The organism is Halosolutus sp. DAT137, assembly GCF_059736405.1.
This window is the reverse complement of record NZ_JCAQID010000014.1, coordinates 1-47144: the sequence shown is the minus strand read 5'-3', so window position 1 is coordinate 47144 and position 47144 is coordinate 1. Positions and strand designations below refer to the sequence as shown.

Genomic DNA, 47144 nt, shown 5'->3' with positions numbered 1-47144 from the left:
ACCTCCGGCAGGATCAACCGGAATGAATGCTATATTACTCCAGCCCAGGTGGGCTGGAGGGTCTGTTGGCGGTGAATGTTGTACACACTCACACAATTTGGGTCCACACGTTCGATGACGCGATCGTCTTCGCAGACCGATCAGGCGTCACCGAACTGTCGAAGCTAACATCAGATCCCATCTGTACGGCGGACCGCAGGGGTAGGATCCTCATTTCCTCTTCGGATTAAACAGTAATCGCCGGCCACTACATAAGGCCTACGAATCGAACCGCCAGCGCGAGGGAATACCATACAATCGTCCAGTATTTCGTCGAGAACAGTATCTCGAGAAGTACGACACACCGGAGACGGAGTGACGTTCAGAACCGTCCGATCGATCAGTGGGATTCAGAAGAGTCCGTGTACTGCGAATCCGACACCGACCAGAACCAGAACGATCCCGATCGCGGCTTGGATTCGGGCTTTCGAGTACAGCTGGTTGCTCGTTTCGTCGAGATCAGTAGCAGCAACGATCAGCGGGTGCGCTGCCGTTCCACGTAGTACGGATCCGTCCTGCGTCTCGTCGACCTCGCCACGGAGCAGTAGTTCGTCGCCGTCTCGAATCACCGTCGCCTGATACCGATCGGGGGTCATCGTTTTTCGACCAAAGCTGATCGTGAACTCGACATCGTCAAGGAGACCGTCTGGACCGAGTACGCCCCACTTCTCTAACCGCTCGGTGATCGGGTCCGGGTCCCCGAGCCGAATATCCATTTCAGGATCCCCGAGGTGGAAATGCGTTGCCTCGAACGGATCTCCATCACCCTGTACCAACCCGTTTTGATCGGTCGTAAGCGAGGATGAGTCGATACGAACCGGATCCCAGCCGTCGGTGATTGAAAATTCACCGACGGCAAGACCGCTCTCGACCGTTCGCCAGTTGGTCTGACTTCGATTCCCACCTCCGTTTGATACTTTTTGACGGATACGCCAGGCCCAGAGCGCGGCTGGGGCCTCGGTATCCACTGCTTCGGGCGGTACGCTGTCAGGAGTGGCTGGTTCGATCACCTCGATCGGACCTTCGAGAACCGTCTCCGTGCTATTCTCGCGAGCGTTCTTACGATCGGTGATATCCACGAGATTGGTGTATTTCGTGTGTGTCTTACGAGCAGTTACCAGCGCGACGCCTCCGAGGACCGCGAACAGACCGGCGACTATCGCTGCGTTGGAATCGATCATTGGTCGTTGGACGCTGCAACCACGATCGATCCGCGATCGATAACGACCCCTGACGAGCACGTACTGGAGGGCATAAGTGTCACGAATAGAGAGACGAGAGACGGACACAAGTGTTTTAGTACTATACTTATCAAGTAGCAGTACTTCTCGCGGAGCCGATCAGCAGAACCCCGATCTCGGGTTAATTGTCTCCAGTGTCCAATTCGAACTGCTCGTTCTCCGTCACGGCGTTGAGAACGATACTGGTATTCGACTGATTGATATCCGGATCGGTAATCAAGGATTTGATCTGCTCGTTCATATCGTCCGTGTCTTTGAACTTCCCGATAGCGATAATATCGTAGTTGCCAGTGACCTCGTAAACCGAAATCATCTGCTCGTGATTTTGCAGCGTCTCTGTGATGTCGGGAAGCGCGGTACCCTCTGTTTTCAGCTGCATAACCGCCGTCACGTCGTACCCGAGTTCGTCATAGTTGACGATGGGAGTGTAGCCCTCGACGACACCTTCATCCTCAAGACCGGAGAGGTGGTTAGAAACCGTCGTAACCGAGACATCCAGTTGTTCTGCTAAGCTTCGAAGACTTGCTCGCCCGTTTCCCAACAGTCCGTTGACGAGTTCCGAGTCGATGTGTTCGTACGTCATTACAAGTCTCCACTCACGTCGGCCATTAGAACATTACGGAGAACGAACTCAGCCAGGCATACGATCGGTTCACTGGTCATTTTGGTCGGGTGTTGTACGCAGAAATCCCACCGACCGACAACTTATCCGAAAATCTATACTTCCCTCGACACCGAGACGCTCTTATCGGCATTTGCGAGCACCGTCCTCCGGACGGCGACGCACCGTCTGTCACCTCGCTGGCGACGACTGACGCCCCATTTTGGCTTTGCCACAGCCTGTCGGACGAGTTCTGTCGATCGTCGGAATCGGTTCAGTCCGGCAGTCGGTCCCCGGCTACATCCAAATTCGAGACGATTGTACCCCCTGGCCTGTATCCGTGTCTCACGAGCTCTCGACTGACCGTTTCGAGTCCAACGACTGTCGACCGCGCTTTACGGGAGACCGTGTCGGACTCAGGTGCTGGGACTGCGCCCTGCCTCGCGCATGTACTCGTACTAGTGTTGTCACGAGCGTCTCCGCAAAGGACGCGTCGTTGATGTCCGTCTCCCATTCGACGAGTTCCACGTCCTCGTCGAGACACCCGCTCAGACTTACCGTCCGACGGCACCAACCGCGACGAGCAGCTCCAGCCTCGGTATCGTTCCACCGCTTCCTCGCCGGCGACTGTTCGCACCCATTTTATCAACTTGTTTATGTTACACTAGAGCTTAACAGTATCTCTACTGGTAGTTACATTCCGTTATGGATGGCCTCGGCACTCACGACTCACAATCTATCCATACTGAACGGGTTTAGCGAATGTATGATGAACGGGACTCGATACGCTGGCTCAAAAACGACCGTTCCACCGACCAATGGAAAGCGAGTGGTGGCATTCGGATCACTCGAACGGCCACAGAGTCTGTTCGCGGTTTCTATTCGTCGATTGACGCCGTCAGATCCTCGAGCGGCGGTACAGCCAAAGCGCACCGACTCCGACCGAGAGTCCGACGACGACAACGAGAAGCAGCCGGGGATTGAACCCCTGCTCCGAGCTCGAAGCCGTCGTATCCGGCGTCGATCCATCATCCGTCGATCCGTCACCCTCCGGTTCATCCATCGACCTGTCACCCTCCGATTCATCGGGCGAATCGGTTTCCATCGGTTCGTCTGTCGCGGTCGACGCGGGGTCGTCCGTGACCCCTTCCTGGCCGCTTACCGCGAACACTGAGAGGCCGGGAACCGTCACCTCGAAGACGTGATGCGTGGCGGTTTCGTCGACGACGCTCATCGACGCGGCCTGCCACTGGCCGTCGTGGTAGCGATAGACGACGACGTCCGAGGGCGCAAGCCCGCGTGCAGCGAGTCCGTCCTTCGAAACGCGCAGACGGAAGGTGACCTCGCCGATCTCTTCGTCGGGAATCGAGTGGTCGACGCTCAAGTAGGAGATCGGCGTCCGTCCGGTCGGCGTGGTATCGGGCGCGCCCGGCGGGGCGTCCTCGCTGACGCTGACGTTCAGCGTGAAGTCGCCGTCGACCAGTGGCGTAACGTTGAGCCCGTCGAGGGTGACGTTACCCGATCCCGTTCCGGACGTGTTGATGTCGACAGCCGTCCCGTTCCGTGCGTTCTTGACGGAGACATCGGTCGTCCCATCGGCCGATCGGGTGACAGTGATGCCGGAACCCGTCTGGCCGGTCGGGGAGTCCGACCCGGACCCGTCGCCGGAGCCGCTGGAATCGCTCCCCGTATCGACGCCAGCGTCCCCGCCACCAGGTTCCTCAGCGCCGTCATTTGAAGTGATGCCGGTACCCGTCAGCGGGAGTTCGACTACCGGGTTCATCGCGTCGTCAGTGTGAACCCGGAGCGTCTCACTGGCGGCCCCGACCGCGATCGGTTCGAACGACACCGTGATCTCGCGTGTCGCTCCGGTCGCAAGCTGTGCCGTCTCGTCACCAGCGACGACGTCGAAGGGCGTCGTCCCCGCCCCGGCAAGGTCGACGCCGGACACTGTTAGCGGCGTTCCTCCGACGTTCGTCACCGTGACCGTTTGGGACGCAGTGGCTCCGACCTCGGTGTCAGCGAAGTCGACGGCGCTCGGTTCGACTGCGGCACGTCCCGGTTGATTCACCTCGACGACGATGATCGAAACGGTGGTGTACGTGGAGTACTCGCCGTTTTCGTCCCGAACGCGGTACGTGAAGCTGTCAGTGCCTGCAAACCCAAAATCCGGCACGTACTCGAACGTCCCTGACCCCGTGAGCGTCGTCACGGTTCCATTGCTGGGATTACCGTAGTGGGCCGCGCTGAACGAATCGTTATCGGGATCGTAATCGTTCGCGAGCAGACCCGGAGCGCTCACGGTGAGGTTCTGGCCCTGAAGCGTGGCGTAGTGGTCGGGAACGGCGACCGGCGATCGGTTCGGATCGGGTGCAACCTCGATCGTGACGGTAGCGTACGAGGAGTACTCACCGTTGTCGTCTTGAATCCGGTACGTGAACGAATCGGTTCCCGCAAACCCAGAATCCGGGACGTACTCGAACGTCCCCGATCCCGTGAGCGTCGTCACGGTTCCATTGCTGGGGTTACCATAGTGGGTCACGCTGAGTGAATCGGTATCGAGATCGTAATCGTTCGCGAGCAGGCCTGGAGCGCTCACGGTGAGGTTCTGTCCTTCGAATGTAGTGTAATGATCCGAAACAGCGACCGGTGGTCGATTTGGTCCAACAACTTCGACGGAGACGGTAGTGTACGAGGAGTACTCGCCGTTGTCGTCCTGAATCCGGTAGGTGAACGAATCAATTCCGACGAAGTTGGGGTCTGGCACGTACTCGAACGTCCCTGATCCCGTGAGCGTCGTCACCGTCCCGTCCGTGGGGTCGCCGTAGTGGGTCGCCTGGATCGAATCGGTATCGAGATCGTAGTCATTCGCGAGCAGGCCCGGAGCGTCCACGGAGAGGTTCTGTCCTTCGAACGTGGTGTAGTGGTCGGGAACGGCGACCGGCGGTCGGTTCGGATCGGGTGCGACCTCGATCGTGACGGTAGCGTACGAGGAGTACTCACCGTTGTCGTCCTGGATCCGGTAGGTGAAGGTGTCCGTTCCAGTGAAGCCGGGATCCGGCACGTACTCGAACGTTCCCGATCCCGTGAACGTCGTCACCGTCCCGTCCGTGGGGTCGCCGTAGTGGGTCGCCTGGATCGAATCGTCATTGGGATCGAGGTCGTTCGCAAGTACGCCCGGAGCGCTCACCGAGAGATTTTGTCCCTCGTACGTGGTATAGTAGTCGTCTGTGGCAACGGGTGCCGTCCCCGATGAATCGACTACCTCGACGGAGATGGTAGCGTACGAGGAGTACTCACCGTTGTCGTCCCGAATCCGGTACGTGAAGCTGTCAGTGCCCACAAACCCAGAATCCGGCACGTACTCGAACGTCCCCGATCCCGTGAGCGTCGTCACGGTTCCGTTGCTCGGATCACCGTAGTGGGTCGCGCTGAACGAATCGTTATCGGGATCGTAATCGTTCGCGAGCAGGCCCGGAGCGTCCACAGAGAGGTTCTGGCCCTGAAGCGTAGCGAAGTGGTCGGAAACAGCGACTGGTGGTCGATTTGGTTCAACAACTTCGACGGAGACGGTAGCGTACGTGGAGTACTCGCCGTTGTCGTCCTGAATCCGGTACGTGAAGCTGTCAGTGCCCACAAACCCAGAATCCGGCACGTACTCGAGCGTCCCTGACCCCGTGAGCGTCGTCACGGTTCCATTGCTGGGATTGCCGTAGTGGGTCGCCTGGATCGAATCGTTGTCGAGATCGTAGTCATTCGCGAGCAGGCCCGGGGCGTCCACGGAGAGGTCCTGTCCTTCGAACGTGGTGTAATGGTCGGGAACGGCGACCGGTGCCCGGTTCGGATCGGGTGCGACCTCGATCGTAACGGTGGCGTAGGAGGAGTACTCGCCGTTGTCGTCCTGAATCCGGTAGGTGAACGAATCGGTCCCTGTGAAGCCGGGGTCCGGCACGTACTCGAACGTCCCCGATCCCGTGAGCGTCGTCACGGTTCCGTTGCTCGGATCACCGTAGTGGGTCGCGCTGAACGAATCGGCGTCTACGTCGTAGTCATTCGCGAGCAGACCCGGGGCGTCCACGGAGAGGTTCTGTCCTTCGAACGTGGTGTAATGGTCGGAAACGGCGACTGGCGTACGGTTCGGGTCCGCCACGACCTCAATGAAGACCGTGGTGTACGCCGAGTACTCGCCGTGGTCGTCCTGGATCCGGTAGGTGAAGGTGTCTGTTCCAGTGAAGCCGGGGTCCGGCACGTACTCGAACGTCCCTGATCCCGTCAGCGTCGTCACGGTTCCGTTGTTTGGATCACCGTAGTGGGTCGCGCTGAACGAGTCGCCGTTGGGGTCGAGGTCGTTCGCGAGCACCCCCGGTGCGTTCACCGTCAGGTTCTGGTCTGCGACTACGACGTAGTGGTCGGTGACCGCGATCGGCGCACGGTTCGAGGCGACGAGGGTTCCGTTGCCGGAGAGTCCAACTGTCACCGCCGGTTCGTCGGAGTCATCGGTGGACACCACCAGCGATGCGTTAGCCGTGCCGGCGTCAGTCGGTTCGAACTCAACGGTAACGTCGTGGGATTCGCCCACCGGGATCGTCGTCGTCCCGTTCCCTGCCGTCACGGCGTATGAATCCGCGGACGGTCCGGCGAGCTGTACACCGTCGAACGACAGCGATGAGTTTCCGTCGTTCGACACTGAGACAGTGGCTGTCGTCGTAGATCCAACCAGGACGGTTCCGAAATCAATGGAAGTCGGTGAGACCGTAACGTCGCCAGTGGCGTCACCGGTATCGTCACCACCATCATCATCCTCGCCGCCATCGACACTGTCGCTCTCATCGCTCGAAAGCGGTAACCAATCGCTGTTGTTCAATCCCTCAAGTTCGTACGTCGTGTCGCAGAAGCCATCGCCGTCGGCGTCGGTACAGGTCTGGCTGTAGCCACTGCCATCTAGTGATGCCCAGTAGTTGCCGCCAAGTGAGGGGCCGCCGATCACGTTCGTTCCGGGGGTGTCCGGAACGTTCCAGACGTTGGGGAACACGTCGCGCTCGTAGCCGGGCAAGAACGATTCGTTGACGGCGTAGGTCTTGTTGAATGTAGTGGTTCCGTTGAAGACGTTGTCGAAGACGAGGTGCTCATCGCCGTCGTGGAACGACGGGTCAGTCACGTTCTTCGACGCCCCATCGTCCACGACGGTGGATGGGCCGATCGCGAAGTGAACGCTCTCTCCGTTCCCTCCGAACACGTTGTGTCTGACCGTGACGTTCGTCGAGGGGGCAGTCCACGTGTAACGCGAGTCGCCATCCGCCGTCTGGTCGACGTACGAGAGCGTCTGGACGAACGCCAGCCCCTGGTCTGAGTCGTTGAAGCGGTTGTCCTCGACGACGACGTCCGACGTTGCGATGGACTGAATCGCGGCGAACGAGTTCGTTACCGTGTTGTTCGCGACGGTTCCGCCAACGAGGTGATCGAGGACGATTCCCCTGCTCTCTCTGATCTCGGTGGCCGTCTCGTTCCGGTTGTCGGCGATGACGTTGTCGACGAGCGTGACGCCGTCTACCCCGAGCGCAGTGCCGACCCGGATGCCGGCATCGTTTCGCTCGACGTCGTTCCCCGAGACGGTCGCATCGTCGTCCCAGACGGCGATTCCGAGGTCGTTCTCGACGGCGCGGTTGTTCGCGACAGTGACGTTGTCGGCGACGATCTCGTCTTCCCCCTGGGCGGGAAGGGTTCGACTCCCAACCGAAATCCCCGGTCCGGCAGTCTCGCGGACCTCGTTGTCGGTAATCGTCGCCGTGGGTGCGTCTGCGGCGATTCCCACGTGCGTCGCGTTCGAGACGTGGTTGTTCGAAACCGTCACGCTCGCGCCCAAAGAGAGGACCTGAATCCCGACGACGCTTCCCTCGAGGTCGTTCGCGTCGACGACCACGTTCGTCGAGTCCGCCACGGTGATGGCCCCGCGGGGCTGATCGCGTAGCGACGTGCGTTCGCCGTAGCCGTCGATCTCGTTGTCCACGATCGACATATCGTCGGTGTTCGAGAGGGAGACTCCCCGTGCGTCGATGCCGCTCCGGAGGGTGTTGTTCGAGACGGTGTAATCCTCGACGTCACCGAGGTATACACCGTTGCTTCCCACGAACTCGATGACGTTGCTCTCGATGGTGATGTTCGATGATTTGACCGAGCCCCATTGAGACCCGGTTGCTTCGATGCCGTTTGAGGACACGGTTCGGATAACGTTCGTCTCGACGACTCCATCCTCTGCGTAGCGGTGGAGTACGACGCCGTCGACCACACCGTCTATCACGTTGTTCCGGACGACGAACTGCCGCGTGTATCGGTTGTTGTTCGTCTCGACGCCGGCCGAAGCGTTCGTAATCGTGTTGTTCTGGACTATCGTCCCGGTGCCACCGCTGAGAGCGACGCCGGCTCGTTCGACGTCATCGATGGTGTTGTTCTCGACCAGTGCCTCACTGTAAACGAGCTGGATCCCCACGCCAGTGAATCCGGTCGACTGGGTCACGCCCTGGATGTCGTTGTCACGGATCACGGCTCCGTTGCTGTTCTCCAAGACCGAAATTCCGAACCTGTTGACATCAGTGATCGAGTTGTTCACGATGGTCGCCCGCCGAGAGAAATCGCGAACGTCCACGACGGTTCCGCCACCAACAAACTTGTTGCCGCGAACCACGACGTCTTCCGAACCGAAGAACTCGACTTTCGTCCCCTCGACGTAGCTGTCTTCGACGAGGAGACCGTCGCTATCGGTCAGCCACAGCTGCATCCGCTCGAAGGTGCCGTTCGTCACGGTGAGATCCGGCGAACTTCCCGCGCGAATGGCCTGCTTTCCTCCGGAGTAGTACTCCCCCCTGTGTGCGACGAGTGAATCGACCGTCGCCCCCGGCGAGTCGCCGAGGTACATCCCGTAATGCGAGGCTGAGACGTTCGTGTCGACGATCGAGACGGCCGTCGAGTTGACGACGTGGAGCCCGTACTCGTTATCAGTCAGGCGGCCCGACTCCACGGTGAGCCCCTGCACGTGAGCGGCGACGAACGCCTGCCCGGTGTCGGTGCGTTCGAAACCCGTGAGCGAGATGTCGGAACCGTCGACGACGGCGAGGTACCCGCGGGGGACGGTCCCGTCGAAAGTCATCCCGTCGACGTCTTCGTAGATGTACACCGGGAGGTCGTCGACGGTGTTCGACTGGTCGATGTCGTGGCGATAGTGGCCGGACATGTAGAACCCCCACATCGAGTTGTTCATCGCGACGTTCCGCATGGTGGCGTTCTCCGATGTGGAGAGTGCGACGCCGTACTCTCCGCCGTCGACCGAGAGGTTCGTCAGTCGGGCATCGGCCGAGCCGTCGACGTACACCGCGTCGTAGTCCAGGCCGGCCGAAAACGTGCTGTCGCGGACCACGACGTCGTTGCTCTCGTCGACGTCGAGGGCGTGGTACTCCATTGCTGTGACGGACACGTTGTCAATAATCGTCCCGTGTGCGTGGTACAGTTCGATGCCAACGTACTCGCCGGACTCCAGGACGGAATCCGAGAGAGAGCCGTTCGTCTCGTCGAAGTAGACGGCGCCGTCATCGAACCCCTCTCCGTTCGATAGCTCCGTCGTCATCCGCTCGACCGTCACGTTCGCCGACTCCTCGGCGTGTAGAGCCCAGTACGCGTCGTACTGGTGTGTGACGTCCCGAATCGTGACATCCGTGGCATTCTCGAGAAAGATGCCGTCGTCATCGGTGTTTCTTGTCGTGACGTTCGCGATCGTGACGTCGGTCGAGTCCTGGACGTGGATCGCCTCGTAGTAGCTGTCCCTGACCGTCACGTTATCGATGGCCACCTCGCTGGCGGATTCGACGTGAATCCCCTGATAGGACGAGTAGACGGTAACGTTCCGGACGGTGACGTTCGAGACGCCGGCCCTGACGTGAACCGCCGGGTCGCCGCCACCGAGGTCGTGGTTCCAGCCGTCGAACACGACGTCGTTCGCGGTAATCTCGACAATCGGATCACCGGAGCGCGTCAGATCCGCGTCGAGGACGTAACAGCCCGACTGATCGATGACCGTTGGGCCGGACACCGGCGTGCAGCCGTCGTGACTCGACGCGTCTGCGACACCAGCCCCGACGATGAACACGGTAGACGCCGTCACGACCGCGAGGATCAGTGCAGTGTATCGAACAGCCTTCGGGTGCGGCCCGCTCATGCCAATACCGGGGGCAGGCCACCGGATACGTCGATGGTTCCGTTGGAACGGAAACCCGTTGAGTCCGTCAGCAATACCTCTCTTGTGTGTTCTGTGCGTCGGCTCATAGGAACCCCACCGATCGAGACTGTATCCACCGCGGGACTCTCTCGATCGGCTACTGTACCTCTCAAAGAGGGTGGATGACTTATCAGTATCTGTTTATGACATGAACTCCGTTCACGCCGTGAACGATGACGAGAGATGCGCGATAGGGGTGTCGAAAGGCGTAACGACGGCAACTACTACCGTTCGGACGAATTGTTGAATTTCGACCATGTCGGTTCGTAAGTGAGCGGAGATCGAGGTGAAGGGGGTCGAACGGTCAGCCATCGGTCGTGGCCGGCAGCCGCGCCGGTCGAGAGAACACATCTCACCAGGAGATATCGGCAGTTCGAATCCGTTCTGACTGTCCTCGAATCTCGTCGAACGTCTCCCGCGCCCACTCGAGAACCGTGCCGTTGGTCGAAACGAGAAACGCGTTGGGGTAGGCCGCGTGGTCGATGGTACCGATTCCGACGGTCTCTTCGTCGTAGATTCCCATCGACACCGGAATGGTTCCGTCGTACCGGTACATCGCGGCCGCTTCGAGGTCGAGCAACCGGCGCAGCTGGGTGTGCATTGTCGAGTCTCCGAGCATCGCTTCGAGGGTCGCCTCGCTGAGGACGACCGCGGAGCGCTGACCACGCTCCTCTGCGGCCCGAATCTGGCTGGCGACGGTGTCGCTCGTCACGGCGTGGGCGAGGATTTTGACTTCGTCGCATTGACTCATCAAATCCGCAGCGATTCTGGCGGCGGCAAGCGGGTCGGTCTCGCTCGGAACTCCGACCTCGGCATCACGGAAGTGTCTGACGTCGATCGTGAGGAACCCCGGCGGCAAAGACGGTGCGAGCGGCGCGAGAACCGCGGCGGCCTCGAGCGTCTCGGTCAGTTCGACGAGGGCAGCAGCCACTGCCCGCCCGGTCGGGGTCGCTCGGTAGCCGTCGTCGGTCCATCGAATCCACCCCCGATCTTGTAGATCCGCGACGATTCGGCCGATTGTAACTCGGGACGCACCAGTCTCCCGCTGCAAGGAGCGGCGTAAGTGAGGTCCGTCGCTCAGTGCCTCGAGGACGGCGATCCGGTTCTTCGATCGGGCGAAGAACTCGATGTCTTCGAGGCGCTCGTTCATGGCCAGTCATTGCGAGACGGACAAATAAGCGTACGGGAACCTGAACGTGGGGTGAACGTCTGACGTCCGGGGTAGGGGCTTTGGAGAGCGGGTCGCGTGAGCCAACAGCGTGCAAACGACGGGCAAGCGGCCTCTCAGAGGGAATATGGTACTCAATTACCGCCGATCGCCCGTGGCGGGTCAGCGATGGGCGGTAACACGTAACAAAAGTCTCTATCAGTCCCCACGCGGATAGCTGCCGTTGAGGTGGCCAACATCGGTGCTCTGTGAGGGCGCTGGCGTCCTGGTTCTCTCTTATGTATATAATGAAGGCCTCGGCACACACATTTCGGCGTCTATCCGTAGTGGTGACGACGATCAGGAACCGAGCGATTCTGGCCCCGCTCAATCGGCGGAATTGGCTCCCCGATTCAGGTCGAAGAGGCCCTCCGGATCGTACTCGTCTTTCAACGCGATTAACCGTTCGTATGCCGGCCCGAACGTGGTCTCCATCGCGGCCTCGCCTCCTTCGAAGAAGCCCGGGAAGTTCAGGTAGAACGAGCCGTCGGAGAACTGCCGCATGTCGGCGATGCAGTCGCGAACCCACTCGACGTTGACATCGTCGTTCGCGGAATCCTTCCAATTTGCCTCGATTCCGAGGAGGAACGGCGCGTGCCTGCCGGCGAACGCACTCTCGTTGAAGTCGACATCCGTAATCGCGCCACCGAGCTCCCAGATGTCGACGGTCGAAAGCGGCGACGGTGCGGTGTCCGCCCAGTAGCAGATCCGGTCGATGGCGGATTCTGTGAGCCCATCGAGATAGAGCGATTTCCAGTAGTATCGCATCCCGTCCGGGTAATCATCGTCGAGTATCCTCTGGAACTCCGCGTAGGGCATGGTTCCGCTGAAGTCGGCGATCGGTTCGCCAAGTTCCCGTAACGGTGCGAGCGCCTCCTCGCCGTCCTCCGGAGATCCCGCGCAACACCCCAGAAAGCCGACTTTGAGATCGTCCACCACATCGTCCGGGAACAGCTCCTCGTCGTGCATCACGCCGGTAGAGGAGAGCGTAGTAACCCCGTCGGGTGCCTCCGAAACGTACTCGCGGTACGCCCGCAGGCACTCGGCCGCTCGCTCTCCCGGATACAGCACGAAACAGGTCGCCACATCTGGACCTACGGGGTGGAGTTCGAACTCGAAGCCCGTCACGATCCCGAGACCGCCGCCGCCACCGCGAAGCCCCCAGAACAGCTCCTCGTTCTCGTCAGCGCTAGCTGTGAGGTACCGGCCGTTCGCGGTGACGACGTCTACCGAGCGGAGGTTGTCACAGCTCAGGCCGTACGCACAGCGTAGGTGGCCGATGCCGCCACCGAGGGTAAGCCCTGCGACGCCGGTCTTCGAGACGACGCCGCCGGGTGTCGCTAGACCGAACGCCTGGGTTTCGTGGTCGACGTCGGCCCACGTCGCGCCGCCCTGTACCCACGCCGTTCGCTCGTCGGGATCTACCCAGACACCACTCATTTCCGAAAGATCGATCACGAGCCCATCGTCGCAGATGGCCGTGCCAGCGACGTTGTGACCGCCTCCACGGACTGCCACGTGGAGGTCGTTCTCGTGGGCGAATTCGACTGCACGGATAACGTCTGTCGTGCCTCGACACCGAGCGATCAGCGTCGGATATTTATCGATCATCCCGTTCCAGACGGCACGGGCATCGTCGTACTCGGCATCATCGGGACGAATCACGTCCCCGTGTACATTGGTCTGAAACTGTTCGATGTGTTCGTCGACGATAGTTGAGTGGGTCATATATACCCGAACGGCTGCGGCGCTGTTAGCCTCATTCAGTGGAACACGTTCGGCGGGATACGCGCCGTTTCAGGTCGTGAGACGCCTCTCATTTTGCGAACGCGATAGAGTTACGATCTATGCTATCCTTTATCAAGAGAGTGTGTAACATGAGATTTCACAAAGACGAACGAATGGCTGCTGACGGACATCCACCGCCTGGCTCACCGATTCTGGAGACCCTGCTCGAGAACGCACGAAACCAGCAGCACCTCGGACAGCGACTCGACGCCGCGGGCGATCGTGTCGACACGGACCTGCTCGGTGATATCGTGCGACACGGGCCGGTTCTGGAGGCGCTCCGTGCGGAACCTCTCGACCGTAGGGAGATTGAAGACCGACTCGACGTCTCTCGGGCGACGAGCCACCGCTTCACACAGTGGCTCGACGGACAGGGCTTCGTTGAGAAGGTCGACGGTCGATTCCAGTTGACTGGACGGGGCGAGGCAGTCGCCGACGAGGTGCTCAGGTTCGAGGCCAACGTTCGAACCGTCCACCGGCTTGCACCGTTGCTGGACACGATCTGCGAGGATCACCAGGAGTTCGTCCTCGAACCATTCGTGGACGCAACGGTTACGCTTGCAGAGTCGGACGATCCTTACCAACCAGTCGAGCGGTTCATTTCTCTACTCAGTGAGTCGGAGACCTTCCGTGGGTTCAACACGACGCACATGGCACCGCTCGTTCTCGGCGGATTCCACGACCAGATCTTCGAGGAAACCGACACGGAAATCGTCTACCTCCCTCACATTGTCGAGAAACTCTTCGAGACGTACCCGGATCGCGCCCGCGCGGCAATCGATCGCGGACACCTCACTCTCCGGACCCGTGATAAGCTGCCGTACGGTCTCGCTATCTTCGACGAGTCTGTTGGGATCGGTGGCTACGACAAAACCACTGGACTCATGGAGGTGTTCGTCGATACCGACGAGCCGATCGCGCGCGAGTGGGCCGACCGAGTGTATGCCTCGGTCAGAGCGGATTCGGAACCACTCGATGAGAGATAAATATAACTCATGATGCACGTTCGAAAGACACAAACTGACATTCGTCTTATTCGACCCGCAAATCTGTGGATAGAAAGCTGGCCTCGGCACTCATAGGGCTCGTCACCACCGGGTGCCGAGTCCGGCTCGGAGCGGGTGCATCGTCATCGGCCGATCGATCGTAGCACCTACCTCCAAAAGACGGTTTGGATCGCCTTCTCGAATCGATTACTGGGCGTCCCGGCCGGTTCCGGAGTCGACCATCGCGGTGTTGAACTCGTCGATGAGGTTTTCGAGTCGGGAGCGGTCCTGAGTGAACGTCTGCGGGGCCCGATCGGTCGGGGTACGGACGATTGCCGCGGGCGGCGTGTCGCTGGTCGTTGGATGGGATCGATTCGTCGGTCGGTCGAGTTGCGTGGTGGGTGTCGAGTGCACGGTTGAACGCTCGTGTGGTCGGAGTCGGTCGGAAGACGGGACAGTACTCGGCGGGGAAAATCAGGCGCGTACGGGTACGACCGACATCTGTACTCCCTGCTATACGCCAATACTACATAAATGTTAATGATATACCGTGGGCGTCGATCGCACTGGCTCGATTCCGCGGCGAAGTAGCGGTCTTCAGTGGCACTACCATGGCGATCACTTTTCGCGGTCGACCCCGGAAACAGCATCGTGAGCACAGTTCCAGCGCAAGCCGAGCGACTTCTCGAGAGCGAGCCGTTGATGGCGCATCTCGGCACCTGCGTCGAGGGGCGTCCGCACGTCGCGCCGGTCTGGTACCGGTACGCCGACGGGACCGTCGAATTCGTGACGACAGGAAAGAAGTTGGCGAACATCCGCGAGAACCCTCGCGTCGCGCTCTCCGTCCAGACAGACGAGGCAGGCGAGACGAAGTGGATGATATCGCTGCTCGGAACGGCGACGATCGTCGACGACGACGCGGTAACGGCGCGGGCGCGCGAACGAATCAACGAGAAGTACGGCGTCGAGCGGGACGCGTACGCAGAGAACGACCTCGTCCGCGTCGACGTCGGCTCTGCGACCTACCGGACGTACTGATCGATCGCCCCTGAATACCCGACTCCGAACCCGAAACGGCAGCTATTTTCGCGACGCGGCGCGTAGCCGAACGAGAACGCCGTCGGAACCGAGGGTCGATCGCGGCCTCCGGAGATGGCGATTCGATCGGTCGAACCCATGACACTGACACCGGCACTCGTCGACGTTGGCACGACGCTCGAGGAGACGACGGGTCTGTTCCAGTACGTGCTCGTGTTCGTCTTCGCCGCGATTCCGGTTATCGAAGTGCTCGTCGTCGTTCCGATCGCGATCGGGCTGGGACTCGATCCGGTCGCGACGGGCGTCGCGGCGTTCGCCGGCAACGTCGGCTCCGTCTACGTGCTCGTGATATTCTACCGCCGGATCGCAGACTGGTGGGGTTCCGGGTTGGGAACCGAGGAGGCTGCATCGAGCGATCGGTACGCTCGAGCGCGTCGGGTCTGGGACCGGTACGGTCTCCCCGGACTCTCGCTGGGCGGGCCGATTCTCACGGGCGTCCACATCGCCGCACTCATCGCCCTGCTGGCGGGGAGTCGAAGCCGCGCCGTCGCCGCGTGGATGACGGTCGCAATTGCGGCGTGGACGATCGTTCTGGTCGCCGGTTCCGCGTTCGGACTGTCGCTGCTCGGTCTCGCCTGATCTGCGCCGAGATGTGGAGAGACGGCTACGACGACCCGGAGACGACGCCGGCTCCCTATCGGGATTCAATCCGCTCGCGCGCTGCGGCGACCACGAGCGGGAGCGTGATCGTCGCGTCCGCGTAGACGGAGACGTTCTCGGCGTCTTGCTCGAGCTTGCCCCACGATCGGGCCTCGTCGAGCGTCGCCCCGGAGAGGCCGCCGGTTTGCTTGGGATCCATCGTCAACTGGACCGCGTAGTCGTACGCGTGTGGTGCGACGAGCATCGTCTGGAGGGTGAAGTTCTTGGGAACGCCGCCGCCGACGAGGAAGGCACCGGCCTCGTCGGCATCGAAGGCGATTCCCGTTAGCTCGCTCATGTCTGCAAGCGCGTCGAGGGAGAACTCCGAGGTCTGGGAGTACATCCACGCCTGCAGGCCGAGGACGGAATCCTGAACGGCGGGGCAGTAGATCGGCACGTCGTTCTCGTACGCTGCGGCCGCGATGCCGGGAGCCTCGTCGACGTCGTCGCGATCGTTGACCGCGGCGTTCGCCCGGCCGAGTTCCTCCGTAAGCCGCTGGATGGTGACGACGCCCTCCTCTTCGAGGACGGGAAACACCTCCTCGCGCAGGTGTGACTCGAACGTCGCGAAGAACTCCTGGGGGAGGTAGACGTTGTAGATTCGATCGACGCCCTCCTCGCGCAGGGTTTCGTCGTGTTCGCGTTCGGTCTTCCCCGCCGCGTGGGCACAGCCGTGGTGGTGTTTCCCCCCGATCGCCTCGATCGCGTCGTGGGTGAGATTTGCCCCCGTCGTCACCAGCGCGTCGATGTAACCGTCCCGGATCAGATCGGCCACGAGGCGCCGCATCCCCGCGGGCACCATCGCTCCGGCGAGGGAGAAAAAGAGCGTCACGTCGTCGTCGAACATCGCCTCGGTGACGTCGACCGCCTCGTGAAGCGCCGAGGCACCGATCCCCGCGTTCCCGTACTCGTCGGCCAACTCCCCGACAGTCATCCCGGCCCTGGCCTCGGCGTGACCGATCGGGTCGTGGCTAAACGTCTCCCGATCGGGGTCGTGGTGTGCGTGTGCCTCGCCGCCGTGCTCGTCGGTCATACCCGTTTCTGGGCGAGCCAGCGGTTTGAACGCCGCGATTCGTCGCGAGTAATGCGGTTTTCAGCCGGTCGACGGGACAGGCTATAGCCCCGTCGGAACCTCGAAATAGGTCGTCTCGAGACCCCACTGCTCGACGAGGGACTGGAGCGATCGCACGCCGAAGGTTTCCGTCGCGTAGTGTCCCGCGAGGACGACGTGGACGCCCGCCTCTCGGGCCTCGTGGTAGGCCTGCTGTTTTCCTTCCCCCGTCACGAGCGCGTCCACGCCGGCCTCGGCGGCCTCGTCGAGCCAGTCCGTCCCGCTGCCGGTAACGATCGCGACGTCCTCGATTTCGTCGGGACCGAACTCGAGTATCTGAACGGGACGACCGCCGGTTTTCAGTTCGCTCTGCAGTCGATCGCGGACTTCGTCCGGCCCGTAGGCTTCAGCCACCACGCCTCGCTGGCCGATGTGCTCGGTGCCGAGTTCGCCAAACGGCTCGCGGCTCTCGAGACCGAGGACGTCGGCGACGCCGGCGGCGTTCCCGCGTTTCTGGTGACCGTCCAGGGGCAGGTGCGAGACGTACAGCGCGAGGTCGTTCTCGATCAGCGGGGCGACGCGATCGTAGGTGCGGCCGGTGACGCGATCGAACCCGCCCCACGAAATCCCGTGATGGGTGACGAGTGCGTCCGCGTCGGCCGCGACGGCGCGATCGATCGTCTCGCGGACGCCGTCGACGGCAAAGGCGACGTGGTCGACGGTTCCATCGTCGGGACCGACCTGCAACCCGTTGGCGCTCGCGTCGAGGTCAGCGTACGCGTCAGTTCGCAACTCCGCGTCGAGTCGATCGACGAACTCCGAGAGGTCCATGCCCCGAGTTGGGTCGCGAGGGGTTTGTATCCGGTTGGTTTCGAGGCGATCCGATCGGCGGGATTCGAGGTGAACCGCAGAGGAGTCCCCCTCTCGCTACATCAGGTAAAACAGCGGGAAGAGGAACACCCAGACGATGTCGACGAAGTGCCAGTAGAGGCCGAAGTACTCGACCGGTCGGTGATCGTCGAGATAGGCGTCGACGGCCCCGATGCGGTAGAGCATGAAGCCCGCGATCAGCAACCCGAAGATCACGTGCAGCGCGTGCAAGCCGGTCGTCACGAAGTAGACCGAGTACTGCAATTCGGTGAACCAGTAGATCCCCTGGACGAACTCGTAGTTCCACTCCCAGGCTTTGACCCCGAGGAATGTCAGTCCGAGTGCCACCGTCGCGCCGAGGGAGGCGAGCAGTCCGCGCTTGTTCCCCCGTTCGGCCATCGCGAGCGCCAGCACGACGGTGAAACTCGAGGTGAGCAGGACGTACGTGTTGAATAGCCCGACGAGCGCCGAGGGAGGAACCGTCTCCCAGTTGCCCCAGCCCGCGTGCAGCCGCATGAAGACGAACGACCCGATCGCGGCGCCGAAGACGACGAGGTCGGAGGCCAGGAAGAACCAGACGCCGAGTTTCGTCGTTCCAACGCCCTCGAAGGGCCATCGCTCAGCGACGGCGAGGTCCGGCGCTCGAAACCGCTCGCGGCCGTACTCGAAGAGGCTGTAACAGATAACGACGATCCCGAGGACGGTCGCCACCGGGTAGAGGAGACTCGGTTCGGCGGCGGTACTCGCCTCGGTCTGACCGCGGGCGCTCGCGAACTCGACGAGATACGGCGTCAACCCCGACAGGCCGAGAAAGAGCGCGAAGGTACCGACACCGATCGCGAGCGGCCAGATGCTCGCGTGGTCTGCGTGTGCCTCCTCGTAGGCGGTCGCGTCGGCGGTCGCAACTCCGCCGTCGGTCGCCGGCGAGTCGTCGACGAATTCGAGTCGGCCGCTGGCGTAGCTCGGTCGACCGTCCCAGTTCTCGAGGGGCGGCGGCGAGGGAATCGCCCATTCGGCGGTTCGCGAGAACGCCCAGGGATTGTCCGGGGCGTCCGGCCCGCGCAGCCAGCTGTGGGCGAACGTCGCGAACATGATGATGAAGGACGCGCCGAAGACGAACGCGCCGACGGTCGCGAGCTGGTGGTAGAGCTGTGCCCCCTCGGGATAGTGGAAGACGCGACGCGGCGTCTCCCAGGCCAGAAACATCGGGAAGTACAGCAGGTTGAACCCGGCGAAGTAGACGACGAAGTTGAGCTTTCCGAGCGCCTCGGAGTACATTTTCCCGCTGATCTTCGGCCACCAGTAGTAGAGACCGGCGATCAACCCGGTGACGCCCGAGGCCATCACGTAGTGGAAGTGTGCGACGACCCAGTAGGTGCCCCGGAACTCGTAATCGAGGACGACGGCCCCGAGGAAGACCCCGGTAATGCCGCCGAGAATAAAGAGAACGAGCGCGCCGAGACTGAACAGGAACGGCGTCGTAAACCGAACTCGGCCCTTTACCATCGTGTAGATCAGGGCAAAGACCATCAGGTCGAACGGTAGCGAAATCCCGATCGTCGTCGCCATGAACAGGGTCTTGATCTCGAGATTGATCGTCGTCAGGAACATGTGATGCATCCAGACCAAAAACGACTGGACGGCGACGAGCACCATCGCGATGATGACCCACTTTCGACCGACGAGGCGTCGGCCGCAGAAGGTCTGGAACGTCTCGAACATGATCCCCAGCGCCGGGAAGAAGACGATGTACACCTCCGGATGGCCAAAGAACCAGAACAGGTGGGCCCACAGCAGCCCCGACCCCTGGTCGGTCGCGAAGTACTGCGTGAGAAGGATGCGGTCGCTCGCGACCAACAGGAGTGCGGCCAGCAACGCCGCAAAGGCAAAGAGCATCATCCAGACGGTCAGCAGCCACGACCACGTAAACAGCGGAACGTTCCACAGACCGAGTCCTTCCGCGCGCGATCGATGGATCGTCGTGAGAAAGTTCACCGTCCCGATCGTAATCGAGAAGACGAACAGGATCAACGCGAGGACCGCCGCGTTCCCTCCGGTCGTCGCTTGCATCGCCGGCGTGTACGTCGGCACGTTCAGCGGCGCGTACATCGTCCAGCCGCCGGCGTGGGTCCGACCCTGGAAAAACGACAGCGAGATCAGGAGACCGGAAAACAGGTAAAACCAGTAACTCAGGGCGTTCAGTCTGGGGAACGCGAGGTCTTTCGCCCCGATCTGGAGGGGGACGAAGTAGTTCGCGAACCCGGCCGCAATCGGCGAGAGAAACCAGAAAATCATCAGCATTCCGTGTGCGCTGACGGCCTGGTTGTACTCGTTGGCATCGAGCAGTCCGGTCCCACCGGCTTCCCACAGATGCGCCCGGAACACCAGCGCCATGATACCGCCGAGTACCAGGAAGAACAGCGCCGTCAGCAAGTAGAGAACGCCGATATCCTTGTGATTCGTCGTGACCAGCCAGCGTTTGACCGACGTTTTCGGCGGGAGATCGCTCACCGAGGATCACCTCCTGGCGATCGACGGGTCTCGAATCCGGATGCGTTCCGACCCGAGCCATCCGAAATCGCTTCGGGACTTCCCTGCACCTGCGTCACCGTCTCCCTGAGAAAGCGCACTCGACGGAGCATCACTGGGCCATTGCACGACAAAACTCCGTATGAACGTATGCGGTGCGCGTGCAAGCCGCTCCAGATCAGCGACGAACTGTTGGCTGAACTGGCGTGGTTACCGCCGGTCGTCCCATACGGATTCGTATCATCAATTACCGCCAAACGGCGACCCGTCTTGGCCGTTCGGCGGTACCGACGGACACTACTCAGTATCAGGAATCGGCCGACGTCCCGTCGCCAGCGGCGTTCGAAAACACGAACTCCCGCAGGAGTTTGCCGGCGAGGGAGGCGGCCTGGCCGTCGTCCCGATCGTTGACTTCCACGACGTCGAAGCCGCTTGCGTGCGGGGCGATCGATCGGACGGCGTCCCGCATCGTCCGGGGGTCGAGACCGAACGGTTCCATCGTCCCGGTGCCCGGTGCGTAAGCCGGGTCGGCCGCGTCGATGTCGACGCTCAGGTAGACCGATCGATCGGTCAACGAGTCGGGGACGGTCCACGTCCCCACGTTCTCGGGAGCCACGACGGTCACGTCGGCTTCGTCTGCGCGCACCCACTCGGCCTCGCTGCCCGTTCGCGCGCCGAGGACGATCAGTTCCTCGGCGCCGGTATCGTCGAGAATCCGGCGCATCACGGCGGCGTGACTGAGCGGGTTGCCGTCGTAGGCCTCGCGCAAGTCGAGGTGGGCGTCGAGCGAGACGACGACGTCGGGTTCGACGGCCCGTGCGCCCGCGAGGGAGACGGTGTGCTCGCCGCCGAGGGTCAGCGGAACGGCGTCGTCCCAGACGACGTCACGCAACGCCCCCTCGAGCCAGTCGAGATACTCGCGAACGTCGTCCCACGCGCGGACATCCCCCTGGTCAGCGACGCCGAGGGCTGAAAAGTACTGGTCGGTTCGACGATCGTAGTCGTCGAAGGTCTCCGCAAACGTCCGAATGCGCCGGGGACCGAACCGGGTCCCCGGCTGAAAGGTCGTCGAGGCGTCCAGGGGCGCACCGACGACCACGAAGTTCGCGTCCGTCGAGTCGGCCGCGCGGCCGGTTTCGGCGGACCCGTCCGTCGGGTAGTCGGTCGCCCCGGGGAACATTAGACGATCTTTCGCTGGTCTTCCATCTCGAGGTACTCGATGTTCTCGTCGGGCGAGGCGTCGACGTCCTCGGGAACGCGCATCGTGATGGTCTCGTACGTTTCGAGGTCCATGACCTGCATGTCGTTGCCGTCGACGGAGACGACCTGGCCCTGTTTGCGCTCGATGATCGGGACCCAGATCTTCGCGTCGACCGGCTGGGAGAGCGATCGCTTCTTGCCGTCGAAGACGCCTTTTGCCTCGATTCGTGCCTTCGCGCTGCCGTGTTTGCCCGGCTTCGCAGTCGAGTAGGCGTTGATCTTACACGCCGCGTCGTCGATGATTACGTAGCTCCCTTCCTGGAGATCGCGAACTTCTTGCTGCTGTTTCGCCATGTCCCGGGGTAATCAACCGACGGTCATAAACGGTTTGGAACGGCGCGGAGCGTGTCGGTCACTGACGTTCGTCAGTGCCGAGACACCACTCGCACGATCGGAGGTGTAGCGATCCTGCGGCGATCGCCGTGAGAGCGGTTCGGGTAGTGATCGAACGGGCTACCACCCTGTTCCGCAGCCGAAACGATCTCCTGGCCGCCTGACGAACGACAACCCGATGGAAGCCGAGGTTCTCGTCGCCGCGACGGCGCTCGCCGTCCTCGTCGTCGCCGGCGTCGTCGCCTACCGGCGGTCGACCGATCCGCGCCGACCACTCGCGAGTGACCTCGACGATCGACTCGCGGACGCACTCGGGCCGGGAACGGGATCACATCTCGATCGATCGCCGAGCGTACGCCGAATCGTCCCGATCGACGCGGGGGAGGGCGACCCGGCGATCGTTCCGGTCGTTCGGGTCGCTCTGGAGACGACGGACGCGCCGGGAACGAAACTCGTCCTCGAATACGTCGCTGACGTCCTTGCCGTCGTTCATCCCGTCCTCAGAGAACAGCGCGAGGACGTGTCTCACTTCGACGTCGAGTTTACGTTCGGGCCGGACGGCCTCCTCGTCGCCGGAGAGTGCCGTCGCGTCTCGGTCCCGCCCGAACTGGCCGATCGCTTGCTCGAGGACGATCGGTACGGCGCATTCGAACTCTGGCGGGACGTAAAACGGGGCGATCGAGACGGCGACGCGGTCACTACGCTCTGGGGGGCGTGTACGAACTACCGCGAGAGGGAAGGGATGGTCGACGCTACGGCGGACGGATGATTATCCGCCAGCGGGCGATCGAATCGAGCTCCACACCTGCGGTCGATCACGACGAGCGGCTTACCACCGAAATCCGGCTGGAGCTGCCGGCGGGTCGAGCGGACTCTCCGGGAGTTCGTCGCCGAGTTCCGGATCGTTGTACCCGCCTGGTGCAACGTCGTTTGGCGAATCGGGGTACCAGAGCGCGGCGAGCAGCTGGATGTGGCCGCGTCCGACTCCGAGTTCGAACTGGCCGCCGCCGTACATTCGAACGTCCCGTTCGGTACAGTAGTGAATCGTCTCCAATAGCGACTCGATCGAGCCAAAGCGGGAGGGTTTGACGTTCAGCCAGTCGGGTTCCCACGGCAGGGCTTCGACATCCTCGACGCCGTGAATCGGCGCGTCCCAGGAGACGCGCTCTCGAATTTCGGGGTCCTCGAACAACGGGTCGGTCTCGTCGGTCAGTGCGGGGTCTTCGATCACCGCGTTCGGGAACGCCTCCAGGACGAGCCTGTAAAGGTCCGGATCGGCCGGCACGTCCACCTCGGTTCCCTCGTACTGCCCTTTGAGATCGAGGATGCGGACGCCGTCCGGGCCGACAGTGTCGACGATGTCCTCGACCAGCCTCCCGTCCCACTCGGGTGTGGGGTCGAGTTTGAACTGCAGGGCGTCGATCCGGTCGCGAAGCTGTGCGAGTCGATCGGTCGTCGGCGGCTCTCCCAGCCGGGTGCTGGCGACGAATCGAACGGGGTCGATCGACCGATCGAGCGCGCTCGCGATGTCCGTTCCCGCCTGGCGCAAGGCGAGATCGAGCGCGGCGCTTTCGAGCCCCCACTGGCGGTAGTTCCGGAAGTCCTCGCGGTCGGGTGGTCCCGCCGGGAACAGGTCGGTGTCCTCGAGCAACTGCGAGAACGACTCGATCGTGTACTCGCCGGTCAGGTCCGGGAGGCCGTGCTCGGCCAGCGCCTCGTGCTCGACGGTCTCGTAGGTGACGTCTTCCCCTCGGCCGACGACCGGATCGCCGTCCGGGCCGGGGCCCGCGAGGGAGAACTCGGTCGTCACGCGTGCGAATCCACTCGATGTGTCGCGCTCGAACTGGTCCATCGAGACGGACCCGATCGTTACTGAGAGACCGGCGAGTCGATCGTACTCCATGCCATCCCTTCGCAGGCCAGCGGAAAAACCGTTGCAGTACCGGCGGCCTCTTCGCACGGCGACTGCGATCGGCGGGGATCTCGAGAATCGATGGTCGGTACGCGCCAATCTCAGGGTCCGATCGTCGTGGTGCGAAGGTCTACGGTTTCGGGCGGCGCTCCTCCGTGACCGGCGACCAGCAAGCGGTCGTACCGGACGTGCACGTCGTTCCTGTTGAATCGCTCGTAGCACGTGTAAACCACGACCCGCGAGGACGACGGGCGATCGACGCCGCGGAGCCGGAACGCGGTTTCCGACCCGTTTCCGGTGACGGCGACTGCGACCGCGAACGCGTCGTCGAAGTCGAGATCCCGTGCGATCGCCGCCGCCCGGGAGTCAGCGCTGGTAACGGCTTCGACGTCCGCCTCGGTCGTCACCAGCGCAGCCGTCGACGACCCGTCACCGATACTGAGCGAAACGTCGTGTGCCTCGTACTGGAGGGGATTTTGGGCGTCCGCTTCGTCGAGAGTCGGACACGCTCCGGCGGGATCCTCGTCGCCACCGCTCTCGGCCGTCGACGGGGGTTCGAACTCGTCGAGGCAGCCAGTGACGCCGAGGAGCGCGCCCGGTCCGCTGGTTGCGAGTAGCGTCCGCCTGTTCACGTCTCCGTCGTACGGCGCATCGACGTATCAATCTACTCGAAGGTGAAACGGCTCTCTGTACGATTCCGGTTCTCTACGCTTCAGGCGGCGAGGGTGGATCGTCGCCGACGAGTGGCGTCGAACGGATCGGTACTCTTCGGAATATGCCACTCAACGGATCGCTACTCCTCACCGCGACGCTGGCGGAGGTTCTGGCGGGTGAACTGTGGCTTCGCCCCGATCGATTTCGGCTCGCGGAACGATCGGTAGAGCAAAACGATAACGCCCGCAGACAACACGGCCGCGACGATCGACGCCTCCGGCGCGCCGAGCGCGTAGAGGACGCCCATCGAGAACAGCGACATCGTCAACAGCATGCCGTAGATCAGGCGCTTGGCGAACGTCGCGAAGACGTTCTTTGAGTCCTCGACGCCGATTCGGACGTAGAGGTCGTCTCGATCGAGGCGGTCGAGCGCCCGCTCGGCTTTCGGCGTGATCCGGGTCAGCGACTCGGCCGATCGACGCACCTGCTGGCCGGAGGATTCGAGATACTGGCGGATCGACTCCTCGCGATAGCCCTGTTCGGTGAGATAGCTGGTCGCGGTCGCGATGAAGTCGAAGTTCGAATCGAGTGTGACGCAAACCCCTTCGACGACGGTCGCGACCCGCAGGATCAGCGCGAGGTTCTTCGGGAGCCGAAGGGGAAACTCGTAGATGGAGTCTTCGACCTGGCCGACGATCTGCTGGACGCGGTACTGTTCGATGTCCTGGCCGCGAGCGTCCGCGATCGCGAGTTCCATCACCTCGGCCATGACGCCGCGATCGGCCTCCGGGCTGAGCGTGCCAATCTCGATCAGGGCGTCGAGAATCGCGTCGATATCCTGATTCGCGACGGCGATGTAGAACTCGACGATCTTCTGCTGGACGAACTCGTCGACCCGGCCGGACATGCCGAAGTCGTAGAAGATGATCCGCCCGTCGTCGGTCACCGCGAGGTTTCCGGGGTGAGGATCGGCGTGGAAGACGCCGTCGTCGATGATCATCTGGAGGTACGATCGCTGGAGGTTCTCCGCGACTTCCGTTCGATCGATCCCCTTGCGATCGAGTTCCGCGACGTCGTTGATTTTCGTCCCCTCCACGTACTCCATCGTGAGCACGCGCGGCCCCGAGTGGCTCTCGACGACGCGGGGGATGAGGAACCGATCGTCGCCGGCGAAGTTCTCGCGGATCTCGGTGAGCATCGTCGCCTCGCGCTCGTAGTCCATCTCCTCTCTGATCGTCTTCGCGAACTCGTCGGCCAGGTTCTCGAGGGAGAACGCTCGCGCATCGTCGACGAAGTACATCAGGATCGGCAGCGACCAGCGGATGACCCGCAGGTCGGCCGCGACGAGGTCCTCGATGTTCGGGCGACGGATCTTGACGGCGACGTCGTGGACCATCTCCCCCTGCGGGCCGTCTGCCTCCTCTGGATGGCCGTTAATCCGGGCCCGGTAGACTTGCCCCAGACTCGCGCCGCTGATCGCGTCGGTGTCGAACTCGGAAAACCGCTCCTCGACGGGACCGAGTTCGGCTTCGAGTACCTGCTTTGCGTCAGCCCAGTCGGCCGGCGGGACCTCGTCCTGAAGCGCCGCCAGAACCTCGATGTACTCGGGCGGAAGCACGTCGGGTCGCGTCGAGAGCAACTGCCCGAGTTTGATGAACGTCGGCCCGAGTGTGAGCAGCGAATCGAGCAACACCTCCGCGCGGTGGCGGTGGGTTTCGGAGCCGACCCGGCGGCGGCGACCGAACAGCAGGAACCGCCGCCGATCGCGGGCGTAGGCGAGCAACAGCGGGAGAAACTGCCAGGCGACGATGACGAACCGCTTGTACGCACGAAGCTGAGCCAGTCTCGGTCACCTCGGGTTAGGCGTCACCGTCGACGACGTCGATCGTCGTTTCGCCGCCCGATCGCTTCCGCAGCGAGAGGGTGAGCACGCCGCGTTCGACGGTCGGCTCCGACTCCGATTCGATCGCGTCGGCGGGGATCGGAACCTCGAAATCGAGAAACTGCGATCGGTTCTCCTCGATGTAGCGGTAATCGCCGTCGACGGATTTCTCCCGGTGAGCCTCGACAGCGAGGCGGCCGTCCTCGATCGAGCACTCGATCGAATCGGCGGTAACGCCGGGAACGTCCAGCACGAGGAGGTAGGCATCGTCACTCTCGAGGATGTCGAAAAAGACGTCGTCGGAGAGATCCCGCAGCGCCTCACGGAGCCCTGACATGAGTGAAGATTCGAACGCCGGTACGAAAAAGGCCGCGGTAGCGGCCGTTTCCTCTGTCGGTGGTCGCGCCGGGATGAGAGATCGGGTCCAGACGCCGGTGAGACAGATCGGCTAGAAGAACCACGCAAGCACGAACAGCGGGAGGACGATCGCAATCAGGACGGCTACACCGCCCCGGAGTGCGGCGACCAGCCCGAGTCGGCGTTCGGTGCTGTCGGAGATGACGAACGGGAAGCCGAACAGCCGGTAGCGCAGTCGGACCCATCGACTGTCCGAGAGGAGCCGCTCGTCGATCCCGACGGCGGCGTTGATCTCGCCGGCACGTCGCGAAACGGTCGTGTCGTAGCGGGCGGTCCCGAGGACGTGGACTGGCTCGTCGGGCTCGAGGAGACGCTCGCGAAAGCGGCGATCGCTGCCCGTCCGAAGCTCGAACAGGCGGAGGTCGAGACTGTGGTTCTGGCAGTCGACGTCGTCGGTTCGATCGATAAAGCGCTGGATCGGTTCCGGCGGCGCTCGGCCGCCGTCCACGTCGATCCGGGCGTGTTCTGTGAGCCGAAAATCGGCACCGGGCGGCTCGATCAGCACGCTCCCGGAGCCGTCGTCGAGTCGAAACGGAACGTACTCCTCGCCCGAGGCGATCGTCGTCCACGAGCGACCGTTCTTCGAGTTTCGCTCTTCTTCGACTGTGAACTCGTAGGCCAGACACGGCGTGTCGGTAAACGGCGATCGGAGGAGGCCGCCGGCCGGTTTCGCGGTTCCGCGAAGCTCGATCGGGCCGCCGTTGGGTGCGTCGAGGACGGCCTCGGGACGCGATCGAAGGACGTAATTTGCGAGTCGGAGTTCACCGAATCCGTAGAGGAGAGCGACGAGCGCACCCGAAGCAACGAGTACGAGTACGACGGCGGCGACCGGTTCGATCGGCGGAACGACCATACGCTCGCTCTCGCCGGCAGAGCGGTAAGTGTATCGACACGTCGTCAGGCGACCGGGATCGATCGTCCGTCCCCCCACGTTTTTGCCCTCCGGCAACCCGATTCAGGGTATGGAAGGTGCCGACCGGGAGCGCACGGAAGCCGGATTCAAGGTACGGACTCCCGTCGACGATGCGCGGCGGATTCTCAAAGAGGCAATCATCGAAGGGGACGAGGGCGGCGGCCCGTTGACGGGGACGGAAACCGTCGACGTCGAACGCGCCGACGGGCGGACGCTCGCCCAGTCCGTCACTGCCGTACGGAACGTCCCCCACTACCAGCGGGCCGCGATGGACGGCTACGCCGTCCGGGCCAGCGATACCTTCGGGGCGAGCGATCGATCGCCCGAGGTGTTGCGGATCGCAGCGCCAGCTGGAAGCGACGGGGAGGACGCCGCCGAGGGAGAGACTGCCAGCGAAGGAGAGGGCGACGATCACGCCACCGCCGACCGGGTCGATCCCCAGACGGCGGCGCGGGTCCACACCGGCAGCGCCCTTCCGGAGGGGGCGAACGCCGTCGTGATGATCGAACAGGTAACGGAACTCGAAGCGATGGGAGACGTCGAGGTCGAAGACGCCGTCGCGGAGGGCGAAAACGTCGCGCCCGTCGGCGAGGACATCGAGGAAGGAGAGGTGCTGTACGAGCCGGGCCACCGACTCCGCCCCTCGGATCTCGGGCTGTGTCGATCGGCGGGGTACGCCCGCCTCGACGTGGCAAAGCGACCGACCGTCGGCGTCGTTCCGACGGGGGAAGAACTCGTCTCCCACGACCCTGGTCCGGGCGAGGTGATCGAAACGAACGGGCTCACCGTCTCCCGAATGGTCGATCGCTGGGGCGGGCGGGCGACCTACCGAGACGTGGTCACGGACGACTTCGAGTCGCTTCGGGTCGCCATCCAGCGCGATCTGACCAAAGACGTCGTCGTCACGACTGGCGGCTCCTCGGTGGGCGAACGCGATCTCCTGCCCGAAGTGATCGACAGCCTGGGTGAGGTCGTCGTCCACGGCGTCGGACTCAAGCCCGGCCATCCGGTCTGTCTCGGCGTCGTCGAGGAAACGCCCGTGCTCGCACTGCCGGGGTACCCCGTCGCCTGCATCGTCAACGCCGTCCAGTTCCTCCGGCCGACCCTGCGCTGGCTCGAGGGGACAACGCCCGACCCTCACCCGAGCGTTCGGGCCACGCTCGATCGGAAGATCCCGAGCGAGCCGGGGACGCGAACGTTCGCGCGAGTGCAACTCCAAGAGCGAGAAGACGCCGATCGCACCGACGGTCCGGCGTACGAGGCGATCCCGACGCGAGCAAGCGGCTCGGGGGTTCTCTCGAGCGTCGCACTCGCCGACGGCTGGGTCGTCGTCGACGACGACCGAGAGGGGATTCCCGCCGGCGAGACCGTCACCGTCGAGAACTGGGAGGTCAACCCGTAGCGGTCGGCTGGGTCGACGGACTCGTACTGATCGAACTGGTGCAGTTCCGTGATCGACACGAACAGCGCTCAACAGCCCCGAGACGGCCGGTAGCTCGTCCTGACGGCGGCCAGAACCGAAGCCAGCGCGAACGACACGACTCCGCCCAGCATCAAGAACACGAGGGTGGACACTGGCAGTCGCCTCGAGTGCTTACTCGAATCCGCTGCCCGATCGGTCTCGGACGGCGATCGCACGGGCTGTCGGGGAGTCCAAGGGGACATCGGTTTCGACCCCCTCTAGCAGTGATGGACCCAGAACGGGCGTCCACACGAACAGTCGATTTCGGTCTGGTCGCCAAATGCGCGTACTGAGGGGCTGGCTCGAAGTTCGTCGGTCCCGTCAGAAACCGGGACGGCCACACGCTCGCCGCAGTTCGGGCACGCAACGTCCTGCGTCACCGTCGATCGCGTCTCGGATTGTGGCACTCGCGTCATGAGTACCGAAACTCGACGAGGAGTGGCCGGGTAACGTCATCTGATGGGATACCTGCAGGGACTGCTCGGCGTGCAGTCGCTGCCGAAAAAACGATCACCGGGGTCTGAGCGCCAGTCGAACCGCGTCCGCGATCGACCGCGATCGCGCCACGTGCTCGTAGGAGCCATCTCGAACCCCGTTCGTGACGTACGCGAAGCCGACGTTCTCGTCGGGGTCGGCCCAGCCGACGCTGCTTCCGAGGCCGGCGTGGCCGAAGACCCGTTCCGGAGTCATAGAGCCGTACGGGTCCGCGCCCGTCCCGCCTTTCCAGAACCCGAGGGCGAACCGGGCTGGTCGAGAGAGGGTACCGTCGGCGTCCGTCTCGGCCTCGGTCGCAGTCATCGCGTCGACGGTTTCGGGCGAGAGAATTCGGGTGCCGTCGAGTTCGCCGCCGTTCGCGAGACAGGCGTAGAATCGGGCCATGTCTCGGGCGGTTCCGATACCGCTGGATGCGGGAATAACGGCCCGGCGAAACCGTTCTTCGTTGAACAGATCCGCGAGCGCGGTGTGGTCAGCCCCGAGGCCCTCGTCTGATTCGCGACAGCGATCGAATTCCTCGAAGCCGACCAGCGTGGCGACCTCGTCTGGCTCGTTCTTCCGAAGACCGATACCGGTGTCGGTCATCCCGAGCGGGTCGAAGACGCGTTCCGCAGCGAGGTGCTCGATCGGCGCTCCGGAGACGCGGCGGGCGAGTTCACCGACGATCCAGCCGAAGGTGAGCGCGTGATAGGCGGGCGTCTCGCCGGGCGGCGTCACGAGGTCCATCTCCTCGATCCGAGAGACGGCGGCGTGCCAGTCGGTCCACTCCTCGGGGCGGTCGTTGATCGGGCCGTACTGCAGCCCCGCGGTGTGGCTGAGTACCTGTCGAACGGTGATCTCGGCCTTTTCGGTACCGTCCTCAGCAAAACCGGACCAGTGGTCGACGACTCGATCGTCGTAGGCGAGTTCTTCGTCGTCGACAAGCGAGTGAAGCGCGACCGCGGCGTAGGGTTTCGCACAGGAAAAGAGGACGTGTCGGGTCTCGGGCGTCGTTCGGTCCCCGCCGGGTCTGGCGACGCCACCTGCCAGATCGAGGATGCAGGTACCATCGATGTAGACGGCCAGTTGTGCGCCGTGGTGGAGTCCGACCGCGAGGTGGCGCTCGAACAGGGCGGCGATCCGCTCGCGATCGGCGGCGTCGACTCGCGTCATACCACCGTCTGCTCCGGCCGGCCGGTTAGTCGTTGTCCCGCGGTCCGGTTTCCGGTCGACCTCTCCGATCCCGTTCTCGGTCTGATCGTCGCTCCCGAAACCGATCGATGATTCCGTCCGACCACCGTTTTTACCGCCGGCACACGAAGGGGCGGTATGGACCGCAAGGAGTTTCGCGATCTCGCATCTCCGGAGGAGGCACATGCGGCGATCGGCTCGCTCTCGCTCGAAGGCGGGGTCGAGCGCGTTTCGCTTGACGAGGCGCGGGGGCGGGTGCTCGTCGCCCGCCTCGACGCCGAACTCGACGTTCCCGGTTTCGATCGGGCGAGTCTCGACGGCTATGCACTTCGGGCGAGAGACACGTTCGGAGCCGACGAGGCGGACCCGGCACGACTGGCCCTGACCGGTGAGGTACACGCTGGCGAAGAACCCGACGTCGCAGTGGGCGAGGGTGAGGCCGTCGAAATTTCCACCGGCGCGGTGATGCCCGACGGCGCGGACGCGATGGTGCCCGTCGAACGAACGGATCGTGTCGAGCACGGCTCGACGGAGAACGCGAGCGGCGACGCCGCGAGTGCCGGCGGCGAGGAAGTCCTGATCCGAACGTCGGTCGCCCCCGGAGACAACGTCATGTTCGCCGGCGCGGACGTCGCCGCGGGCGAGCGGGCGCTCGGTCCCGGGACCCAGATTACGCCCCGAGACGTCGGCCTCCTTTCGGCGCTCGGCATCGACGAAGTTCCGGTCCGGGCCCGTCCCCGCGTCGGCATCGTCTCGACCGGCGACGAACTCGTCCGTCCCGGCGAGGAGGTCGACAGCGATCGCGGCGAGATCTACGACGTCAACAGCTACACGATCGCCGCGGGGGTCGAAGACGCCGGCGGCGAAGCCGTCCTCTACCCTCACGCGGGTGACGATCAGGACGAAATGGAGCGAATACTCCGCGAGGCCGCCGAGGAGTGTGACCTCGTGCTCTCGTCGGGGTCGACCAGCGCGAGCGCGGTCGACGTCATCTACCGCGTCATCGAAGAACAGGGCGAGTTGTTGCTCCACGGCGTCGCGGTCAAGCCGGGGAAGCCGATGCTCGTCGGTCGACTATCCGGGTCGGCGTACGTCGGACTGCCGGGCTATCCCGTCTCCGCGATGATGGTGTTCCGGACGTTCGTCGCGCCCGCGATTCGCGAGGCCGCGGGCGTTCCGGAGCCGAACGCGGCGATCGTCGAGGGCCGGATGGCCAGACAGGAACGCTACGGCGAGGGACGGCTCAGGCTCATGCCCGTCGGGATCACCGAAACCGGCGACGGCGAGACGCTCGTCTACCCCGTCGACAAGGGTAGCGGGGCGACGACCAGCCTGGCCGAGGCCGACGGCGTCGTCACGGTCGATCCGGACACCGACTACCTCGACGAGGGCGAACCCGTTACCGTCCAGTTGTTCTCGCCGGACGTCCGCCCGCCGACGCTGCTCGGAGCCGGCGAGGACGATCCCACGTTCAACCGGGTACTCGACGACCTCGACAATCCGCGCTACCTCTCGGTCGGTTCCCGGCCCGGCCTGCGACGGCTCAGAGAGGGTGTCCCCGACGTCGCCGTCGTCGCTGGCCCGATCGATCGTGCGATCGACGGGGACGAACTCGGGGGGTGGGACCGCGAGTGGGGACTCGTCGTTCGCCCGGGCAACCCCGACGAAATCGAAGGGGTCGCCGATCTGGTCGATCGGGACCTGCGCTTCGTCAATCGGACGACCGACTCCGGCCTGCGGACGAGTCTGGGGGAAGCGACCGCCGCCCTCGCGGACGAGCGTGGGACCACGCGCCACGATCTCGTCGATGCGATCGACGGCTTCGACCTCGGCTTGCGAGCCCACGAGAGTCCCGCCCGAAAGGTCATCGCCGGCGACGCGGACGCCGCTCTCGGACTCCGGGCGACCGCCGATCGGCTCGATCTCGGATTCGTCCCGGTAGGCGAGGAGTCGGTCCGCGTCCTCGCGAATCCCGATCGAACGGAAAAAGCCGGCGTCCGGGCGCTGAAGCGATCGCTCGAGGCGCGGCCGTCGTTCGACGCTGCCGAGTGAGATCCCGACTCGCCGTGGCCCGCCGACGGCGCGTCCGACTCCGGTTGGCCCACTGTCAACCGAGACGATAGTCACGCACTCTCCAACAGCAATTTTTACGCGATCAAGGTGTAGGAGTGGTGATGTCGACCATAGCCGAGTTCCGGCTTCCCACGTCGGATACGACGCTTTCGGTGGTCTTCGACCGCGTCCCCGAGGCGACCGTCGAACTCGAATCGGCGGTCTCCCGGACGCGTCCCTGTCTCTGGGTGTCGAATGCCGACCACGCTCCGACGGCGACGGCTTTCGAGGCGGACCCGTCGATCGAAGCGTACGAACTGCTCGTCGAGGCGGGCGATCGACGCCTCTACGACGTGACGTTCGCAGACGGCACGGTGACGCTGTGCGATCAGCTGCTGGCAAACGGCGGCTCGTTGCTCGAGGCCCGAGGGAGCGGCGGCTGGTGGCAGGTCAGGGTCCGGTACAACGATCGGGACACCCTCTGTGACGCCCACGACCTGCTCGTCGACCAGGGAGTCACCGTCGATCTTCGCCGGGTGACGGACGTCTCGAGGATGTCCGGCCCGGAGACGCAACTCACCCCCGAACAGCGAGAAGCCCTGGAGGCCGCACTCGAACGGGGCTACTTCGAGATACCCAGGGAGATTTCGATGGAAGAACTCGCGGGCGAACTCGGTATCTCTCATCAGGCGCTCTCCGAACGGTTGCGCCGGGCCTACGAAACGTTAGTCGACGAGGAGATACAGCCGGCGACGAACTGACCGTCACGATGGGGCGCCGCGGTCATCTCGACAGAGCGACCGTGTTCACAGAGAGCGACCGCGTCCCCAGATCGGATTCAGGACAGCTCCTCGAACGACTGGATGCGGTAGTCGCCAAGGACACATTGGCCGCGTCGATCGTGTCCGAGCCGTTCGACGTGGATCGCATCGAGACCGGCGTTCCAGGCGGCCCCGACGTCGCAGGCACCGTCCCCGGCGAGCACGCCTCGGTGGCCGTTGTGGCCGACGCCGAGATCGCCCATTACCGACTGCACCGGTTCGGGATCGGGCTTCCAGCCGGTTTCTTCCGTACAGCAGAGTCGCGCGTCGAACCAGTCCCGGATACCGACGTGCTCGAGGACCGGGTCCGCGAGAAACTCCTGGCAGTGGGTCACCAGTCCGACCGGCACGTCGAGATCAGCGACGAACGCCGCATCGTCGTGGAGATAGGTCTGTTCGGCCCGGACCAGCGGATCCTCCTCGGCGTGAAACGCCGTCCAGAACTCGGTGGCGTCGATTCCCCACGCCTCGAGTTGTCGGTCGCGAGAGCCGGACAGTCCGTGCCACAGAATTTCGGCCTCCCGATCGGTGAACTCGCGACCGAGTCGATCGCCCACTCGATCGAACACGTCACGGGTGTACGACCACTCGACATCGACGAGTGTTCCGTCGAGATCGAGCAGCCAGAAATCGTACTCGGAGACCATCGGGAGCGAAAAATACGGTACTCCCAAGTATATGTCTATCGCCCGCAGAAACGCGTCGTCGCCCACCGCGGCCGCGACCGAAGGCCGGACGAATTACGGTCGCGACCGAACGCCAGACGATCGCGTTCGACCTCGATCGCGCGCCTTCCACGGACCAACGTGCGCCCGGAGGATCAGCCCGACTCGGTATCGAGAACGCGGATACTCGAACCGAGGTACTTCGAGAGGACTTCCGAGACAGTGTCGGCGTTGAACGCGTCGAGATTCGCTGCGATCGCGTCTTTCAGCGCCTCGAAGTACGCCTCGTCGACCTGCAACTCGCGAAACGAGACCGACTCGACGCGATGGCGAGGGATCTCGAGCCAGGTCGCGGCGAGATTGCGGCCGTACTCGTCGTCGCCAATCTCGCCGCGCCAGAGCGTATCCCGGAAGAATAGCCAGCCGTCGGTTTCGGGTTCCGGGGCATCCCGAGAGAGCGTGATCGTCGTCTCGGCGGTTTCGGGGTCGACGGCGACGTCGCTCCGGGACGGTGCGTCTCGAAGCGTCACGCGAAAGACGTACGTTCCCTCCATTGAGCCACGGACACGAATACGTATCAGGCGTTTCGTTCGGATTCGAGGAGGTTGGCCATTTCGACGTCCGCATCCGTGATTCCGCCCTCTTCGTGAGAGGTCAGGCGGATCTCGACTTCCGAGTAGCGGATGATGATCTCGGGGTGGTGAAACTGCGCCTCGGCGATCTCGCCGACCATCTGGGCGAAGTTGACGCCGCGAAGGTAGTCATCGAACTCGTACTGGCGAACGATTTCCTCACCCTCCCGACTCCAGGTTTCGGGGAGTTGGTCCTCGATTTCGCCGTCCGAAAGCAGGTCAGCCATGTGGTCTCGAACGGAACCCAATTTAATAATGATTGTGCCCCGGGGGGCCGGCGACGCGAATTCCTCTCAGTCGTCGTCGGTCGCGCCGATCGCAACGTCGGACGACTCGGTTCCGAGGAGCGTGGCGGTCGACGGCGGCAACCGGCCGTCGTCGCCAAACTTGGGATCGAACAGCTGTAACGCGGTGTTGATCGTACTCCAGTCGTCGTTCGCGGCGGCCTCGCGGAGGCTCTTCGTCGGCGGGGCGAGAAGCTGGTTGACGAGCGAGTCGGCCATGGCCTCGATCACCTCGCGCTGATCCGGTGAGAGCTCGCCGCCGAGCTGTGAGCGGGCCGTCTCGAGTTCGCGCTCTTTGATCCGTTCGGCGGATTCGTACATCGCCGCGATGGCTTCGTCCGCACGGGCGCGCTTGTACTGGTCGCAGAGCAACGCGAACTCGCGATCGATCATCGACTCCACCTCGCGTGCCGCGTCGGCTCGCTGAGTGCGCGTTTGCTCGGTTACCGACTCCAGATCGTCCAGATCGTAGACGCACACTGACGGGTGCGACCCGGCGTCCGGGGAGACGTCTCGAGGCTGGCCCAGGTCGACGACGACTCGCTCCGGTTGGCCGTCTTCGGATCCGTCTTCGCGAGTTCTGGTTTCGATCGCGGTCGCCGTCTGGGCATTATCGACGAGGTGTGACGACTCGAGCAGCGGGTCGTCGCTGCCGGTCGCGGTGATGATGACGTCCGCCTCCGTGGCGATCGTTCCGAGCGCTCCGAGGGGGACGCCGCTGGCGGTCGCCTCGAGCTGGTCCGCGATGTGTTCGGCGTGGGAGACGGTTCGGTTCGCGATCAGAATCTCGTCGACGCCGGCGTCGTCGAGACTTCGGGCGGCGAGTTGTCCCATTTCTCCGGCACCGACGACCAGCGACGTCGCCCCCTCGAGAGCGACCTCGGTGCCGGCGAGTTTCGTGGCCGCGGAGCCAAGCGAGACGACGCCTTCGTTGATTTCGGTCTCGGTCCGGGCGCGTTCGCCGACGTGGATCGCTTTCGTTACGGCCGTTTCGAGCATCGAACCGATGCCGCCCGCGGCGCGGGCGTCCTCGTAGGCCGTTCGGACCTGGCCCATGATCTGATCTTCGCCGAGGATAACCGACTCCAGCCCGGCCGACACACACAGCAGGTGGCGGAGACTATCGTCGTGGTCGGTCACGACGAGTGCCTCGTCGTCGACCGTCGCGAAAAACGCTTCGAGGGCAGCCCGTCCGACGGCATCGTCGAGACCGACGACGTAGGCTTCGACCCGGTTGCACGTCGAGAGGACGAACGCCTCCTCGATGTCCGGAAGCGAGCACAGCGTCGCGACGGCGTCGCACTGACTGTCGGGACTCACGGCTGCGATATCGTCGACGGTCCCGCTTTCGTGTGTCACGCGCGCGGCCGTGATGACGCCGGTCGACGTCACGCTTGCTCACCTCCGGTAGTGGGGTCCTCACCGAGTACGTCCTCTATCACTTGCGGACAGTTGGAAGTACCAGTACGTAAAGCTGTCCAAACCGACGGAGAATTGACGACGTCGGTGACGATCTCCCGCCGGCGCGTCGGAGAGACGTCTTGCGCTTTGAGTTCCGAACGGAGCGTCGAACAGACCCTGGCCATTTCGCCGGCACCCGAAAGCGTTTCGTCGAGTTCGCCGCGGAGATACTTGCTCAGCGCGGGGGCCGTTCCGCCGGTGGCGATCGCGACGACGACGGGGTCCTCCCGGACCGTCGCCGGAACGACGACGCTGCCCGGATCGCGCCCTCCAGACTCGTCCGCACGGTTGACGAGGGTTCCGCGATCGCGTGCGGCGTCAGCGACGGCGTCATTTATCGCCTCGTCGTTCGTCGCCGCAACGACCAGCGCCGGCTCGAACCGATCGAGCCAGTCCGGAACGTCGTCCGGTCCCGGCGCGGCCCGGATAAGGGTCGCGTCGCCGAATTCGGCGTCGACGAACTCGGGACTGACGACCGTCACGTCAGCTTCGCGGGCGAATTTGCGAGCCTTGCGAGCGCCGACGGGACCGCCGCCGAAAACGAGCACCGTCGCGCCGGAGAAATCGTGAAAGAGCGGAATCATACAGTTGTTAGATCACCGTTCATTTTTTCTCACGCCGTCTTGGTGTTTGCCTCTGCGCGCTCAGCCAGACGAATACCGGTTTTCTTCAGTATTTGCGTCGAGAACAGCGAATCCCAGTCGTCCTCGCTGACGTCCCAGTAGCCGGCCATCGTCTCACGCACCTGCTCGATGCGCCGCTCGCTTTCGGCCTCGCTGCGGCCGTGAGTCATCGCGAAGAAGTTGTACGGCCAGACGCCGTCGTGGCGCGGCCGTTCGTAACAGTGGGTCACGAACGGGAGCGAGGCGACCTCGGGACCGACCTCGCTCACGAGATCGTCGGGAACGTTCCAGACGGTCATTCCGTTTTCCGTGTAGCCGAGCGCGTAGTGGTTCGGAACGACGCCGATTCGACGGATCTTCCCCTCGCGATCGAACCGCTGGATCGTTTCCCGAGTCCACTCGGGGTCGCGATCGATCGCGGCGGCGACGTCGGCGTAGGGCGTCGCGGATAGCGGCAAGCCGTCCTGAACCTCGAGAACGAGATCCCGTTCAGCGGGCGAGAGGGTAGACGCGTCGGACGGTTCGACGTCGGGACCGAGGTCGGAACAGTCGATGCCTGCAGGCTCTCCGTCGGAGCCGTCGAGCGGACCGTCGACGTAGAACTTCGCCTCGACGCGGAACTCCTGTTGTTTCGGCAGGTTGTACGTCGGCTGGCCCGTCTCGGCTTCGATCGCGTCGAGGACTTCTCGGACGCGATCGTTCTCGGTTCCACCGCTCACAGTCGAGGCGTTTTGCGTCTCGCCGTCTGCGACCGAAACGACGAACCAGACGTTCAGGTGCGGATGGGCGCGTTCGTAGTTGTGTGCGACCTCGCGATGGTCGTTGACCGCCTCGACGATCTCGTCGAAGCGGTCCGCCGGTGCGTGCATGGCGACGAGGGTCGCCGCGCCGCCGATCTCCTGGGCGTTGATCAGCGGGCCGAATCGCGAGAGCACGCCGCGATCGTCGAGGTCGCGAATCGTCTCGAGCAGTGCCGTCGCGTCGATGTCGACCCCGCGTTCGGACATCGCGGTTGCTGCAGCCTCGAACGGCTGGTCGACGACGGGAAAACCGCCCTGAAAGGCGTTAACGACGGCCCGCTCGCGTTCGGTAAGGTCGACGTCCGTGCTCATATCGAACACTCGGGAGCGCCGGTGCATAAACGAACCGGGAGTTCCACGATATCGGGGAACCGAGGCTGCGGGGGTATCACCCATCAGCGTTGTGCCTGTCGGTATCGGGGAAGAACGCCGACGGTGTCGCGAAAGAACGCAGACGGCATCGGAGAAGGACGGAAGCGGTATCAGAGAGGATGCAGCCGTCGGCGAGTGACTACTTGCCCTCGACGCCGGTTACCTCGTAGCCGAGGTCACGAATCTCCGACAGAATCGCCTCGTGGTCGGCGCTCGCCTCGTAGTAGATCACGATGTCGAACGTCCCCTGGCGAAGCAGTTGCTGGCACTCCCAGACGAACGCCTCGTCGTCGAGGGTCAATCCCTGGTGCTGGTTCGAGGAGAAGTCGGTGTCGTCGTTGCCCGAGTAGACGTAGCAGTCTTTCGGGTCGTGCCCGGCGTACTCAGCGATGATGTCGCCGACGTCGATCGTCGCCTGCATCATCTGGACGTCTTCCTGGCCGCTGTACTCCGTGTGGACGATCGCGCCGTTGAGTACGATCTCGCCGGGTTCGAGCAGCGCCTTCGTTCGCTGGTAGAGGTCGTCGTCGATCGCGTCTGGCATTGTCCGAACGCAGGATAGCCGGACAGATAGCCGTCACGATTCGAACGTACTACCAGACCCGCCCAGTGACGGTGTTTGATACGCAGCTATGTTATTCCGATGACCAGTATCACTGAGTATGAGTCACACACAAAGAACATAATCGTCGGTATCGTCGATTCGAGTGATGAAGCGGTGGCTCCGTCAGCGCGTCGACGCCGCCTACGAGCAGTTGCTCGCCAGAGAGATCGCCGGCGCACCGACCCACGTCGCAGTGATTCAGGACGGCAATCGACGGTACGCCCGCCGGAACGACCAGGACGAGACGGCGGGCCACCGAGCCGGTGCCGAAACCACCGAAGCGGTCCTCGAATGGTGTCAACAGATCGGCGTCGAGGAACTGACGCTGTACGCCTTCTCGACGGAGAACTTCGATCGCCCGCGCGAGGAACGCGAGGCTCTTTACGAGTTGCTCCGCGAGAAACTCCGGGAGTTCGCTGACGCCGATCGCGTCCACGAGAACGAGGTCCGAATCCGTGCGATCGGTGCCGTCGATCGGTTGCCCGAGCGAGTGCGAGACGCCGTCGAGTACGCCGAAAAGCAAACCAGCGGCTACGACGAGTTCGTTCTCAATATCGCCCTCGCCTACGGCGGCCGATCGCAACTGCTCGAGGCCGCGCGAGGCGTGGCCGAGGACGTCGATGACGGGACCGTCGACCCGGCGGAGATCGACGTCGAGACGATCGAGCGGCGACTGTACGACGATCCGGTTCGCGACGTCGACCTGATCATCCGGACGGGCGGCGACGAGCGAACCTCGAACTTCCTGCCCTGGCACGCAAACGGCAACGAGGCCGCCGTCTTCTTCTGTACGCCCTACTGGCCGGAGTTCTCCAAGACGGACTTCCTGCGGGGCATCCGCACCTACGAACACCGCGAGGAGTCCTGGCGACGCACCCGCGCCAGACGCGCGCTCGCGCTCCTGGGTGCGGTCAGCGATCCGGATCTCGTCGAGGCGCGATCGATCGTCGATCGGTTTCGAGATTCGCTGCCGACGGCCGAACAACCGGACGAGGAGGATCTGGAGACGGTCGAGTCGAGCGGTCGGGCGGCCGACTAATCCCGATCGCGCTCCGAAACACCCAATCGATTCGAGTCCGAACGCCACGTATGGAGCGTCGCCAGGTCGCGACCGGCATCGCCACGACGGGCCTTGGAGTCGCTGTCTTTCTCGTTCTCGCAGCCAACGGCGTCCTTCGGCACCCGGCCGCAGCGACCGAACAGACCCAGCCCGTCGAGTTTTTCGCGATCGGCGGCGGGTTTCTCCTCGTGACTGTCGGCGTACTCGTGACGATCGCGGCTTCCGTCGAACCGTCGCTGGAGGGATGACCGTACCTCCGAGTCGGCAGACGTGGAGTGGCCGTCGAGCGTGTGCGAAGGTATATTTTTGACATCTTGGTCGAAACCAAGACGTATGCCCTCCAGACGCACACTCCTCGGCGGCATCGCCGGACTCACTACGCTCGTCGCGTGGAGCCTCCGCGGCTTCGTCGGGTCGCCGGACGCCGAGGGAACCGAACCGGTCCTCGGGCCGGGCGAGGAGACCGTGCTCTCAGTGACCGCGACCAACGTCGGGAGCCTCATCGTCTCCCCGCTCCCGCACGGGGAAGGCGTCCACGTCGACGTGCTCGAGGCCAGCGTCTCGCCGTCGCCGAACAGCCAGGACGACTCGTTGCCGCCCTACTGGTACTGGTGGCGATCGCGCCAGACGGTCACTGTCGACCTTCCGGTCTCGGTCGCGGCGGACGCGACGCCCGGGACCTACCACTACGGCGTAACGGTGTGGAACCGATCGGACCGCGACGGTGCAGACTCGGCGTCCAGAACGTTCGCGATTACCGTTCGGGACGCCTGAGTTCGAGAGCCGAAGGCGAGCTCGTGGCGAGCGATCGCGGAGTCACTGCGTCGCGCGCGGCTACTTCTTGTCGCGCGCGGCTACTTCCCAAACCGGCGCGACCGATTACAGAACTCCCGGACGGCGCGCAGGAAATCCCGCTTGCGGAAGTCCCGCCAGTTGACGTCGGTGAAGTAGAGTTCGGAGTAGACCGACTGCCAGATCATAAAATCCGAGAGCCGTTCCGCACCGGTTTTGATCACTAAATCCGGCTCCGAAGGGAATATTAGGTGCTTCTCGACGTGGTCGTCGTCGATCGCTTCGGGGTCGAGGTCGTCCGCCTCGACGCTCTCTGCGAGGGTTCGGACGGCGCTGGTGAACTCGTGTTTCCCGCCGAGACCGATCCCGATCTGGATCGGGGCGTCGGCTGGCGTGTTGTCGTCGGGACCGCGGACGGCGACCTCCCGCGGGGCGTCGATCGTCTCGAGTTCGCGTCGCAGGGTGGGGACCGCCGCGGCGTCGAGGACGCTCACGTAGACGGTGACGCGGGAGGCGTACTCGAACGCCCACTCGAAACAGTCCGTCAGCGTCTCATAGGCACCTTCCTCTAGCAGATCGCGCTCGGTGATGACCAGCGCGATATGCTCTGGGAGAGACCCGTCGTGGCGACCGATCTGGCGTGCGAGATATCGTTCGTACAGGCCCACGTCCAAGAGATATCCACCGACGACAATACGGGTTTGGGTTCGGTACGGCTCGCCTGCTCGCGATCGATCGTTGAATCCGCGACCTGCGCGTCGGCAAGCCCACTTCGTCGGCCCGGCGATCGATCGCTGGTTGGCTTCGAAGACCGATCGCTGGTTTCGTACAAGAGCGGCTGACGTGGGTGAAAACCGGCACGGGGTCGTTCACGAAGGTTCAAGTGAACGCCACAGAAAGGATCGGATATCGTGACAGCACCCGTTCGGCGAGCAGGCGTTTTTGCGCTCCTCTGTACGCTGTCGCTCGCCGTCCCGATCGCCGGTCCGTTGGCCGCAGCACCGCTCGCTGCGGTCGTTCTCGTGGGGGCGTTCGTCGTCACTGACGGTCCGCTGTTCGAGCTGCTTGCCTATCCCGGAGACTACGAGGATAACCGACTCTACGGACTCCTGACGTTCGTTCTCGCCGGGATCGCCCTCGGACTGATCGCGACGACGTCGTCGATGTCGACCGCCGTCTTCGTCGGAACCGTCCTGTTGATCGGCTACGGGAATCTCGGCGAGCAACTCGCCAGAGGCTGGAGCGATCGGGACCTCGTCCACGTGACCGCGTTCTGTCTGTTCGCGACGGGAGCCGCAGTCGCCGGACAGACGGCCACGGCGATCCTCGGGCAGGAAGCGATCACCAATTCGCAGGTGCCGACCGTGCTCTTTCTCGCCGCCAGCGGCGCGTTACTCGCGGCGTTGCTCCGTGACGTGCTCTTTTTGTACGACGATCCGGTCGTCATGCTGTCGGTCGGACTCTTGCTGTGGCTGCTCGCCTCGCTGCAACCCGTCCTCGGACCGATCGAGATCGTCGCGGCGCTGGCGATTACGGTCGCGTTCGGCTACGCGTCCTACGCCCTCGAAACCGCCTCGATCGCCGGCATGCTCACCGGCGTGTTGCTCGGCCTGCTGACGATCGTCCTCGGCGGCTACGGCTGGTTCGCCGTCCTCATCTCCTTTTTTGCGATCGGCGGCCTCTCGACGAAGTTCCGCTACGAACAGAAGGAATCGATCGGGGTTGCAGAGGACAACAACGGCGCTCGCGGCAGCGGAAACGTTCTCGGAAACGCGGCGGTCGCCCTCGCGGCCGTCCTCGGTTACGCCGCCAGTTCGGCGACGCTCCTTCCGGGCGATCCCGATCCCGCCCTGTTTCTCTTTGCGTTTGCCGGGTCGGTCGCGACGGCGATGAGCGACACCCTCTCGAGCGAAATCGGGAGTGTCTTCGAGACGCCGCGGCTGATCACCACGCTCGAACCCGTCGAACCCGGAACCGACGGCGGCGTTACGTGGCAAGGGGAGGTCGCGGGCCTCGCCGGCGGCGCGATCGTCGCCGGTGCGTCCTACGCGCTGTTCCCCGAGATCGATCTCCTCGGAGCCGTGATCATCGCCGCCGCAGGCTTCGCCGGGATGACCGTCGACAGTCTCCTCGGGGCGACCCTCGAGGGGACCTTGCTCGGCAATCAAGGCGTGAATTTCCTCGCGACGCTCTCGGGAGCGTTGCTCTGTGCGCTGCTCGTCCTGTCGTTTCCAGTCTTCGGCTGACGCACCAGCGACGTGCGTCGGTACCGTACTCCTCCCCGCGACGATCGGCGGCGCGTTTTCCGATCGGGAAAACACTCGGTGCGGTTTACCACTCCCAGAGGCAAGACTGGACTATGATTTCGCGACGATCGGTCGTCTCCGGGACTGCAGGCATTGCCGCTGGGACGCTCGCACTTGTTGGAAACGCCGGTGTAGCCGCCGCACGGACCGCCCGGCGACGGCAGCCCCGCGAGGACCCCGACGCCCAATCGACGAGCACCGTCGTGGGGACGGCAAACGCCGCTGCGGTGCGAGCGACGCGGGCACCCGAGCAGATCGCCCCGGTTGTCCGCCGCCTCGAGAGTCGATTCGACAGCGTCTCGATCGATCAGTGTGGAGGGGTTGGCGGCGTCGCGTCGGTCGCGTCCGGTCGGCCCGTCGCCGGTTCGGCGGTCATTCGCGGCTCGTTCGCCACGGACGCCCTTCGACGGGAGTGTCGCCGGACCACCGCCCGCACGCTCGGCTCCCGCGAGGGCGTCGATCGGTTCCTGGTCGACGACGGCGTCGCCATCGCCCCGACCGACGGGTCGATCGTCGTCGGCTATGCGGCCGAGGAACGGGCGACAGCGATCGATCGACTCGACGCGGAACTCGGCGCACACACCGGTGGGTCGGCGTCGGGACGGCGTCGATCCGCACCCGGAGTTCACACCGCGCTGAACGGGGATGCCGTCGTCAGCGCGGCACTCGACGCCGGAACCCGGCGTCACCTCCGCGACGCACTTGCCGGCGCGAGGGGGCCGCTGGCGCAGGTTATCGACGCGGCCGACGAAATCGGGGCGGCGGCGACGGTCCAGTCGCGCGATCGAACCGACGTGACCTACGGCGTCGTCGCGAACCCGAGACGGCTCTCGACGGACACCGTCCGGAGCGTGCTCCGCGAGGCCCGGTCGGGCCCGGAAACCGTCGACGACGTGACCCTCGATCGATCCGGGCGAACCGTACTCGTCGACGCAACGGTCCCGACGCGAACCTTCCTTCGCGCGCAGGCGACGGCGATCGGGCTCGAGCGGGCACTCGACGGCGGACGCTAACCGAACGATCGACAGCGGGGCGTCAATCGAGAGCGACGGGCGATCAGTTCGACCCCGAATCCGTGTTTGGAGTCGTCTCCGCGACGTCGTCGATCGCGTGAACGCGAACGTCTGTAGGTCGTTTCGTAAACTGGCCCAGCGATCGCGCGACGATTCGATCGACGCCGCGATCGGCGGCGAGATCGAGCAGGCGCTGATCGAGAATTTCGTCGAGGATTATCGTCGCCGGAGCCGTCTCGAGTCCTTCGAGTGCGCTGTAGGCGTCGGTCGCCGGGGCATCGTCGAGCACCGTCGCGTCGGCGTCGAGAAACCGGACCGTGTCGGTTCCGTCGCGGACGATCGCCGTCGCGTGGTCGTAGATGGTCGCGGGAACGTCGGCCGATTCAGTGTCGCCGGCTGCCGCGCCTGTCGCCGCCGAATCGCCGCCGACCGTGTCCGTTTCGGGCGTCGTCGCGCTGTCGGTTTTCGGTGGCGACTCCGCCGCTGTCTCGACGCCCCGATCCGCGTCGGGTCTCGAGGCCCGGGTCCCTCCGTCAGGCTCCGACTGACCGGATTCCGGGTCTGCGGAGCCGGTCGAAGGGGCTGACGTGGCAGACGTGGACTCGCTTTTCGACGGCCGCGGTGCCGGCGTTGCGCTCCCGTCGGTCGCGGCGACGGCTTCGCGCGGCTCGCTCATCCCTGAGACCGAGTCGTAGGGAACCTTGTTCCGGAGCGCGGCGAACAACTGGTGGTGGTCGAGTTCCTCCACGGATTCGCCGGCCGGTGCGAACGCGACGTAATCGATGTCGCCTACCTGCGAGAGTTCCTCGAGGATGAGGTCGCCGCCGCGGTCCCCATCGAGAAACGCGGTCACGGTCCGGTGGCGGGTGAGTTCTGCGATCGCCTCGGGGACGTTGGTTCCCTCCACGGCGATCGCGTTCTTGATGCCGTACTTCAACAAAGTAAGGACGTCCGATCGGCCTTCGACGACGATGATCGCGTCGCTGTCGGTGACGCGGGGACCGGCGGGCAGCCCCTCGTATTCGGTGATGTCCTCGACGCGGACGTGCTGGCGGACCTCCGCGAGAATCTCCTCGGAGGACATCACGCTGTCGTCGAAGCCCGTCCGGAGGAGTTCCTTGGCGCGATCGACGACCTCGCGACGTTTCGCCGCCCGAACGTCCTCGATCTCGGTTACGTCGAGAGATGCCCGACAGGGTCCGACGCGGGTGATCGTTTCGAGGGAGGCGGCGAGCGTCGCCGTCTCGACCTTGTCGAGGCTAGTCGCGATCGTACAGTGGCCGTGTGACTGGCCGCCCGTGCTCGCGATTTCGACGTCGATACGGCCGACTTTCTGTGACTGGCGGAGGTCGCGGAGATCGAGTTCGTCGCCGAGCAACCCTTCGGTTTGTCCGAAGATGGCACCGACGACGTCGCTCCGCTTGACGACCCCGTCAGCAGTCACGTCCGCGTGAATCAGGTATTTCGAGGTATCTTCCATGGGAGATCTGTCCCCGGGGAAAAGGGGACGGCGCATCCGAAACCGTTATACATAGAATGTGGACCGTGACGGGCAAATAGCTGTTGACCTGTGACAGAACGGAGCAACTCAGTATCGCGGCTGATCAGTCTCAGTCTTCGCTTAGTATTGGGGCTGATACCAGTACCAGTAGATCGTGATCGCGAGCAACACGGCGAGTCCGCCGAGAAAAAAGAGCAGCCCCGGCGGCACCGTCGCGAAAACGGCCTCGGCCGCCTCCGCACTACCGTCGCTCGCGTTCTCTACGATGGCGTCGCTCGCGTTCTCCGCCGATTCGTTGTCGATCGCCCCGCCGTCGACGGAGTCGTTCGCGTCCGCAGCGGAGTCGTCCGCATCCGCGGCGGCGTCGTCGGACGGTTCCGGTTCTTCTGGTTCCGTCTCCGTTTCGATTTCTTCGGTAGTGAAATCATCTTCCGACTCCGCATCTGCCGTCTCTTCTGACTCCTCGTTCGCGCCCTCCCCGGTTGCGTCGTCGTCCGGGCTCTCCTCGGCGGCGTCGTCCTGCTCCGCCGCCGCATCGTCTTCCGAATCTGCCGTGTCGGGATCGTCGGTTTCCCCAGTCCCACCCGGCGTCGCCTCACCACCGGACGGTCCGGTGTCGTCCGTTCCGGCGAAGCCCAGCTGCCGCGTGAGACCGTACTGGACGAGCAGGCTCCCACCCGCCAGTGCACCGATGCCACCGATCAGTCGCGAAATCGCCGTCTTCAGCTGTGAGGCCGTCGACTCGTCGCTCGTCACGATCAACGGGCCGTCCGTCGTCGCGTAGACGCTCATCTCGTTGCCGCGAGAGGAGTACCACGTGTCGACGACCTCAACGAGGCCAGCGTTTTCGAGGTTCTCCAGATGGTAGCGAACGTTCTGAATCGAGGAATCGATCGCCTCGGCGATGTCGCTCGGCGTTCCCGGTTCGTCGTCGAGTCGCGCGTAAATCTGTCTCGCTGTCGTCGACGACAACGCGCTGAAAACGGCATCCGCATCCTCACCCTCGAGATCGACGACGCGCGGTTGCCCATCCCGCGTCGAGGGCTCGGACCGGAACGGAAATAGACGGGCCATACTCGTTCGAGATGCATTCTCTGGCCAACACGTATACTCCTTTTCCTCGGTGAAAGTGCTTTTTTAGCTTGGAAGATCGGCTGACTGCGTTGGGATGGGTGCGGACGGGATAGTAGCCACTTACCGTCAGTGCACACTCGATCGCACGGAAAGAGCGTGGTTCGGAGCGAGCGTGGTTCGGAGCGAACGGAGTGAGCGAGAACCACGATAGCGAACGGGGAACGGATGTGACCCGTGAGCGAACGGAGTGAGCGAGAACCACGATAGCGAA

40 protein-coding genes are annotated in these 47144 nt (G+C 63.7%); 12 read left to right on the top strand and 28 right to left on the bottom strand.

Annotation, left to right across the window (positions count from 1 at the left end; genetic code table 11):
* Positions 1–389: 389 nt before the first annotated feature.
* From AC6I6L_RS19995 to AC6I6L_RS19975, 5 genes are all read right to left on the bottom strand, one after another.
* The gene (locus AC6I6L_RS19995; RefSeq protein ID WP_497919538.1) at positions 390–1220 is read right to left on the bottom strand and encodes a hypothetical protein; all 831 of its coding nucleotides are present in this window, start codon (positions 1218–1220) and stop codon (positions 390–392) included.
* A gap of 181 nt (positions 1221–1401) precedes the next feature.
* Positions 1402–1863, bottom strand: a complete 462-nt coding sequence (gene lrp, locus AC6I6L_RS19990) for an HTH-type transcriptional regulator Lrp (protein ID WP_497919537.1) — start codon at positions 1861–1863, stop codon at positions 1402–1404.
* Between the two features lie 916 nt (positions 1864–2779).
* Positions 2780–10087 carry a cadherin-like domain-containing protein gene (locus AC6I6L_RS19985; protein WP_497919536.1) on the bottom strand — a complete coding sequence of 2436 codons (7308 nt, stop codon included), beginning with the start codon at positions 10085–10087 and terminating at the stop codon, positions 2780–2782.
* Between the two features lie 412 nt (positions 10088–10499).
* On the bottom strand, positions 10500–11297 hold the full coding sequence (locus tag AC6I6L_RS19980) for a helix-turn-helix transcriptional regulator (RefSeq protein WP_497919535.1): 798 nt from the start codon (positions 11295–11297) through the stop codon (positions 10500–10502).
* Positions 11298–11681: 384 nt separating this feature from the next.
* Positions 11682–13082: an FAD-binding oxidoreductase gene (locus AC6I6L_RS19975; RefSeq protein ID WP_497919534.1), complete on the bottom strand. Its 1401-nt coding sequence runs from the start codon at positions 13080–13082 to the stop codon at positions 11682–11684.
* A 149-nt stretch (positions 13083–13231) separates the two neighbouring features.
* Between AC6I6L_RS19975 and AC6I6L_RS19970 the strand changes: the two genes are divergently transcribed.
* Positions 13232–14128, top strand: a complete 897-nt coding sequence (locus AC6I6L_RS19970; RefSeq protein WP_497919533.1) for a helix-turn-helix transcriptional regulator — start codon at positions 13232–13234, stop codon at positions 14126–14128.
* A 207-nt stretch (positions 14129–14335) separates the two neighbouring features.
* Here the strand turns inward: AC6I6L_RS19970 and AC6I6L_RS19965 are convergent, their stop codons facing one another.
* Positions 14336–14542, bottom strand: coding sequence for a hypothetical protein (locus AC6I6L_RS19965; RefSeq protein ID WP_497919532.1), 207 nt, complete (start codon positions 14540–14542; stop codon positions 14336–14338).
* Positions 14543–14779: 237 nt separating this feature from the next.
* Here AC6I6L_RS19965 and AC6I6L_RS19960 point away from each other — a divergent pair, with 237 nt between their 5' ends.
* Both AC6I6L_RS19960 and AC6I6L_RS19955 read left to right on the top strand, forming a co-directional pair.
* A complete protein-coding gene (locus AC6I6L_RS19960; protein WP_497919531.1) occupies positions 14780–15166 on the top strand; it encodes a pyridoxamine 5'-phosphate oxidase family protein in 387 nt (128 codons plus the stop codon).
* Positions 15167–15304: 138 nt separating this feature from the next.
* Positions 15305–15805, top strand: a complete 501-nt coding sequence (locus tag AC6I6L_RS19955) for a small multi-drug export protein (RefSeq protein WP_497919530.1) — start codon at positions 15305–15307, stop codon at positions 15803–15805.
* A 55-nt stretch (positions 15806–15860) separates the two neighbouring features.
* Here the strand turns inward: AC6I6L_RS19955 and AC6I6L_RS19950 are convergent, their stop codons facing one another.
* From AC6I6L_RS19950 to AC6I6L_RS19930, 5 genes are all read right to left on the bottom strand, one after another.
* The gene (locus tag AC6I6L_RS19950; RefSeq protein ID WP_497919529.1) at positions 15861–16898 is read right to left on the bottom strand and encodes a deoxyhypusine synthase; all 1038 of its coding nucleotides are present in this window, start codon (positions 16896–16898) and stop codon (positions 15861–15863) included.
* Positions 16899–16979: 81 nt separating this feature from the next.
* Positions 16980–17747, bottom strand: a complete 768-nt coding sequence (locus AC6I6L_RS19945) for a Nif3-like dinuclear metal center hexameric protein (protein WP_497919528.1) — start codon at positions 17745–17747, stop codon at positions 16980–16982.
* A gap of 96 nt (positions 17748–17843) precedes the next feature.
* On the bottom strand, positions 17844–20297 hold the full coding sequence (locus tag AC6I6L_RS19940) for a cbb3-type cytochrome c oxidase subunit I (protein ID WP_497919527.1): 2454 nt from the start codon (positions 20295–20297) through the stop codon (positions 17844–17846).
* Between the two features lie 325 nt (positions 20298–20622).
* Entirely contained in the window at positions 20623–21495 is an 873-nt protein-coding gene (speB, locus tag AC6I6L_RS19935; RefSeq protein WP_497919526.1) for an agmatinase, read from the bottom strand.
* Entirely contained in the window at positions 21495–21869 is a 375-nt protein-coding gene (locus tag AC6I6L_RS19930; protein ID WP_497919525.1) for a translation initiation factor IF-5A, read from the bottom strand. The genes speB and AC6I6L_RS19930 overlap by 1 nt, the downstream gene beginning before the upstream one ends.
* 217 nt (positions 21870–22086) lie before the next feature.
* On the opposite strand from AC6I6L_RS19930, the gene AC6I6L_RS19925 reads away from it, so the two are divergent.
* Complete coding sequence (locus AC6I6L_RS19925; RefSeq protein WP_497919524.1) at positions 22087–22677, top strand: hypothetical protein; 591 nt, start codon at positions 22087–22089, stop codon at positions 22675–22677.
* 60 nt (positions 22678–22737) lie between these two features.
* Here the strand turns inward: AC6I6L_RS19925 and AC6I6L_RS19920 are convergent, their stop codons facing one another.
* The 5 genes from AC6I6L_RS19920 to AC6I6L_RS19900 form a co-directional block, all read right to left on the bottom strand.
* Entirely contained in the window at positions 22738–23811 is a 1074-nt protein-coding gene (locus AC6I6L_RS19920) for a hypothetical protein (RefSeq protein ID WP_497919523.1), read from the bottom strand.
* A 110-nt stretch (positions 23812–23921) separates the two neighbouring features.
* A complete protein-coding gene (locus AC6I6L_RS19915) occupies positions 23922–24452 on the bottom strand; it encodes a hypothetical protein (protein ID WP_497919522.1) in 531 nt (176 codons plus the stop codon).
* A gap of 161 nt (positions 24453–24613) precedes the next feature.
* A complete protein-coding gene (locus AC6I6L_RS19910; protein ID WP_497919521.1) occupies positions 24614–26257 on the bottom strand; it encodes an ABC1 kinase family protein in 1644 nt (547 codons plus the stop codon).
* Positions 26258–26333: 76 nt separating this feature from the next.
* Positions 26334–26693, bottom strand: coding sequence for an Hsp20/alpha crystallin family protein (locus tag AC6I6L_RS19905; RefSeq protein WP_497919520.1), 360 nt, complete (start codon positions 26691–26693; stop codon positions 26334–26336).
* 111 nt (positions 26694–26804) lie between these two features.
* On the bottom strand, positions 26805–27626 hold the full coding sequence (locus AC6I6L_RS19900; protein WP_497919519.1) for a GIDE domain-containing protein: 822 nt from the start codon (positions 27624–27626) through the stop codon (positions 26805–26807).
* Positions 27627–27735: 109 nt separating this feature from the next.
* On the opposite strand from AC6I6L_RS19900, the gene AC6I6L_RS19895 reads away from it, so the two are divergent.
* Complete coding sequence (locus tag AC6I6L_RS19895; protein ID WP_497919518.1) at positions 27736–29088, top strand: molybdopterin molybdotransferase MoeA; 1353 nt, start codon at positions 27736–27738, stop codon at positions 29086–29088.
* Positions 29089–29366: 278 nt separating this feature from the next.
* Here the strand turns inward: AC6I6L_RS19895 and AC6I6L_RS19890 are convergent, their stop codons facing one another.
* Together AC6I6L_RS19890 and AC6I6L_RS19885 are read right to left on the bottom strand one after the other, a co-directional pair.
* Complete coding sequence (locus tag AC6I6L_RS19890; RefSeq protein ID WP_497919517.1) at positions 29367–29564, bottom strand: hypothetical protein; 198 nt, start codon at positions 29562–29564, stop codon at positions 29367–29369.
* A gap of 94 nt (positions 29565–29658) precedes the next feature.
* Positions 29659–30795, bottom strand: a complete 1137-nt coding sequence (locus tag AC6I6L_RS19885) for a serine hydrolase domain-containing protein (protein WP_497919516.1) — start codon at positions 30793–30795, stop codon at positions 29659–29661.
* Positions 30796–30951: 156 nt separating this feature from the next.
* Here AC6I6L_RS19885 and AC6I6L_RS19880 point away from each other — a divergent pair, with 156 nt between their 5' ends.
* Together AC6I6L_RS19880 and AC6I6L_RS19875 are read left to right on the top strand one after the other, a co-directional pair.
* A complete protein-coding gene (locus AC6I6L_RS19880; protein ID WP_497919515.1) occupies positions 30952–32865 on the top strand; it encodes a molybdopterin biosynthesis protein in 1914 nt (637 codons plus the stop codon).
* A 122-nt stretch (positions 32866–32987) separates the two neighbouring features.
* Positions 32988–33626: a helix-turn-helix domain-containing protein gene (locus AC6I6L_RS19875; RefSeq protein WP_497919514.1), complete on the top strand. Its 639-nt coding sequence runs from the start codon at positions 32988–32990 to the stop codon at positions 33624–33626.
* Positions 33627–33703: 77 nt separating this feature from the next.
* Here the strand turns inward: AC6I6L_RS19875 and AC6I6L_RS19870 are convergent, their stop codons facing one another.
* The 7 genes from AC6I6L_RS19870 to AC6I6L_RS19840 form a co-directional block, all read right to left on the bottom strand.
* A complete protein-coding gene (locus AC6I6L_RS19870; protein ID WP_497919513.1) occupies positions 33704–34333 on the bottom strand; it encodes an HAD family hydrolase in 630 nt (209 codons plus the stop codon).
* Between the two features lie 173 nt (positions 34334–34506).
* On the bottom strand, positions 34507–34905 hold the full coding sequence (gene lwrS, locus AC6I6L_RS19865; protein ID WP_497919512.1) for an LWR-salt protein: 399 nt from the start codon (positions 34903–34905) through the stop codon (positions 34507–34509).
* Positions 34906–34928: 23 nt separating this feature from the next.
* Positions 34929–35210: a 4a-hydroxytetrahydrobiopterin dehydratase gene (locus AC6I6L_RS19860; RefSeq protein ID WP_497919511.1), complete on the bottom strand. Its 282-nt coding sequence runs from the start codon at positions 35208–35210 to the stop codon at positions 34929–34931.
* A gap of 66 nt (positions 35211–35276) precedes the next feature.
* Positions 35277–36659, bottom strand: coding sequence for a glutamyl-tRNA reductase (hemA, locus tag AC6I6L_RS19855; protein WP_497919510.1), 1383 nt, complete (start codon positions 36657–36659; stop codon positions 35277–35279).
* Positions 36656–37312 carry a precorrin-2 dehydrogenase/sirohydrochlorin ferrochelatase family protein gene (locus tag AC6I6L_RS19850; protein ID WP_497919509.1) on the bottom strand — a complete coding sequence of 219 codons (657 nt, stop codon included), beginning with the start codon at positions 37310–37312 and terminating at the stop codon, positions 36656–36658. Before AC6I6L_RS19850 ends, hemA begins: the two co-directional genes overlap by 4 nt.
* A 29-nt stretch (positions 37313–37341) precedes the next feature.
* Positions 37342–38463 (bottom strand): siroheme decarboxylase subunit beta, encoded by a 1122-nt coding sequence (gene ahbB, locus AC6I6L_RS19845; protein WP_497919508.1) that lies wholly within the window; start codon positions 38461–38463, stop codon positions 37342–37344.
* Between the two features lie 199 nt (positions 38464–38662).
* On the bottom strand, positions 38663–39067 hold the full coding sequence (locus AC6I6L_RS19840) for a DUF5778 family protein (RefSeq protein WP_497919507.1): 405 nt from the start codon (positions 39065–39067) through the stop codon (positions 38663–38665).
* 166 nt (positions 39068–39233) lie between these two features.
* On the opposite strand from AC6I6L_RS19840, the gene uppS reads away from it, so the two are divergent.
* The 3 genes from uppS to AC6I6L_RS19825 all read left to right on the top strand — a co-directional run bounded on the left by uppS (position 39234) and on the right by AC6I6L_RS19825 (position 40961).
* Entirely contained in the window at positions 39234–40166 is a 933-nt protein-coding gene (gene uppS / locus AC6I6L_RS19835) for a polyprenyl diphosphate synthase (RefSeq protein ID WP_497919506.1), read from the top strand.
* Positions 40167–40216: 50 nt separating this feature from the next.
* Positions 40217–40435, top strand: a complete 219-nt coding sequence (locus AC6I6L_RS19830) for a hypothetical protein (RefSeq protein ID WP_497919505.1) — start codon at positions 40217–40219, stop codon at positions 40433–40435.
* Positions 40436–40520: 85 nt separating this feature from the next.
* Positions 40521–40961, top strand: a complete 441-nt coding sequence (locus AC6I6L_RS19825) for a hypothetical protein (protein WP_497919504.1) — start codon at positions 40521–40523, stop codon at positions 40959–40961.
* A gap of 80 nt (positions 40962–41041) precedes the next feature.
* On the opposite strand, the gene AC6I6L_RS19820 is transcribed toward AC6I6L_RS19825, so the two are convergent.
* Entirely contained in the window at positions 41042–41647 is a 606-nt protein-coding gene (locus AC6I6L_RS19820) for an undecaprenyl diphosphate synthase family protein (RefSeq protein WP_497919503.1), read from the bottom strand.
* A 243-nt stretch (positions 41648–41890) separates the two neighbouring features.
* Between AC6I6L_RS19820 and AC6I6L_RS19815 the strand changes: the two genes are divergently transcribed.
* Both AC6I6L_RS19815 and AC6I6L_RS19810 read left to right on the top strand, forming a co-directional pair.
* A complete protein-coding gene (locus tag AC6I6L_RS19815; protein WP_497919502.1) occupies positions 41891–43225 on the top strand; it encodes a DUF92 domain-containing protein in 1335 nt (444 codons plus the stop codon).
* Positions 43226–43338: 113 nt separating this feature from the next.
* The gene (locus AC6I6L_RS19810) at positions 43339–44298 is read left to right on the top strand and encodes a hypothetical protein (protein ID WP_497919501.1); all 960 of its coding nucleotides are present in this window, start codon (positions 43339–43341) and stop codon (positions 44296–44298) included.
* A gap of 43 nt (positions 44299–44341) precedes the next feature.
* Here the strand turns inward: AC6I6L_RS19810 and dnaG are convergent, their stop codons facing one another.
* The gene (gene dnaG / locus AC6I6L_RS19805; RefSeq protein WP_497919500.1) at positions 44342–45778 is read right to left on the bottom strand and encodes a DNA primase DnaG; all 1437 of its coding nucleotides are present in this window, start codon (positions 45776–45778) and stop codon (positions 44342–44344) included.
* Between the two features lie 141 nt (positions 45779–45919).
* Positions 45920–46873, bottom strand: a complete 954-nt coding sequence (locus tag AC6I6L_RS19800; RefSeq protein WP_497919499.1) for an ArsR/SmtB family transcription factor — start codon at positions 46871–46873, stop codon at positions 45920–45922.
* Positions 46874–47144: the final 271 nt, after the last annotated feature.

What these genes read in the sequence shown, in the direction of transcription:
- AC6I6L_RS19950 (WP_497919529.1), bottom strand. Translation starts at nt 16,898, where the DNA reads ATGACCGACGAGCACGGCGGCGAGGCACACGCACACCACGACCCCGAT.
- AC6I6L_RS19830 (WP_497919505.1), top strand. Translation starts at nt 40,217, where the DNA reads ATGGAGCGTCGCCAGGTCGCGACCGGCATCGCCACGACGGGCCTTGGA.
- AC6I6L_RS19995 (WP_497919538.1), bottom strand. Translation starts at nt 1,220, where the DNA reads ATGATCGATTCCAACGCAGCGATAGTCGCCGGTCTGTTCGCGGTCCTC.
- AC6I6L_RS19900 (WP_497919519.1), bottom strand. Translation starts at nt 27,626, where the DNA reads ATGGTCGTTCCGCCGATCGAACCGGTCGCCGCCGTCGTACTCGTACTC.
- AC6I6L_RS19825 (WP_497919504.1), top strand. Translation starts at nt 40,521, where the DNA reads ATGCCCTCCAGACGCACACTCCTCGGCGGCATCGCCGGACTCACTACG.
- AC6I6L_RS19970 (WP_497919533.1), top strand. Translation starts at nt 13,232, where the DNA reads ATGAGATTTCACAAAGACGAACGAATGGCTGCTGACGGACATCCACCG.
- lrp (WP_497919537.1), bottom strand. Translation starts at nt 1,863, where the DNA reads ATGACGTACGAACACATCGACTCGGAACTCGTCAACGGACTGTTGGGA.
- ahbB (WP_497919508.1), bottom strand. Translation starts at nt 38,463, where the DNA reads ATGAGCACGGACGTCGACCTTACCGAACGCGAGCGGGCCGTCGTTAAC.
- AC6I6L_RS19840 (WP_497919507.1), bottom strand. Translation starts at nt 39,067, where the DNA reads ATGCCAGACGCGATCGACGACGACCTCTACCAGCGAACGAAGGCGCTG.
- AC6I6L_RS19880 (WP_497919515.1), top strand. Translation starts at nt 30,952, where the DNA reads ATGGACCGCAAGGAGTTTCGCGATCTCGCATCTCCGGAGGAGGCACAT.
- AC6I6L_RS19860 (WP_497919511.1), bottom strand. Translation starts at nt 35,210, where the DNA reads ATGGCTGACCTGCTTTCGGACGGCGAAATCGAGGACCAACTCCCCGAA.
- AC6I6L_RS19980 (WP_497919535.1), bottom strand. Translation starts at nt 11,297, where the DNA reads ATGAACGAGCGCCTCGAAGACATCGAGTTCTTCGCCCGATCGAAGAAC.
- AC6I6L_RS19875 (WP_497919514.1), top strand. Translation starts at nt 32,988, where the DNA reads ATGTCGACCATAGCCGAGTTCCGGCTTCCCACGTCGGATACGACGCTT.
- AC6I6L_RS19945 (WP_497919528.1), bottom strand. Translation starts at nt 17,747, where the DNA reads ATGGACCTCTCGGAGTTCGTCGATCGACTCGACGCGGAGTTGCGAACT.
- speB (WP_497919526.1), bottom strand. Translation starts at nt 21,495, where the DNA reads ATGTTCCCCGGGGCGACCGACTACCCGACGGACGGGTCCGCCGAAACC.
- AC6I6L_RS19850 (WP_497919509.1), bottom strand. Translation starts at nt 37,312, where the DNA reads ATGATTCCGCTCTTTCACGATTTCTCCGGCGCGACGGTGCTCGTTTTC.
- AC6I6L_RS19955 (WP_497919530.1), top strand. Translation starts at nt 15,305, where the DNA reads ATGACACTGACACCGGCACTCGTCGACGTTGGCACGACGCTCGAGGAG.
- AC6I6L_RS19930 (WP_497919525.1), bottom strand. Translation starts at nt 21,869, where the DNA reads ATGGCGAAACAGCAGCAAGAAGTTCGCGATCTCCAGGAAGGGAGCTAC.
- AC6I6L_RS19810 (WP_497919501.1), top strand. Translation starts at nt 43,339, where the DNA reads ATGATTTCGCGACGATCGGTCGTCTCCGGGACTGCAGGCATTGCCGCT.
- AC6I6L_RS19870 (WP_497919513.1), bottom strand. Translation starts at nt 34,333, where the DNA reads ATGGTCTCCGAGTACGATTTCTGGCTGCTCGATCTCGACGGAACACTC.
- AC6I6L_RS19885 (WP_497919516.1), bottom strand. Translation starts at nt 30,795, where the DNA reads ATGACGCGAGTCGACGCCGCCGATCGCGAGCGGATCGCCGCCCTGTTC.
- uppS (WP_497919506.1), top strand. Translation starts at nt 39,234, where the DNA reads ATGAAGCGGTGGCTCCGTCAGCGCGTCGACGCCGCCTACGAGCAGTTG.
- AC6I6L_RS19890 (WP_497919517.1), bottom strand. Translation starts at nt 29,564, where the DNA reads ATGACGCGAGTGCCACAATCCGAGACGCGATCGACGGTGACGCAGGAC.
- AC6I6L_RS19800 (WP_497919499.1), bottom strand. Translation starts at nt 46,873, where the DNA reads ATGGCCCGTCTATTTCCGTTCCGGTCCGAGCCCTCGACGCGGGATGGG.
- AC6I6L_RS19895 (WP_497919518.1), top strand. Translation starts at nt 27,736, where the DNA reads ATGGAAGGTGCCGACCGGGAGCGCACGGAAGCCGGATTCAAGGTACGG.
- AC6I6L_RS19975 (WP_497919534.1), bottom strand. Translation starts at nt 13,082, where the DNA reads ATGACCCACTCAACTATCGTCGACGAACACATCGAACAGTTTCAGACC.
- lwrS (WP_497919512.1), bottom strand. Translation starts at nt 34,905, where the DNA reads ATGGAGGGAACGTACGTCTTTCGCGTGACGCTTCGAGACGCACCGTCC.
- AC6I6L_RS19925 (WP_497919524.1), top strand. Translation starts at nt 22,087, where the DNA reads ATGGAAGCCGAGGTTCTCGTCGCCGCGACGGCGCTCGCCGTCCTCGTC.
- AC6I6L_RS19905 (WP_497919520.1), bottom strand. Translation starts at nt 26,693, where the DNA reads ATGTCAGGGCTCCGTGAGGCGCTGCGGGATCTCTCCGACGACGTCTTT.
- dnaG (WP_497919500.1), bottom strand. Translation starts at nt 45,778, where the DNA reads ATGGAAGATACCTCGAAATACCTGATTCACGCGGACGTGACTGCTGAC.
- AC6I6L_RS19920 (WP_497919523.1), bottom strand. Translation starts at nt 23,811, where the DNA reads ATGGAGTACGATCGACTCGCCGGTCTCTCAGTAACGATCGGGTCCGTC.
- AC6I6L_RS19985 (WP_497919536.1), bottom strand. Translation starts at nt 10,087, where the DNA reads ATGAGCGGGCCGCACCCGAAGGCTGTTCGATACACTGCACTGATCCTC.